Genomic DNA, 56,236 nt, shown 5'->3' on the forward strand with positions numbered 1-56,236 from the left:
AAACTCCGCGTAGCACAGCGCGGCAAAGCCGCACGCCAGCGCCGCGATCACGAAAGACACCGTCAGCGCCGGCCCCGCGGTCAGCGCGCCGGTGCCGGTCAGCACGAAGATGCCGGTGCCGATGATGGCGCCGATGCCCATCAGCACCAGGTCGACCGGACCCAGCACCTTCCTCAGGGTGGCAGCGTGCGTCTGCGCCAGCATGGCGTCGATGTTCTTGGTTCGGAACAAGCTCATATAGGGATCTCCTGCATGGGTTGTGCCGCGCGCGCGCACGGATCCGCGCCGGAGATGGCGACGCGGCATGCGGTGCGGTGGCATCCGGGCAGCGTGCCGACGGGTAGACGACAACGCTTGCCGGCATGCAGGTCGCGCGCCGGTCCCGGTAATTTTTTTGGAATTGCCCAGACCGCAGAGGCGGCGGGGACAGATGTCAAGCCAAATCAACGCGGCGAGCGTTGCCCTGCGATGCCTTGCTCGCCGCCGAGGTCAATCACGCCGGTCTCAGTCGACGTGGTGCACCCATCCGAACGGGTCGGCGATACTGCCGCGCTGGATGCCGGTCAGCAAGGTACGGAGCCGTTGCGTGACTTCGCCTTCGCCGCCGTTGCCGATGGTGAATTCGCCGCCGGCGTGGCGCACCTGCCCGATCGCGGTGACGACCGCGGCGGTGCCGCAGGCGAAGGTTTCCCTGACCCGACCACTGGCTGCATCGGCGCGCCACGACTCGAAGTCGTAGGGCGTTTCGTCGACCGGAATGCCCTCGTGCCGCGCCAGTTCGATGATCGAAGCGCGGGTAATGCCCGGCAGGATGGTCCCTTTCAGGGGCGGCGTGCGCAGCGAGCCGTCATCCATCACGAAAAACACGTTCATGCCGCCGAGCTCCTCGATCCAGCGGTGCTCGGCCGCGTCCAGGAACACCACCTGGTCGCAGCCCTTGGCCGCGGCCTCGGTCTGCGCAATCAGGCTGGCCGCGTAATTGCCGCCGCACTTGGCGGCGCCGGTGCCGCCGGAAGCCGCGCGGGTGTATTGATCCGACACCCAGACGGTCACGGCGGACTTGCCCGGCTTGAAATAGGGGCCGACCGGACATGCGATCACGCAAAATATGTATTCGGCCGAGGAGCGCACTCCGAGAAAACTCTCCGAGGCGAACATGAACGGGCGCAGGTACAGGCTGCCCTCGCTGCCGGGAATCCAGGCACGGTCAATATCGACGAGCGCTTCCACGGCTTGCAGGAAGGTGGCTTCGGGCAGTTCCGCCATCGACATGCGGGCGGCGGAGGCACGAAAACGCCTGGCGTTTTCCTGCGGCCGGAACAGCGAAATCCTGCCGCCCTCGCCACGGTATGCCTTCATGCCTTCGAAGATCTCCTGCGCATAGTGCAGCACTGCGCAGGCGGGGTCGATCTGGAAAGGCCGGCGTGCTTCCACCCTGGCGTCATGCCAGCCACGACCGTCGGTCCAACGGATCGTGACCATGTGGTCGGTGAACACGCGACCGAAGACGGGGCTCTCCAGCCTGGCAGCGATCTGCTCGGCGGGGGTGGGGCCGGGATGGGGCTCCAGAACGAACTGCAGTGGATTTTCGGTGCTCATGCTTCAGTGCTCGGGGGGTGTTGGGCCGTACGGCCTGGCCGCCGCGGTAGCGTTGCCGGGGCGGGTGCGCTGCAAGGGAGTATCGGGCAAAGGTGCGGCTTCGGGCAACCGGCCGCGGCCTGGCGCGGGCTGGCGCGTGCGGTGGGATTCACGATGTCTGTCTCCGGATGCTTCTTTTTGTTCGGAGCAGTGTATGAAGCGGTCGCCACGCAGTAAATTGAAGAATTCCGACATCTGGTATCTGCAAAACGCATAGCGGGCGATGGGTTCCGCTGCCGCCCCGAGGTCTTCGGGTCAGCGATCGTGACGGCGATCCCCTCGGTGGCGAGGTACGTGCCGTGGCCGACGTGATGCCATATCATGCTGAGGCATCCGCCACCGGATGCTTGCGGCAACGCATCTCGACCATCCCATCCAGCAGCCTGCGCCACGCCAAGCATGTCTTGTCACGATCCCTCTCTCCGCCGGAACAACTGCCTGCCCGGGCCACCGGGCCGGCCACGAAGCAGGCGTGGCACCTGCGGCAAGGCGGGCCGCGCCCTGATGGTGCTCCTGCTTGCGGGAGTCGGCGCCTGCGGCTCGCTGTCTCACAATGTCCCCCGCAATCTGCCCCAGGCGACGGCCGCCAGCGCCACCGTACCGCTGCGTGAACCCGTCGATGTCGCCGGGCCGACTACCGTCGCCATGGCGTTCTCCGGCGGCGGCACGCGCGCCGCGGCGTTCGCCTTCGGCGCGCTGCAGGGGCTTGACGCCATGCGGGGTTCCGGCGGCGCGTCCTTGCTCGACGACGTGGCCTTCATCAGCAGCGTGTCCGGAGGCTCGCTCACCGCCGCCTACTACGGCCTGCACGGCAAGGACAGCCTGGCAACGTTCCGGTCGGTGCTGCTGAAGGACGGCGAGGCGCGGCTGCGCTTCAGCCTCCTTAACCCCTTCAATATTGCGCGGCTCTTTGGCGGGGGCCTCAATAATCGGGAAGACCTCCGGACCTGGCTGGACGAGGACGTGTTCAAGGGGGCCACCTACGCCGACATGTTCCGCCGCGGCAAGCCGCTGGTGTGGATCAACGCCACCAACGTCTATTATCGGGTCGCATTTCCGTTCAGCCAGCTCGCCTTCGATGCGCTGTGCAGCGATCTCGCCAGCTTTCCCGTCTCCGAGGCGGTCGCGGCGTCGATGGCGGTGCCGCTGTTCTTCGCGCCCATCGTGCTGGAGAAGCATCCCGAGGCTTGCCGCGCGCCGCTGCCCAACCTGGATCACGCCGAGGCGCCGGGGCAATCGCTGCTGATTGGCGCGTTGGCGGTTGCCGTGCGCGGCCACCGGGATCTGTCCAAAGGCAAGTACGTCAAGCTGGTCGACGGCGGCGTGACGGACAACTACGGGCTAGCCACCATTTTCCAGTCGCGCCTGCTGCTGGGCACGGCCTACGGGCCCATGAGCGAGAACGACGCCATCAAGGTGCGCCGGCTGCTGTTTGTCGTGGTCGATGCCGGCCAGGGTCCGCGTGGCGACTGGAACCAAAGCCAGGTTGGCCCGTCGGGGATCGAAGTGGCAAACGCGTCCATCGATGCCGCCATGGCCACCAACGTGCGCATGAGCTATGACGCCTTCGTGCCCATGACGCGCCAGTGGCGCAACGACCTGGTCGCCTATCGCTGCGCGCTGCCGTTTGCACGGCAGCAGGCCATCGCCGCAAGCCGTCCAGGCTGGCGTTGCGACGACGTCGAATTCTTCGTCACGCGGATCGCATTCGACTCCCTCGACAAGGCGCGTGCCGCAAGCCTGAACGAGCTGCCGACCCGGCTTCGGTTGCCCGAGCAGGATGTCGATCGCCTGATCGAAGCCGGCCGGGACGCCATCCTGGGCAACCCGGTGATCCGCGAGTTCGAGCGCGAAGCCAACGCGGTCCGGTAGTTACGTTGCCGGCAGGCCCGGCGCAGCCGCATCGTGCCCGACGATTGGTGCCGGCGCGGTAACAGTGCGTGTACTGCTGCGGCACTACCGGTGCGTCCGGCCCACGGCTACGCTTCGTTCCAAGCGGTACCTGCCTGCCACCCGGCGCAGCGCCGCCAGGCATCCCCGCCATCTCAGCAGGAGCGATCATGACGCAACGCCTCAACTACTTCCAGCAGTCTCCGGAGCTGTCCAAGAAGCTCATGGAGCTCAACAGCCTGTTCTCTAAAACGACGATCGAGCAGCACATTCGCGAGCTCGTCGAGATTCGCGCGTCGCAGCTCAACGGCTGCGCGTTCTGTGTCGACATGCACATCAAGATGGCCAAGATCCACGGCGAGCGCGAGCTTCGGCTGCATCACGTGGCGATCTGGCGTGAATCGACGCTGTTCTCGGCGCGCGAGCGCGCCGCGCTGGCCTGGACCGAGGCCCTGACCCAGCTGCCCGCGCAAGGGGTGCCGGACGATGTCTACGAGCGCGTGCGCACGCAGTATTCCGAGAAGGAGCTGTCCGACCTCACTTTCCTGGTGGGCGCCATCAATACCTGGAACCGGTTGAACGTAGCGTTCCGCATGGTTCCCGGTTCCTCCGACAAGGCCTTCGGGCTGGACAAGGCCAACCTGGAGTAATGCCATGAAACGGTCGATTGCCATGGCGGCGAGCCTGGTGCTGCTGCTGTCGGCGCCGCTGGCCAGCGCCGCGCCGCTGGAAGTGGTGGTCCAGTCGCTGACCACCAAGGTGCTGCCCGACTATGCGGGCAAGGAAGTCCAGATGATCACGGTGGAGTACCCGCCCGGCGGCTTCGACCCGGTGCATCGCCATGACGCGCATGCGTTCGTCTATGTGCTCGAAGGCAGCATCGTGATGGGCGTGAAGGGCGGCAAGGAAGTTACGCTGAAGGCGGGCGAAACCTTCTACGAAGGCCCGGACGACCTCCACACCGTCGGCCGCAATGCCAGCAAGACCAGGCCAGCGAAGTTCGTCGTGTTCCTGCTGAAGAAGCAGGGGGCGCCGGTCTTTACGCCGGTGAATTAGCGCGGTCGTTCTCCCGGGCCGGTCACGGCCCGGTTGCCGGGTCACGGGGCCAGGATCCGCCGGTTTCGCGTCGGGCGGCCGGGCGCCATGCGCCATGCGCCATGCTACTTACCCAGCCATACCGCACGGCGCGCATCGAACTCCCCGCCGGCCCTGGCCAGGTGCAGCCACTGGTCGACGTACCGCTTGAACACCTCGTCGCCATTCGGCAGCAGATAGCCCATCTCAGCGTACTGCAGCGGCTTGTCGGGATTGACCGCGCACAGCTCGGGATGGGCCTTGCTCTGGACGATGGCTTCGGCGGCCTCGGTGACGAAGACGTCGGCGCGGCCCTGGATCACCTCGTCGAAAATCGTCAGGTTGTCCTTGTGCATGGTCAGCCTGGCCTGGGACAGGTGGGTGCGGGCGAAGCGCTCGTTGCTGCCGCCGGGATTGGCGATCACGCGCACGCCGGGCCGGTTGATGGCCTCCACGGTCTGGAAGCGCTGCACGTTCTCGCAGCGCGTGATCGGCGTCTTGCCATTGACCATGTAGGGCGCACTGAAATAGGCCTGCTTCTGGCGTTCCAGCGACACCGAGATGCCGCCGGCGCCGATATCGCACTTGCCGCCGACGAAGTCCGGCATCAGCGTGGCCCAGCTGGTCTTGACGAATTGCGGTTTGGCGCCGAGCGAGCCGGCCAGCGACGTCATCAGGTCCACGTCGAGCCCTTCGTACTGGCCTTCCGACTTCATGAAGCTGAAAGGCTTGTAGTCGCCCGGCGTGCAGACGCGCAGCACGCCCGATTGGGCGACGCGGGTCAATGTGGGCGACAGCCCGGCGGCCGGCGCGGCCGGCTGCGAGAACACCGGGGCGGCGCAGAGCAGGGCAACGGCGCTGACGATCGTCCTTGTCATTGGCATTTTCGTTTTTCTCTGTGTTGGGTTCGGGAAATGTGGCCACGGCGGCATGCGGAAATATATCGCATGCGCCTGCCCCGGCGCCGGTCTCGCGCCGATATGCCATGAGCCGGCCGCGGCCTTATTCCCGGCTTGGTACGTAGGTCGACGACTGACCGAAGATCCAGCTTAGTGCCAGTCCGGCGGCCAGGGCGTCTTTCCGGCGCACCAGCGGGCTGTTCTCGAAGCTGGCGCCGTCGAGCCGGTCGTAGCGGACGAAGGCGCCGAACCAGACATGGCGAAAGCGCTTGGACAGCGAAGCCAGCGCCATGCTGCCGGAATAGCCGCCCTGCGCGCTGTAGGCCGGACGTGCCGCGGTCGCGAATTGTTCTTCGACGGAATAGAAATACTGGTTGTAGCGCGCGGTCGAGAACAGTGGCCCCGCCATCAGGCCCAGGTTCCAGCCGGGCAGGCCGCCGACGTTGGCAACGTCGAGGTTCAGGTTGGGCGAGAAGATCCAGCCGATCGCCTTGGGCGACGATTCGACGGTGATGGCCAGCCGTATGGGAAGCCGCAGATCGAGCCTGGTACGGTCCTCGGCGGAACGCCACAGCGTCACCGCCAGCGAGGGCCCGATTTCCACTGCGGTCTTGAGATCCGGCATGCCGCGGCGGACTTCATCCTCGCTGCTCTTGACCGGTAGCGAGAGGCCGAGGCTGACATTGAGCTCGATCCGGTCGCTGTCGAACAGCTTGCCGCGCACGCCGTTGCGGTCCGCGCGCAGATGCTCGCCGCGATAGACGAAGTAGGGCACCGGGAATAGCAGGTTGGCGCGTGCATCCGAGCCTCGGTAGTGCGGCAGGGTGATGCCGCCGACTCCGAGCCCGGCTTCCCACAACGGCCGTTCGATGGCATCGAAATCCTGTGCCCCGCAGGCCGTTGCGAAGGCCGCGGCAAGGGCCGGGAGCGCGCGGTAGCGTTTGCGCAACCTCGTCTCTGGCAAGGCATGCCGTGATCGGCTGGCGCAATGCCCGGTTCGCATGGCGTGGCTCCGGAGAACTTTGGTGGAATTGCGGGGGGGGGAAACCGAACACGAGCAAAACTTGGCCAAGTATAACCAGAGTGGCTGGCTGCGCGGTTCCCGTTCAGCCTCGGTATTTCTCCCACATCTCCCGCACGATCGGTTCCGGCGGCGGCGCCGGAGCGAAGCCGGCGACATTGGCGAACACGCCGGCAATGCGGCGCCTGAACGAATCGAGGTCCTCCGTCGGCTCCGCCGTAGCCTGCGCGCTATCGATGATGGTATGCAATTGCCCGGCCGAGAGCCCGGCGATGGCACGCCATAGTTCTTCGGGGCTGGACAGCGGCCGGGCGACATCGGGCATGGCAAGCATGGTCTTCTCCACGCGGATTTCCCAACGCGGCTGCAGCGCTAGTCCCTGGCCCGTGCCCGTTCGATCGACATGCCGGTCGGCATCATGTTGAGGTCGGCGTTATGCATCACCCACAGCGAGCCGGCGACGACGATGACGATCAGGAAGCCGGTGCAGGCGAAGATGGCGGTATTGCCGCGCTGCCCGGGACCGGTGCCCAAATGCAGGAAGTACACCAGCTGCACCAGCAGCTGCGCGACGCACAGGCCCACCACCAGCGCGATCGCGGCGTGGCTTTGCAACGCGCCGGTCATCACCGAGGCAAACGAGGCCACGGTCAGCGCCACCGACAGCAGCAGGCCGATGGTGTAGCTGCGCACGCTGCCGTGGGTGGCGTGCTGGTCCGGATGGACGGAATGAAGGTGGGACGGCTTCATGCGAACTCCCGCAGGTAGACGAAGGTGAAGACGCAGATCCAGACCAGGTCCAGGAAGTGCCAGAACAGGCTCAGGCACGCCAGCCGGCGGCGCACGATGTCGTCGAGGCCGAAGCGCCGGATCTGGTGGATCATCACCGCCAGCCAGCCCAGGCCCGCGGTGACGTGCAGCCCGTGGGTGCCGACCAGCGTGAAGAACGCCGACAGGTAGGCGCTGACGCCCGGGCCGGCGCCCTGGTGCAGCAGGTGGGCAAACTCGTAGACCTCCATGGCGACGAACACGGCGCCCAGCACGAAGGTGGCCGCCAGCCAGCGGATCATGCGCGGCGCGGCATTGGCGTCCTGGCGCAGCATGGCCAGGCCGAAGGTGTAGCTGCTGAGCAGCAGCACCATGGTCTCGGCGAACACGAACGGCAGCTCGAACAGTTGCTGCCCGCCGGGCCCGCCCGCGGTGTTGCCCGACAGCACGCCGAAGGTGGCGAACAGCACCGCGAAGATCAGGCAGTCGCTCATCAGATAGAGCCAGAAGCCCAGCGTGGTATGGGCGGCGGCATCGTGATGGCCGTGGTCGGTGGCGTGCGTGGTTGCGTGCGTGGCGTGGTTGCCCGGATGGTGCAGGGTTGGGGATAGCGTCGGGTTCATGGCTCAGGCAGCTTGCTGCAGTTGGGCGTAGCGGGCGCGCTCGATGCGCTCGACTTCGGCGGCCGGGACGTAGTAGTCGACATCGCGGTCGTAGCTGCGCAGCACGAAGGTCGCGATCGCGCCGAGCAGCCCGGCCAGGGCGGCCAGCCACATGTGCCAGACCAGCGCGAAGCAGGACACCAGCCCGAACACCGACACCAGGAAGCCGGCCGCGGTGGGGCGCGGCATGTGGATGTCCTCGTACTGGGCGGGCTGGCGCCAGGCTCGTCCCGCCTCCTTGTCATCCCAGTGCTGTTCCAGCGAGGTGATGTGCGGGACCTTGGCGAAGTTGTAGAACGGCGCCGGCGATGCGGTCGACCATTCCAGGCTGCGGCCGTCCCACGGGTCGCCGGTCAGGTCGCGGTTGTGCTTGCGGTCGCGGATGCTGACGGCCAGCTGCACCATCATCGCCAGGATGCCGGCGCCGATGACGAAGGCGCCGATCATCGCCACCACCAGGTAGGGATGCCAGTCGACGTTGGCGTAGTGGTTCATCCGGCGGGTCATGCCCTTGAAGCCCAGCACGTAGAGCGGCATGAAGGCCAGGAAAAAGCCGGCCAGCCAGCACCAGAACGACACCTTGCCCCAGAACTCGTCGAGCTTGAAGCCGAACACCTTCGGGAACCAGAAGCTGATCGCCGCCAGGCAGCCGAACAGCACGCCGCCGATGATCACGTTATGGAAGTGGGCCACCAGGAACAGGCTGTTGTGCAGCACGAAGTCGGCGCCCGGCACCGCCAGCAGCACGCCGGTCATGCCGCCGATCGCGAACGTCACCATGAAGCCGATGGTCCACATGGTCGAGGTATGGAAGCGGATCCGGCCCCGGTACATGGTGAACAGCCAGTTGAACAGCTTCACGCCGGTGGGGATCGAGATGATCGACGTCATGATGCCGAAGAAGGCATTGACGTTGGCGCCCGAGCCCATGGTGAAGAAGTGGTGCAGCCAGACGCAGAACGACAGCACGCCGATCGACGAGGTGGCATAGACCATCGACTTGTAGCCGAACAGCGGCTTGCGCGAGAACGTGGCGATGATTTCCGAGAACGCGCCGAACGCGGGCAGGATCAACACATAGACCTCGGGGTGGCCCCAGATCCAGATCAGGTTCACGTACATCATGGCGTTGCCGCCCAGCTCGTTGGTGAAGAAATGCATGCCGAGGTAGCGGTCGGCGGTGAGCAGGGCGAGCGTGGCGGTCAGCACCGGGAAGATGGCGACGATCAGGATGTTGGTGATCAGCGCGGTCCAGGTGAACACCGGCATCTTCATCAGCGTCAGGCCCGGCGCGCGCATGCGCAGGATGGTGACGATGAAGTTGATGCCGGTCAGCGTGGTGCCGAGCCCGGATATCTGCAATGACCAGATGTAGTAGTCGACGCCGACGGTCGGGCTGTAGCCGAGCTCGGACAGCGGCGGGTAGGCCACCCAGCCGGTCGCGGCGAAGTCGCCGACGAACATCGACAGCATCACCAGCACCGCGCCCATCGCCGACAGCCAGAAGCTGAGCGAGTTGACGAACGGAAAGGCCACGTCGCGCGCGCCGATCTGCAGTGGCACGATCACGTTCATCAGCCCCACCACCAGCGGCGTGGCGACGTAGAAGATCATGATCACGCCGTGGGCGGTGAAGATCTGGTCGTAGTGGTGCGGCGGCAGGTAGCCCGCCGCGTCGCCGTAGGCGATGGCCTGCTGCGTGCGCATCAGGATCGCGTCGGCAAAGCCGCGCAGCAGCATGACCAGGGCCAGGATGATGTACATCACCCCGACCTTCTTGTGGTCGACCGAGCAGATCCACTCGGTCCACAGGTATTTCCACTTGCGGTGGTAGGTGATGGCGCCGAGCAGCGCGGCGCCCAGCACCAGCACCACGGCCAGTGTCCCCATGATGATCGGCTCGTGGTAGGGGATGGCCTCAAGGTTCAGTTTTCCTAGCATGTCATTGCTCCATGCGGCCGGGGAGCGCCGACGGGACGCGCTGGAAGGCCTGCAGAGATTCAGGAGTGTCCGCGCGGCACACCGCGCCGTAGGCCTGCATGTACTTGTCGACCACCTGATCGAACAGCTTCGGCGTCACCGATGCGTACAGCGTGACCGCGTCCTTGCTGCTGGGCTGCTCCAGCGCGCGATAGGTGTTCGCATCGAGCGCCTGGCCCGAAGCGCGGGCCTTGCCGATCCACGCATCGAAGTCCTCGCGCGAGCTCGCCAGGGTCTTGAAATGCATGTCCGAGAAGCCCGCGCCGCTGTAGGCCGCCGACTGGCCGAGATAGATGCCCGGCGTGTCGGCGATCAGGTGCAGGCGGGTCTGCATGCCGGCCATGGTGTAGACCATGCTGCCAAGCTGCGGGATGAAGAACGCGTTCATCATCGATTCCGAGGTCAGCCGGAAGCTGACCGGCGTGCCGACCGGGATGGCCAGCTGGTTCACCGAGGCGACGCCGTACTCCGGATAGACGAACAGCCATTTCCAGTTCAGCGCGATGACGTCGACCTGCAGCGGCCTGACCTCCGATTCCAGCGGCCGGTACGGGTCGAGCTTGTGGGTCGAGTCCCAGATCAGCACGGCCAGGCAGGCCACGATCACGCACGGGATGCCCCACACCACGATCTCGATCCTGGTCGAGTGCGACCATGTGGGCGCGTAGGTCGCGCGCGTGTTGCTTTCGCGGTAGCGCCAGGCAAACCACAGCGTCAGGAAGATCACCGGGATCACCACCATCAGCATCACGAACAGCGATATCAGGATCAGCGATTTCTCCTGCGCGCCGATGCTGCCCTTGGGATTGAGCAGTTCGAGGTTGCAGCCGCTGAGCAGGGCGCTCAGGCCGGCTGCGAGCAGCAAGACGCCGATACGGTGCGGCCGGGTTGGCGATGGACTGTGGCGGGAGGGCTGGCGGGGCAGCGGGCCTTGTCGGTTCTGGTTTGCCGGCCCGGCGGTAGGTTTGAGCATGTCGGACACCTTGGTTACGGATTACCGAAGGCATCCGGCCACGCGCTCCGATTCAAGTGCTGGGTCAGCCCCGCGCGGGCGTGGCTTGTATGGATTCCTTCGGCAATGTCTGGCATGCTATTCGAAGACAAAGGCCATACATCGAGGAAAATTTTGGCGACGGGGTCCATACAAGATGACGCGATCACGGCCGGATGGGATCTGCGGATCACCACCTCCGGCGTCGCCCGCTACCTGCAGATCGTCGAATACATCGAGCAGGCCATCGGCGACGGGCGGCTCATTGCCGGCGACCGCGTGCCGCCGCAGCGCAGCCTGGCGCAAGCGCTCGGCGTCGACCTGACCACGGTCACGCGCGCCTACAACGAGGCCCGGCGGCGCCAGCTGATCGAGGCCAGGGGCGCGCTCGGGACGTTTATCGCCGCGCCGCGAGCGGAGCTGGCGCGGGTGGTCGACATGAGCATGAACGTGCCGCCGCCGCCGGCGGGCGTGGATTTCCAGGACCTGTTGCGGCGCGGCCTGAGCCAGGTCCTGCTGCGCAGCGATCCGCAGCTGCTGATGACCTACCAGCTCGGTGGCGGCAGTGCCGCGGACCGCGCGGCGGGGGCGCTCTGGCTTGCGCCGATGTTCGGGCAGGTCGACACCGCGCGGCTGGTGGTATGCCCCGGCGCGCAGGCCGCGCTGGCCGCCGTGATCCTAGGCCGCACCCGGCCCGGCGAGGCGATCGTGACCGAGCCGCTGGCCTATCCCGGCATCCGCGCCGCGGCGGCGCAGCTGGGCCGGCGCGTGGTGGTCGCGCCGTGCGACGCGGACGGGATGCGGCCCGACGCGCTCGCCGCCGCCCGCGCCGAGGGCGCCACGCTTGCCTACCTCAACCCGACCGCGCAGAACCCCACCACCCACACCATGCCGCCCTCGCGAAGGGCCGAGCTGGCCAGCGCGGCCGAGCGCTGCGACATCGCGCTGCTCGAGGACGATCCCTACTGGCTGCTGACGCCGTCCGCACCGCCGCCGCTGGCGCGCTTTGCTCCCGCCCGCACCTACTACGTCGCGACGCTGTCCAAGGCGCTGAGTCCGGGCTTGCGCACCGCCTATGTGCTGTTGCCCGAAGGCCGCGGCAGCGACGACCTGCTGGCGCCGCTGCGCGCCTTCGCGCTGATGCCCGCGCCCATGACGGCGGCCCTGGCGACGCAATGGATCCACGACGGCTCGGCCATGCAGCTGCTCGAAGGCATCCGCGTCGAAGCGCTGGCGCGCCGGGCCCTGGCCAGCCGCTGGCTGAGCGGGATGGGCCAGCTGCCGCCCAGCGGCATCCACGTATGGCACCGGCTGCCGTCCCACTGGTCCGCGCAGCAGCTGGCCAGCGCCGCGCTGGCGGAAGATTTGCGCGTCACGCCCTCCGATGTGTTCTGGGATGGCGCGGGCGCGCCCAATGCCATTCGGATTTCGCTGGGCGGCGTCGACGACCGGGCCCGGCTGGCGCACGCGCTGCGCCGGCTGGCGGCGCTGCTGGAGCGCGGGCCCCGGCAGCATCCGATCACGATCGTCTAGCCGGCGGCGCAATCTCGCCGGCTTCTTCCATACCCGGCTGAGCGCCATCAGGTCTCCCTGACGCAGTTCCCGAATGTCAGGCGCTGGTATGACACGTTATGGGCGCGTCCGAACTCTGTATCGCCATGTATCCGCGGAGCTTGTGGACATAAAGCGATTCAATCCGGCGTTCGCGTGAAACAGTGTGAATACAAGCACCTGCTGCAATGCATGCCATCCCAGTGTTTCCACCGGAGCCGGTCATGCCCACACGTCTTCGGACTGTTCTTGCTGCAGCTGGTATCGCCGCGAGCGGCTTGCCCGGTATTGGCCCGATCCAGGCCCGGCGGTCGGCGACCAGGGCAAGGCTCCGGGGTTTGCCGGCAGGGAAGTAGCGTATCGGCCTCCCTGTCCGCTTGCCGCCGCTGCAAGCGGCTATGTCGCTAAATGGCGTGCCTGCGGGCCAGATACAGTGGGATACACGGAGAATCGCCGGCACCCATACAATGGCGTCGACGCCCGCTGGCGCCTTGCTTTGCTTGACTGAGGGATAGAGATGGACGCACACACCGACCATATCCTGGTTGTTGACGACGACCGGGAAATCCGGGAACTGGTATCGACCTATCTGGCCAAGAATGGGCTGCGCGTGACCGTGGCCCAGGATGGCAGGCAGATGCGGTCGTTCCTGGAGGCCAATGCCGTCGACCTGATCGTGCTGGACGTGATGATGCCGGGCGACGATGGCCTGGTGCTGTGCCGTGAGCTGCGAGCCGGCAAGCACAAGGCCACCCCGATACTGATGCTGACCGCGCGCAGCGACGAGACCGATCGCATCGTCGGCCTTGAAATGGGCGCCGACGACTACCTGGCCAAGCCCTTCGCCGCGCGCGAGCTGCTGGCCCGCATCAAGGCGGTGCTGCGCCGGACCCGGATGCTTCCGCCCAACCTGCAGATCACCGAGGCCGGGCGCTTGCTCGCCTTTGGCGACTGGCAACTGGACACCACCGCGCGCCACCTGCTTGACCAGGAGGGCATCATCGTTGCCCTGAGCGGGGCGGAATACCGTCTGCTGCGCGTCTTTGTCGACCATCCCCAGCGCGTGCTCAACCGCGACCAGCTGCTCAGCCTTACCCAGGGCCGCGAAGCCGAGATGTTCGAACGCTCGATCGATCTGCTGGTCAGCCGCCTGCGCCAGCATCTCAAGGACGACGCCCGCGAGCCGCGCTACATCAAGACCGTGCGCAGCGAAGGCTATGTCTTCTCGATGCCGGTGGAGATCGTGGAGGCGCGCCAGTGAATCTCCGCGGCTTGCCCTGGCCCCGTACCATGGGCGCACGGTTGTTCCTGATCCTGCTGGCGGGGCTGATCGTCGCGCATGGCCTGTCGTTCGGCGTGCTGTTTGCAGAGCGCTATATCACCGCGCGCCAGGTCATGCTCGGCACCCTGGAGACCGACGTCTCCACGTCGATCGCCATCCTGGACCGCCTGCCCGCGGCGGAGCGCCCACAGTGGCTGAAGCACGTGAATCGCGGCAACTATCAATACATGCTGGGGCCGGGCCTGCCCGGCGTGCCGGAGATGTCAGCGCAGGCCAAGGAGGTTGCCGACCGGATCATGGAGGCGAGCGGCGGCCGCTTCCCGGTCAAGGTCGAGTCCATCCCCGGCCAGGGCAAGCGCATGCAGGCCCACCTGACCCTCAGCGACGGCAGCCCGCTGACCATCGACGTGCACCCGAAGCCGGCGCCGGTCGCGCAATGGCTGCCCTATGTGCTGGTGATCCAGCTGCTGCTGCTGGTGGTGTGCAGCTGGCTTGCCGTGCGGCTGGCCATACGCCCGCTGGTGGCGCTGGCCAATGCCGCCGACGCGCTCGACCCGAACGCCAGTGCCCCGCCATTGAGCGAGACCGGGCCTACCGAGCTGGCGCGTGCCGCGCGCGCCTTCAATGCCATGCGTGAGCGCATTGCCAGGTTTGTCGAGGAGCGCGTGCAGATCCTGGCCGCGATCTCGCACGACCTGCAGACGCCGATCACGCGCATGAAGCTGCGCGCCGAAATGGCGGAAGACTCCGACGACAAGCGCAAGCTCATGCACGACCTCACCGAGATCGAGACGCTGGTGAAGGAGGGCCTGGCTTACGCACGCGCCGCGCACGGCAATGGCGAAAAGCCATCGCGGATCGATATCGGTTCGTTCGTCGACAGCCTGGTCTACGACTACCAGGACACCGGCAAGGCCGTGACGATCCTGCAGCGTGTCGATGGCGCCATCGTGACGCGCCCGCACGCCTTGCGCCGCATCCTGACCAACCTGACTGACAACGCCATCAAGTTTGGCGGGGCGGCGGAACTGAGCTTGCGCCGCGAGGACGGTGGCGCGGTGGTCATCAGCGTGCTCGACCGCGGGCCAGGCATTCCGGCGGAGCAGCTCGAGTCCGTGCTGCAACCGTTTGTCCGGCTTGAGGCATCGCGCAACCGGGAGACCGGCGGCACGGGCCTGGGCCTTGCGATTGCGCACCAGCTCGCGCTGGCGATCGGCGGTGCGCTGACGCTGCGCAATCGCGACGGCGGTGGCCTGGAGGCGCAACTCAGGCTGGGCTGAGCCGCGCTGCCGCCAGTCGCGCTACCAGCCGCCCTACCAGCCGCCCTACCAGCCGCCCCCCAGGGCACGGAACGTTGCCACCGCGGCACGGGCATTGTCGGCGCCCACACGTGCCTGCTGGTCGCGCGCGGCCAGCAGCAGGCGGTCTTCTTCCAGCACTTCGAACAGGCTGACCGCGCCGCCCTTGTAGGCGTCTTCGGCGGCGCCGCGTGCGCGGGCGTGGGCCGCCACTTCCACGGCCAGCTCCTTGCGCTGCAATTCCAGCTGGGTCAGGGCAATGATTGCGTTCTCCACGTCCTCGGTGGCGCGCAGCATGGCCTTGCGATAGGTGGCCAGGGCCTCGGCATTGGCGCCTTTGGCCTGCGCCACCTCTGCGTCCACCCTGCCGAAGTCGAACAGCCGCCAGCGCAGCCCCGCGATGGCCGCAGGCTGGAAGGCCGACGCCGTGAACAGCTTGCCGGCGGAGAGGCTCTCGAAGCCGAGCAGCGCTGACAGCGACAGCTTCGGGTAGTACTCGGCGGTTGCCACGCCGATGCGGGCGCTGGATGCCGCCAGCCGGCGCTCCGCGGCAATCACGTCGGGGCGGCGCTGCAGCAGGGTGGCCGGACTCTGCGCCACGGCGATCTGCGGCACGGCGCCGAGCTCGGTCGGCGTCAGGAGTTCGGCTGCATAGGTGCCCGGATGCGCGCCCATCAATACATCCAGGCGATTCAGCTGTGTCTCCAGTTCAATCTGCAGCGGCGGGATCGTCACGCGGGTCTGCGCGACCTGCGCCTCTGCCTGGGCCCGCTCCCGCTCGGCGCCGATGCCATCGGCCAGCCGAAGCTGCACCAGTTCAAGCAACCTGGCATTGGTCCGCACCTGCTGCTGCGCGATGGCGATGCGTTGCTGCGCGCCGCGCACGCGGAAGTAGGCATCGGCCGCCTCCGCGGCCACCAGCACGCGCACGCCCATGTGGTCGGCTTCGGCGGCCTGGGCTTCCGCGCTGGCAGCCTCCGCGCCGCGCCGCAGGCCGCCGGCCACGTCGATCTCCCAGCTGGCCCCCACGCCCGCGGTGTACAGCGTCGTGTTGCGCTCAAAGCCCGGGGCGTTTTTGCCGAGGCTGCCCAAGGGACCCTCCAGCGACTGGCGCTGCTTGCTTGCGCTTGCGGACAGCGCTGCCCGTGGCAGCAGTTCGGCGCCGGCGTGGCGGGCCGCGGCGCGGGCCTGGTCAACCCGGGAAATGGCAGCCGCGAGGTCTAGGTTCTGCTCCAGCGCACGCTGGATGACGCGCGTCAGCGCGGGATCGTCAAAGCCCAGCCACCAGCTGTCCAGTGACGGCGCGGGCTGCGTGGCTTCCCGGGCTTCCAGCGCCGCACCATGCGGATAGGCCGCGGGCATGTCCGAGGCGGGCGTGCGGTAGTCGGGGCCGACGGCGCAGGCGGCCAGGCTGACTGCGACGCTCGCCGCGAGCAGGGTCGGCACCAGGCGCGCGATACCGGCGCGGATGGGCTGGAGCGGCGGGCGGGATGGACTTTGCGGCATGACGGGCACCTCTCAGGCAATGACGAATAAGACACAAGCTAAAAACTAACTTGCATGATGATAGTTACTACTCTAGACTAACTTTCAAATTGATAGCAACTGGTTTTTCGAGGCGCTGATCATGCTGAAAGACCCACCTGGTGAAACCCTCTGCCCGATTGCCCGCACGCTCGCCCGCGTTGGCGACCACTGGAGCGTGTTGATCCTGCGTGAAGCCTTCCACGGCGTGACGCGCTTCGATGCGTTCCAGCAGAACCTGGGCATCGCTCCCAACATGCTGACCCGCCGCCTCAACTCGCTGGTCGAGGAAGGCATGCTGGAGCGACGCCGCTACTGCGATCGGCCGCCCCGGTCGGAGTACATCCTGACCGAGCGCGGCCACGACTTCCGCCCGGTCTTGCTGGCCATGCTGGCCTGGGGCAGCAAGCATCTCGCGCCTGGGCCACCGGGCACCCCCGGCGGCTAAGCGCCCGGCTGAGCCTGACAAGAATCCCCCTGAACCCTCGCTACATCCCGAAAACAGAAAGGAAGTGCCATGAGCAGCAACACACTGACTGAACGGGCGGGTACCGAACCTGTTCCCGCGTCGAAATCCAGGCCCAGCGCCAAACGCCTGCTGGCGACGGGCGTGCTGGCTGTCGCCGGGCTGGCCGGGATCGGCTATGGCTACCACTGGTGGACGTCCGCCCGCTTCCTGCAGGCTACCGACGACGCCTACGTCGGCGGCGATGTCACGGTGATCGGCGCCAAGGTCGGTGGCTACATCGCGGAAGTGGCGGTGGCGGACAACCAGACCGTCCATGCTGGCGACTTGCTGGTCCGCATCGACGACCGCGACTACCGCGCCGCACTGGCCAAGGCCGAGGGCGCGGTCGCTGCGCAGCAGGCACTGCTCGCCAACCTCGATGCCACCGCGCACTTGCAGGAGGCGGTGATTGCCCAGGCCAGGGCCGGCATGGCGGCGGCCAATGCGGACACCGTGCGGGCGCGTGACGACCAGGCGCGCTACGCCAGCCTGGTGGCAAAGGCGGCGGTCTCGATCCAGAGCTCGCAAAAGGCCGACTCGGATTACAAGCAGGCGCAGGCCAATGGCGACAAGGCGCGCGCCTCGCTGCTGGCCGCGCAGCGCCAGCTGGAAGTCATCGGCACGCAGAAGCAGCAGGCCCAGGCAGCGCTGGCACAGGCCATTGCTGAGCGCGACATCGCGAAGCTGAACCTGGGCTACACCGAGTTGCGCGCGCCGGTTGATGGCACCGTGGGCAACCGGCGGGCCCGCGTCGGCGCCTTTGCCGGCGCCGGCACCCAGTTGCTGTCGATCGTGCCGGCCAGCGGCTTGTGGGTGGACGCCAATTTCAAGGAAGGACAGCTGGCGCACATGCGCCCCGGCATGCCGGTAGAGATAGAAGCCGATGTCCTGCCGGGACGAGTCTTCCATGGCCATGTGGCCAGCCTGGCGCCGGCCACCGGCGCGCAGTTCAGCGTGTTGCCGCCGGAGAATGCCACCGGCAACTTCACCAAGATCGTTCAGCGCGTGCCGGTGCGGATCCGCCTGGATGAGGCGGATGCCCGGCTTGGCGTGCTGCGTCCGGGCCTGTCGGTCATCGCGCAGGTCAATACGTTGCCCGGCAAGCAGGTGCGGTGATGACTACCACCAGCCTGGCCACTCCCGCTGCCGCGCCACCCCTGGACACGCCGGAGGCGATGTCCACCAGCGCCAAGGTGTTTGCCTTCGGCACCATGTGCGTGGGTATGTTTATCGCTTTGCTGGATATTCAGATCGTATCGGCGTCATTGCGCGATATCGGCGGCGCGCTCTCGGCCGGCGCCGATGAGACCGTCTGGGTGCAGACCAGCTACCTGATCGCCGAGATCATCGTCATTCCCTTGTCCGGGTGGCTTTCGCGCGTCATGTCGACACGCTGGCTGTTCGCCGCCTCGGCGGCGGGCTTTACGGTAACCAGCCTGCTGTGCGGGGTGGCATGGGACATCAACAGCATGATCGTGTTCCGCGCCTTGCAAGGTTTCCTGGGCGGTTCGATGATCCCGATGGTGTTTACCACGGCCTTTGCCTTCTTCGTCGGCCCGCAGCGTGTCATCGCCGCCGCCACCGTCGGTGGGCTGGCTTCGCTGGCGCCGACGCTGGGGCCCACCATCGGCGGCTGGATCACCGACAACTTCTCCTGGCACTGGCTGTTCTTCATCAACCTGGTGCCAGGCATCTTCGTCACCATCGCGGTGCCGCTGATGGTCAAGGTCGACCGGCCCAACTGGTCGCTGCTGCGCGGTGCCGACTACCTGGGCATGGGGCTGATGGCGCTGTTCCTGGGCTGCCTCGAATACACCCTGGAAGAAGGGCCGCGCTGGGACTGGTTCGGGGATGACGTGATCCTGGCCACCGGCTGGATCTCCGGCCTGTCGGGCGTGGCCTTCATCTGGCGCACGCTGACCTATGCCAACCCCTTGGTGGACCTGCGCGCGCTCAAGGACCGCAACTTCGCGCTCGGCTGCTTCTTCTCCTTTGTCACCGGCATCGGCATCTTTGCCACCATCTACTTGACGCCGCTGTTCCTGGGGCGGGTGCGCGGCTTCAGCGCGCTGGACATCGGGCTGGCGGTGTTTTCCACCGGCGTGTTCCAGATGGCATCGATCCCGCTCTATGCCTTCCTGGCCAACCGGGTCGACCTGCGCTGGCTGATGATGGTCGGGCTTGGACTGTTCGCGGTATCGATGTGGTACTTCGCGCCCATCACGCATGACTGGGGTGCGGCGCAGCTGCTGTTGCCGCAGGCGCTGCGCGGCATGGCGCAGCAGTTCGCGGTGGCGCCGACGGTAACGCTGACGCTGGGCAGCCTGCCGCCGGAGCGGCTCAAGCTGGCGTCGGGGCTGTTCAACCTGATGCGCAACCTGGGCGGCGCGATCGGCATCGCGGCCTGCGCGACCGCGCTCAACAACCGGGGCAACCTGCACTTCCTGCGCGAGGCGGAACACCTGAACATTCGCAATGAAGCCATGGGCGGCATGCTGCAGGGGATCGCCAGCGAGTTCATGGCGGCCGGGCACGATGCACTCGATGCGCAGACCGCGGCGCTGCGGCAATTGTGGGGGCTGGCATGGCGCGAGGCGCAGACCCAGACCTTTGGCGACATCTTCCTGATGATCCTGGTCTGCTTCGCGATCGCCACCGCGATGGTGCCGCTGATGCGCAAGGTGGCCCCGCCCAAGGCGCCGTCTGCAGACGCGCATTGATCTGGGAGCGACCATGGAACTCAGTCCATTCAAATGGCTCCTGTCCGTCGCGCTGATCACGGGCAGCAGCGCCACCGCGGTGCATGCGGGAGAGCGCCCGCGCGACACCGGTGTGGCCTGCGCCCGTGCGGCCAATGCCTATTGCAAGTTGCCCGATGAAGGTAGCAGGCCCATGCTGCAAGGCGGGCGATTGGACAAGTCCGATGGATTCGACGGCCGGCTCGTTTGAGCCTTCGGCCGGCTTTGTATCTGCGTGTGTCGCAATCATGGACTTCTACACAGCGATACAAAGCCGCCGAAATCCCGACACATGCCGCTTACCGTGGCCTCCTAGACTCACGCTCACATTGATGACGCCAACAGGAGAAGCAAATGTCGAAGACCGTTGATATACCTCGCCGTGGCTTTCTGAGTGCCGCGGCAATGACGCTGGCAGCTGCACCGTTCGGCCTGTCGCAGGCCGCCCCTGCACCGACCGGTGTGTCGAAAGCGCCGCCGCTGCCCCGCACCACGCCGGGCACCCATACCAGCTTCGCGCCGATCAAGCAGATCAACGCCGGCGTGCTGAATGTCGGCTACGCCGAGGCCGGCCCTGCCACCGGGCCGGTCGCGCTGCTGCTGCACGGCTGGCCCTACGATATCCATAGCTTTGTCGACGTGGCGCCGCTGCTGGCGGCCCGCGGCTACCGGGTGATCATTCCCCACCTGCGAGGCTTTGGCTCGACGACCTTCCTGTCTGCCGACACGCTGCGCAACGGGCAGCCCGTGGCCATCGCCGCCGACATGATCGCGCTGATGGACGCGCTGAACATCCGCAACGCCGTCGTGGCCGGCTTTGACTGGGGCGCGCGCACCGCCGACATCATGGCGGCGCTCTGGCCGGACCGCTGCAGGGGGCTGGTTGCGGTCAGCGGCTACCTGATCGGCAGCCAGGCGGCGGGCAAGCAGCCGCTGCCGCCTGAAGCCGAACTCCAGTGGTGGTACCAGTTCTATTTCTCCACGGATCGGGGCCGTGCCGGTTACCAGAAATACACCAACCAGTTCGCGAGGCTGATCTGGAAGCTGGCGTCGCCGCAATGGCAGTTCGATGATGCGACGTTCGCGCGCAGTGCCGCCGCGTTCGCGAATCCCGACCACGTCGACATCACCATTCACAATTACCGCTGGAGGCAGGGCCTGGCTAGCGGCGAAGCGAAGTTCGACGAGTTCGAGAAGCGGCTCGCCACGGCGCCCACCATCAGCGTGCCCACCATCACCATCGAGGGCGATGCCAATGGCGCGCCGCATCCCGAGCCCAGCGCCTATGCCAGCAAGTTTACGGGCAGGTACGAGCACCGGAACCTGACCGGCGGGATTGGCCACAACCCGCCGCAGGAAGCGCCTACCGCCTTTGCGCAGGCGGTGCTCGATATTGACAGGCCCTGACACATGCGCTGCGCAATGCGCAGGTGGCTGATACTGGCTGCCGTGACGCTGTCGGCGCTGGTATCGGAGCTGGGTGGCGCAGGCCATCGCTGCGCATGGTCCGGCATGCCCCGGCCCATGCGCGCGGAGAAGCGGGTGGCAAGCGGGGACGTCTCGCCGTAAGGCAACGGCGAACGCGGAATCAGGCCAGCTGCTATTTCGCCTGATGCACCGCGGCAGCGTAGACGGCATCCGCAACCTGCCTGGGCCTCGACCGCGCATGATAATATTCGCACGCGAATAAAATCTCATCCTTCATGGTCCGCCCAGACATGGAACATCGCCTCGTCTATCTCCTGAATGTGGGCCAGCGCCGCCTGCACCGTTGGATACAAGCGCGCACCGCCGCAGGTGGTGTGACTTCGGCCCAGGCCGGGCTCCTTTTCTTTCTGGGCAGGAATGATGGCGCGCTGATGAGCGAGGCCGCCACGGCGCTGGACCTGGGCGCGCCCGGGATGAGCGGCCTGGCCGACCGGACCGAAAGGGCCGGCCTGGTCGAGCGCCGGCCGGATGAGTACGACCGCCGTGCCTCGCGCCTATGGTTGACAGAGGCGGGGCGCCTGGCGCGCCAGCGTTCCAAGGCAAGCACGAAAGTACTGAATACCAGGCTGACCGAAGGTTTCACTGAAGCCGAGATCGACGTGGTGGCGCGCTGGCTGACCAGCCTGCAGACAAAATTTCCGGCAGCCGACGAGGGCGAGGTGTAGCCTCAGTGCGGCTGAAAACCGACTCAACCGGTTTACTGTCCGGCAATCCTGCTGAAGTCTGGTTTGCGCTTTTCGGCGAAGGCTGAGAAGGCTTCCCTGGCTTCAGCGCTGACCAGCCGCTCCTCGAATCTGGTGCTTTCGCTTTGCATCTGCGAAACCAGTTTTTCCGCATCGCGCATGAGCTGCTTCATTGCGCTCAGGGAGCCAGCCGGCCTGGCGGCAATTTTCTCTGCCATCCGACGCGCGTCCGCCCTCAGCTGGTCATTGGCGCAGACCTTGTTCGCGATGCCCCATGCGACGGCGGTTTGCGCATCAAGCGGCTCGCCCAGCGCGAACATCTCGAAGGCCCTGACGTGTCCGATCCGCAAGGGGAGCAGGTAACTTGAAGCCGCTTCGGGAACGAGGGCGAGATTGATGAAAGGCGTGATCAGTTGCGCGTCCTGGCCGAGCACGACGTAATCGCAATGCAGCAGCATGGTGGTCCCGACGCCGACGGCCTTGCCATTGACGGCGGCGACAATCGGCACGATCGAATTCGCAAGGGCGCGCAGAAAGCGATGCACGTGACGTTCACCGGGGCCGTTTCCCGCGGCCATCGCGGCAAATTCGCCGAGATCATTGCCGGCCGTAAAACTGTCCCCGTCTCCCTGCAACAGCAATACCCGAATGGCCGGGTCCTGCTGTGCCTGCTCGATCGCGTCGGCGAGTGCGCCGTACATCTCGTTGGTCAAGGCATTCTTCTTGTCCGGCCGGGCGAGCGTGATGGACAGCACGCCGCCGCTGAGGTCAACGCGGATTTCCGGGGTCATGGGTCGGTCTCCAGTGAGAGTTGCATGGTGCCGTACGGCACTGAAGTTAGGTTCGCATGCGAAGTATATAAATAATTCGCGTGCGAAGTAAACGGGCCGACTGGGCAATGCTGTTATTTGGTCCTGGAGGTCAGCGGCGACGGGTTCAGCACGGATAAAAAACGAGCTTGCATGGTGATAGTGACTACTCTAGACTAACTTTCAAATCAATAGCAACTCGATTTTCCGAGGATCCCAGTCATGCAGAGGAAGCCACTTGGTGAAACGCCGTGCCCGATCGCACGGACTGCGGCACGCGTTGCCGACAGCTGGAGCGTATTGATTCTGCGCGAAGCCTTTTACGGCGTGACCCGATTCGATGAGTTCCAGCAAAACCTGGATATCGCGCCCAATATGCTCACGCGGCGCCTCAACTCGCTTGTTGAAGAAGGGATGCTGGAGCGTCGCCAGTACTGTGACCGGCCGCCCCGTTCCGAATACATCCTGACCGAGCGCGGGCGCGATTTCCGCCAGGTCCTGCTGGCCATGCTGGCGTGGGGCAACAAGCATCTCGCGCCCGAAGGCGAAAGCGTCCAGTTGGCGAACCGGCGCACCGGCCTGCGCGTGGAGCCCGTGCTGGTCGACCCGGCCACCGGCCGCCCGATCACCGATGCCGACTATCACATTGCCCCCGGCCCCGCCGCCAGCGACGGTGTGCGTCGGCGGCTGTCCCGCTCGGCTGAAGCCTGAGCGGCATCTCCCGGGCAATCAGTACCCATTGAGCCTTTCAGGCCGGCTAGCGGCCGCATGCCACATGGCGTCCCAACTGAAGTGCGGTGCGGACGCTTGATATTGCGATGAAGCAGGGAGAATACGATGAACGCAAGAGATGTCGTGCTATGCCAGCCGGTACGGACCGCCATCGGCGCCTACAACGGCTCATTGAAGGCCATTCCGGCAACCGGTCTTGGCGCGGCGGCAATCCGCGCAACCGTGGAGCGTGCGGGCATTGATCCGGGGCTGGTCGGCAGCGTGGTATTCGGCAATGTGATCCAGGCGGGCAACCGCATGAACCCGGCCCGCCAGGCTGCCATCGAGGCGGGCCTGCCGGTTGCGGTTCCGGCGATGACAGTCAACCGCGTTTGCGGTTCGGGGGCGCAGGCCATCGCCACGGCGGCGGACGAGGTGCGGCTGGGCTATGTCGATATCGCGATTGCCGGCGGCATGGAGAACATGGATCGCGCCCCATACCTGATGCCGACCGGCCGCTGGGGGCAACGCATGGGAGATGCCGCCCTGCACGACAGCATGCTGCACGACGGCCTGCTGGACGCCTTCTCCGGTCAGCATTCCGGATGGCATACCGAGGACCTTGTCGCCCGCTACGCGCTATCCCGCGAGGCCCAGGATCGCTGGGCCGAGCGCTCGCAGCGTAACTTCGCGCTGGCGCAGGCGAACGGGCGCTTCACCGGGCAGATCGCCGGGGTGGCCATCAAGGGGAAGGGCGGTACCACCATGTTCGAAGTCGACGAAGCCAACCGCCCCGATACCAGCCTCGATGCGCTCGGCCGACTCAAGCCGGCGTTTCGCCAGGACGGCACGATTACCGCCGGCAATGCGCCCGGGCTCAACAGCGGCGCAGCAGCCATGATCGTTGCCGAACGCTCGGTGGCTGATGCCAGGGGCCTGGAGCCCCTGGGGCGACTGGCCGCCTATGGCGTTGGGGCCGTGGAGCCTGGCATGTTCGGGCTGGGCCCGGTGCCGGCGGTGCGGCAGGCGCTGCAACGTGCCGGCTGGAAGCTGGGCGACATTGAGCGCATCGAGATCAATGAAGCGTTCGCCGCGGTGCCGCTGGCTGTCGCCGCCGAGCTTGGATTGCCCCACGACATCATCAATGTCGACGGTGGTGCCATCGCCCACGGCCATCCGATCGGTGCGACCGGCGCGGTGCTGACGACGCGCCTGCTGCATGCCATGCGCGCCGACGGCATCCGGCGCGGCATCGTCACGCTGTGCATCGGCGGCGGACAAGGGATTGCGCTCGCGTTCGAGGCGCTGGCCTGAAGCGTCTGTCTTCATACCTGGCGAGCCTCGGTCGGTGAGGGCAGCGCCAAACCACATGGAGGAGCAAAGCATGAATATTCAATACATCGAGGATCTGGCGGCGGGCCAGAAGTACGGTTCGGGGCGGTTGACCGTCGAGCCTGAAAGGATCAAGACCTTTGCTGCCGAGTTCGATCCGCAGCCCTTCCATCTTGATGAAGCCGCTGCGCGAGACACGCTGTTTCGTGGACTGGCGGCGAGCGGCTGGCATACCGCGGCGTTGACCATGCGCTTGCTGGTCGATGGCCAATTCCGGCCCGCCGGCGGCATCGTCGGCGCGGGCTTCGAGGAGCTGCGCTGGCCAAAGCCAGTGCGCCCTGGCGATGAATTGCATATCGAGAGCGAGATACTGGACGTGCGGATTTCAAAATCGCGCCCCGACCAGGGCATCGTGAAGGTGCGTACCACAACCTTCAACCAGGCCGACGAGCCGGTGCAGGTTTTTACCGGCAATCTGATCGTGCAGCGGCGCCCCGCGGCCGCCGCGCAGACGGAGGCGTCATGAAGATTCTTGTGCTCGGTGCAGGAGCCATGGGCTGGCCCAGGTCAGCGCCACCGTCCCGGTGCTGGAGGCAGGACTCGATGCGGCGTTGAACGCGCTGGACGTGATGCTTTGGTGTTCCGCCGGGCACATACCGCGCCGAACTCGGCGGTGCTGGGATGATTCCCGCGGCACCGCAGATCGCCGGTACGGGTTCGCCGGCGGACCTGCTGCGACGCAGGCCGAGAATGCGTTCTCCGCGCTGGTCAAGCGTGAAGAACAGGCAGGCACCCTGGCGCAAGGCGAGACTTCGCTGATCCAGGCGCGCAATGCCTCGCTTGCCGCCTACCAGAAAGGCGTTGTCCGCCTGATCGAGGTCCTCCATGCTGACGAGAGTCTTCTGCGGACGTCCGACGCAAGGGCACAGGCACAGACCGAATCGGCGCGCGCCGCCGTGGCTGCGTTCAAGGCGCTCGGCGGGGGATGGGAACCGGCAGCTGCCTTATCGTGCAACGATCCTGTGCGCGCTCCAGCTGACAGGGCTGGGTGCGTGCGGAAATTTGTTGCGCGAGTCACCGACGAAGTGCGAGAGCAGGGTGCGCGACGCGATACAGTCTGCCCCGAATAGGCGCTATGGCGAAACGCGACAACTGTTGACCGGCTAAATTAGGGATTGCTGAGAACAGCCGTTATTTCCTAATCTGATTCACAAGCCCGGGCATTATTCTGGGGAGGTGAGATTATGTCTGCACGACGGCTCCAGACCAGCACGTTGACAGTTATGGCCGTTGTGGCCGCGCTTTCGGGCGTGGCCAGCGCCACGGAGCAGGCGCAGCAGCGCCGGCAGGCCCGCGACGTCCGACAGGACACGAGACAGGACGCACGAGACACAAAACAGGATTGCCGGGCCGCCAATCAGCAAAGCAACGCCCAATGCCGCCAGGACAAGCACCAGACCAAGCAGCAAGGACGGCAGACCAGCCGGGACATCAAATATTGAGCGGCGGGGGATCGCGAGAGCAGGATTGTGCCCCGCACAAAACCTCGGCGGCCGTCATGACGAGGGGTAGTCGTCGGCGAGCCTCTATCTAGCTTCTGCGACAACCGCGCCGTATCGCGGCCGGTGTCCCCCGGACCCGGGCATCAGCGGACCCAGCGCTCGACCTGGGCTTGCAGGCGCGGCCCGACCACGAGGATGGCCGGAATGACGATGACATAGCCGAGGCCCCACGAGCGCAGCCAGGTCGGCGCAAAATCCTCGGTGAATCCGATATTGAGCGCAAGCAGGGCGAACGAGATGATCCCCGTGGTGATCACGCCCATCGACAGCGCGAAAGCGATTTTCCGTTTCAGTTCTACGTTCATGGCGACTTCCATTTCCTAGACATGCCGTGCGGGTCGTACGCGGATGCCGCACGCCCGGCCGACAGGGCGCAGGCGTGCGGGCGCTCCGGACGCGTACGCTTACCGGTCCACGCCGTACCGCGCGGCGGGCTGCGCGCGCGAAAGGTTGGGGCCCAGCACGGCGCGAGCCGCTTCGAATGCCTGCCAGTCAGCGGCTTCCGGCAGCGACGGAATGGTGATCACCTCGCCCTGGTCCAGCCCTGCCAGTGCCGCATCGACCAGGTCGTCGCCGTCCATCACCAGCGCTTGCGGCAGATTCTCGACAGGCTGCCCGGCAACGTCCCAGAACGCCGTGCGGGTTGCCCCCGGCAGCACCGCCTGGACGCGCACGCCGTGGCCGGCAAGCTCATGCTGCAGTGACTGGGTAAAGGCCAGCACAAAGGCCTTGGAGCCGCCGTATACGCCGTTCAGCACCTCGGGCGCGATCGCGACGATCGACGCAATATTGATGATCGTGCCCTGGCCCCGCGCCACGAAGGCCGGCGCTGCGGCGTAGGTGAGGCGAGTCAGCGCCGTGACGTTGAGTTCGATCATCGCCTGCATCGTGTCCACATCCGACGCCAGCAAGGGCAATGCGCCGCCGAAGCCCGCGTTGTTGACTAGCGTGGTGATGCTGGCGTCCGTCCTCAGGATGTTCTCGACGCGCCGTACCTCGGCCGCCTGGCCCAGGTCGGCGGTCACGATCTCGACGGAACGCCCGGTCTGGTCGGTGATCCGCCGTGCCAGGGTCTCGAGCCGGCCGCGGTTGCGCGCCACCAGGATCAGGTCATGGCCGCGGCGCGCGAGCCGATCCGCGTAGATGGCGCCGATGCCCGAAGACGCCCCGGTGATCAGGGCGGTGCCAGCGTAAGTGTGCGTTGTCACGTTGAAGCTCCATAACAGTGGGAAGGCAGTGAGAAGGTCCGTGGCAGCCGGCGATGCGTATCGCCGCTGCGTGCATCGAAGATTAGGTGCACAATGGCGATGGCAACAATGTCGTAGATCCCACTTTTTATGCCGCGGCGGAAATGTGCCTTCCGCCGCCACCAGGAGTTCGCCATGCACCATGTGGCCCTAGCCCTCTATCCCGGCTTCCAGGCGCTGAACCTTGCGGTGTCGACAGTGCTCGAGTTCGCCAACCGGGCGCTTGGCGAGCCGCTGTACCAGGTCCACCTGCTGTCCGAACATGGCGGCCCCGTGGCGAGTTCCGGGGGCTTTGCCGTCAGTACCGAACCGTTTGGCCGGCGTCGCTTCGATACCGTCCTGGTGGTGGGAGACAATGACGTCATGCCCGCGCCGCCGGCGCTGGTGAAGTTCCTGCAGCGCGCGGCGCGCACGTCGCGGCGGATAGGCGCCACGTGTACCGGCGCCTTCACCCTGGCCGAGGCGGGCTTGCTGGCCGGCCGCCGTGCCACCACGCACTGGTATTACGCCGAGGAGCTGCGGCGCCGCTTCCCGGATGTCAGCGTGGAGGAGGACCGCATCTTCATCATCGACGGTCCGGTCTGGACCTCGGCCGGGATGTCGGCCTGCATCGACCTCGCGCTGGCACTGGTGGAGAAGGACGCGGGCGCCGCCGTCGCGCGCGGCGTGGCCAAGAGCCTGGTGGTTTACCATCGCCGCGCCGGCGGCCAGTCGCAATTTTCGGCGCTGCTGGACCTGGAGCCGCGCTCCGATCGCATTCGCGGCGCGCTCGATTTCGCCCGGCAGAACCTGCAGCAGGACCTGTCGGTGGAGCAGCTGGCGAATGCCGCGCACCTCAGCGCCCGCCAGTTCTCGCGCGCATTCCGCGACGAAACCGGGCAAAGCCCGGCCAAAGCCGTGGAGCGCCTGCGCGTGGAGGCGGCGCGGCTGATGATGGAAAGCGGACGTCATCCCATCGACGTGGTTGCCCGGGATACCGGCTTTGGCGACGCCGAGCGCATGCGGCGGGCCTTCCTGCGGGCGTTCGGGCAACCGCCGCAGGCGATCCGCCGCATGGCGCGGGGTGGCGCCTTGCAGACGGCCTAGCTGGTGCAGGCGTCACATTGGCTGGATATGCGTGTTCCGGAGCAGGGCGTCCTTCGCCGACGCCGGAAGCGGAATCGCGCCGGTATGCGCAATACGCCAGCTAGAATCTGAAAACAGCTTCTCTTGGCACGGCATCATGAAACACGACCCCAGCGTTATGCATGACGAGCCGCCGGCCCCGCGCGGGGAGGGCCAGCCGGGCGACCTGGCGGATGCGGCTACGGTGTCCAACGGCAACGCGCTCTATATCAATCGCGAACTCAGCCAGCTGGCGTTCTTTGAGCGAGTCCTGCAGCAGGCGGCCGATCCTGCCATGCCGCTGCTCGAGCGCCTGCGTGCGCTGTGCACCTTCAGCAGCAACCTGGATGAGTTCTATGAGATCCGCGTGGCGGGGTTGAAGGAGCAGTGCGTGCTGTCGTCGCCGGTGGTCGGCCCGGACGGGCTGACGCCGCAGGCCGTTTACGCCGCGGTCAACCAGCGCGTGCGCGAGCTGGTCGGTCAACAGTACCGGCTGTTCAATGACGTGCTGATTCCCGCCATGGCCCAGGAGCAGATTTGCTTCCTGCGGCGGCCATCGTGGAATGCCGCGCAGCAAGACTGGATTCGCGAGTTCTTCTTTGCCGAGCTGATGCCGGTCCTGACGCCAATCAGGCTGGATCCGGCGCATCCGTTTCCGCGCGTGCTGAACAAGAGCCTGAACTTCGCCGTTGAGCTCGAGGGCAAGGATGCGTTCGGCCGCAGCTCCGGCAATGCCATTGTGCAGGCGCCCAGGGCGCTGCCGCGCGTGATCGCGCTGCCAGCGCAGGTTGCCGGATGCGAACACGGCTTCGTGTTCCTGTCTTCGATCCTGCATGCCCACGTCGGCGAGCTGTTCAGCGGCATGACGGTGCGCGGCTGCTACCAGTTCCGGGTTACCCGCAACAGCGAGCTGTTTGTCGACGAGGAAGAGGTCAAGAACCTGCGCGAGGCGCTGCAGGGCGAACTGCCGCACCGGCACCTCGGCGATGCGGTGCGGCTCGAGGTGGCCGACAACTGCCCGCGCGCCATGACCGCGTTCCTGCAGGAGCAGTTTGGCCTCGCACCCGCCGAGGTGTTCGCGGTCAACGGTCCGGTCAACCTGGTCCGCCTGATGCAGGTGCCGGACCAGGTCGACCGGCCGGACCTGAAATACCCGCCGTTCCGGCCGGGCTTGCCCAAGGCGCTGCGGGACCAGCCCGATGTCTTCCGCGCCATGCGCGATGGCGACATCCTGCTGCACCATCCGTTCCAGTCGTTTGCGCCGGTGGTCGATTTCGTCAGGCAGGCGGCGCAGGATCCGGATGTGGTGGCGATCAGCCAGACGGTGTATCGGGCCGGGCATGACTCGGCGCTGCTGTCGTCGCTGATCGAGGCCGCGCGCAACGGCAAGGAGGTCACGGCCGTGGTCGAGTTGATGGCGCGCTTCGACGAAGAGGCCAACATCGGCTGGGCGGGGCAACTAGAGGAAGTGGGGGCGCATGTGGTCTACGGCGTGGTCGGCTTCAAGGCGCACGCCAAGATCCTGATGGTGGTGCGGCGCGAGGACGGAAGGCTCAGGCGCTATGTGCATCTCGGCACCGGCAACTATCATCACGAGACCTCGCGCAGCTATACGGATTTCGGCTTGCTGACCTGCGATGAAGCGCTGACCCAGGACGTGGCCCAGGTCTTTAGCCAGCTGACCGGCCGTGGCCAGACGCAAAGCATGACCCATGTCTGGCAATCGCCGTTTACGCTGAAGCAGCAGCTGCTGGCGGCGATCCGGGGCGAGGCCGAACACGCCCGGGCCGGGCGCAAGGGGCGCATCATCGCCAAGATGAATGCGCTGCTCGAGCCCGAGCTGATCCAGGCGCTGTACGACGCGTCAGGCCAGGGGGTGCGCATCGACCTGATCGTGCGGGGCGCGTGCGCGCTGCGTCCGGGTGTCGCCGGACTGTCCGAGCACATCACGGTGAAATCGGTGATGGGCCGGTTTCTCGAGCACTCGCGCATTTTCTGCTTCCACGACGGCGGCGCCGACAAGGTCATGCTGTCGAGCGGGGAGTGGATGGAACGAAGCCTGTCGCGTCGCATCGAAATAAGTTTTCCGGTGCTCGATCCCCGCTTGAAGGAGCGCGTCTTCTCCGAGGGCCTCGAGCCGTACCTGTCCGATCGGTGCGAAGCGTGGATGATGACGCCTGAAGGAAACTATGAGCGCCCGCCCGTGCCGGACGGCGAGTCGGCGCAGCGCATGCTGCTGGCTGCACTGACCTGAGTGCGCCGCTTCACCTTGGCAATTCTGGCTCCACGTCGATGACCCGGCCCGGGCACAAGATAAGGTTGGGATCCAGTGACCGTTTGAGCGAGCGCATCAACGCCAGCGCCTCGGGCGTGCGCGAGTGCCCAAGGAACGGCTTCTTGTGCGTGCCGATGCCATGCTCGGCGGAAATGCTGCCGTCGAACTCTTGCACCTTGGGGTAGAGCACGGCGCTGATCTCGTGCTCGGGAAAGTCCTCCGCCGTCGCGCCGGGAAGATAAACGCTGACATGCAGGTTGCTGTCGCCCACATGGCCGAAGTTGACCAGTTCGGCGTGCGGCCAGCGCGCCAGCACCGCCGCGCGCAGGCTCTCGGCGAAGCGGCCGATCTGGCCGATCGGTACGCTCACGTCGTAGGCGGCATTGGGCGCCCACATCACCGGGAACTCGGCGACCGCGTCGCGCAGCTTCCAGAAGCTCTCGGCTTCCTTTTCGCTGGTGGCAACGGCAGCGTCGGTGATCAGGCCGGCTTCCATCGCCGTTTCCAGCATCGATTCAAAGGCCGCGCCGTCCTGTCCGGCGTCGTTGCCCTGCAGGTCGACCAGCACATAGAACGGTGAGCCGGCGGGCAGCGGGGCGCGCACGCCCGGCACGCGTGTCGTCACCAGTTCATAGAAATCGGCCCACATCGCCTCGAAGGCCGACACACGGCCCGACAGCCGGCGCTGCGCATGGCGCAGCAGCGCCACCACGTCTTCATAGCTGCGCAGCGCGCATAGTGCGGTCTGGGTGCTGCCGGGCAGCGGCGCGAGCCGCAGCACAGCGCGTGTAATGACGCCGAGCGTGCCTTCGCTGCCGATAAAGAGCTGGCGCAGGTCGTAGCCGGCGTTGTTCTTCTGCATCTTGTTGAGCGAGCTGACCACGGTGCCGTCAGCCAGCACCGCCTCCAGCCCGAGCACCTGCTCGCGCATCATGCCGTAGCGGATCACGCGGTTGCCGCCGGCGTTGGTGGCGATATTGCCGCCGATCTGGCAACTGCCGCGCGCGCCCAGGTCCACCGGAAACAGCCAGTCCGCCGCGCGCGCGGCGTCCTGCGCGGCCTGCAAGGTGGTGCCGGCCAGCACGGTCATGGTGCCGGCCTGCGCATCGATTTCTTCCACGCCGCGCATGCGCTCGAGCGACAGGACCAGTTCGCCGCCGGCGGGCGTCGCGGCGCCCGCCAGGCCGGTCAGGCCGCCCTGTGGCACCACCGGTTGCCGGTGGCGATTGCAGAGGGCCAGCACCGCCGACACCTCGGCCGTGCTGCGCGGCCGTGCCACCGCGACCGGCGGCTGCGGGTCCAGCGGTGCGTACCAGTCCTTGCGGAAGCGGGTTTCGATGGCATCGCCGACTTGCAGGCCGGCGGCATCGAGGACGCCGGCCAGTTCGGCCAGCAGGGCGGAGCGGTCTTGCACGGGAGCCATCGTGGGTCTTTCCGGTTAAGGGAGTCGGTGGGGCTGCGGGAGCGAAGGAGAGCGCCCAGCCGCAGCGCTGAATGCTAGGGCAAGGCAGTGCACGATGATAAGAGCGAATCGGCGCCGGCACGGTGGCGCCACCTCACGCACCGCTCCACGCTTCGTTGTTGATGCGCGCGCTGAATTCGCGTGGCGGCTGGCGCGTGCGGGCCAGGTGCTCCAGCGCAGGCTCGATGACTTCGGCAAGCTTGTGGAAGGCGGGCCCGATGTCGCCCTCCGGCACGCAGGCGTAGCCCAGCAGCAGCCCCTGCCGCGCGCGCTGCTCATCGCTGTAGTAGCGCGACAGCGGACGCGCCGACAGGCCCTGCGTGCGCGCCGCCATGCTGATGCCGAGATCGTCGGCGCCTGGCGGCAGGTGCATCACCAGGTGCAGCCCGGCCTCGTGCGTGGAGGTAGGCCAGTCCTGGCCGAAGCGCTTCGCAATGGCCTCGCGCAGCAGGCCCTGGCGCTGCGCATAGCGCTGGCGCATGCGGCGCAGGTGGGTGGCGTAGTGGCCTTCCTCGATAAAGTCCGCGAGCACCGCCTGCTGCATCAGCTGCCCCTCGCGGAACAGTTCCGACAGGCCGGTGGCGAAATGCGGCGCCAGCGGCTTGGGCAACACCATGAAGCCCATGCGCAGCCCGGGAAAGAGCGTCTTGGAGAAGGTGCCCATGTAGATCACCCGGTCGTGCTCGTCCAGGCCCTGCAGCGAAGCCAGCGGCCGCCCTTCGAAGCGGAACTCGCTGTCGTAGTCGTCCTCGACGATCCAGGCGCCGCGATGCCGCGCGTATTCCAGCAGCATGCGCCGCCGCGTCAGGCTCATTACGGTGCCGAGCGGGTACTGGTGCGAAGGCGTCGCGAAGATAAAGCGCGGCGGGTCCTGCAGCCGCGCCGCGTCGGGCGCGATGCCTTCGTTATCCACCGGCACGGGAATCACGTCGACGCCCGCATTGGTCAGCAGGCTGCGCGTGCCCCAGTAGCCAGGGTCTTCCATCCACGCCTTGTCCCCCGGGTCGGCCAGCAGGCGCGCGATCAGGTCGATGGCCTGGTGGATGCCGGTGGTCAGGATGATCTGCTCGGACTCGCAGCGCACCGCGCGCGCCAGCCGCAGGTGCTCGGCCAGCACACGCCGCAGCGGCATATAGCCGCCGTGGTGGGCGTAGGTCAGCAATTCCGGGCGCGGATTGCGCCAGTGCTTGTTCAGCAGCCGCGCCCAGGTCGCATGCGGGAACAGCGAGACATCGGGCACGCCCGCCATGAAGGCGCCCCATTGCCGGTCAGACGCGCCGGCGTTGGACACGAGATGCATGCCGCGCCGCGACAGATCGAAGCGGTTTGAATTTTGCTGCACTGCGGGCACAGGCGTGGTGCCAATCCGGGCACCAGCCTTGTGCAATGCACTATGGTCGGGAAAAGTCTGCGAGACAAAGGTGCCACGTCCCGTCGATGCGGTGACATAGCCTTCCGCCAGCAACTGCTCATACGCATACAGAACGGTATTGCGGGAAACCCCAATCTCGGTCGCGAGCAGCCGTGACGCCGGCAGCTTGCTGCCCGCGGAGATAGACCCAGCAAGGATTTCCTGCCGGATCAGCTCATACAGCTGGCGGTTCATATGCGTCCCGTTGCGCTCCGCCTGCATCCCCGCCGGACGCTCCAGCCGCTGCAGCAGCAACTCGGACAGAATCGTTTCCTTCAAAGTGGCTCCAGCAAATATCGTGAATATGGACCTACCTATGGTACCAACGATCGTTTAATTTTCCATCCGTGGTCGGCGTCATCGCAAAGCTTTTGTCGGTGGCGCCCGATGCGTTGGCATCGCGTCGCCTTCATGCGTCCCTTCATTCGCCCCTTCATTCGCCCACGTTTGCCAGGAGCTTCCATGTCAGGTCCCGATTCCCTCACGGCGAGCCCGTCCTCCGACCCGGTAGCGGTACCCACCACCGCCGAGCTCTCGCAAGCCGTGCGCGCACTCCTGCCATATATGGTCGAGACGCTGTCCGGTTTCGTGGCCGCCAAAAGCCCGTCAGGCGAAGAGCAGCCCGCGGCGGACTTCATCGAAGGCGCGCTGGCAGAACTGGGCCTGGCTTCCGAGCGCATCGCGCTGCGCACCGAGGACATCCGCCACCTGCCGATGTATTCGCCGGCGTGCTGCCCCGACGGCGGACGCTACAACCTGCTGGCGACGCACCGACCCAGCCGCAAAGGCGGGCGCTCGGTGCTGTTCAACGGCCATCTCGACGTGGTGCCTACCGGTCCGGAATCGATGTGGAGCCAGTCGCCGTTCGCGCCGGTGGTGAAGGACGGCTGGCTCTACGGCCGCGGTGCCGGCGACATGAAGGGCGGCATCGTATGCGCGCTGGCCGCGTTCAAGGCCCTTGCCAGCCTGGGCCTGCAGCCGGCCGGGGCGGTCGGCTTCAATGCGGTGCTGGAAGAAGAGAACACCGGCAACGGCGCGCTTGCCACCGTGGCGGCGCTGCGCAGCGCGGTGGGTGCCGGCAAGCTGGCGTCCTTCGACACCGTGATCATTCCCGAGCCGCTGGGCGAGAGCCTGATGAGCGCGCAGGTCGGCGTGTTCTGGATGTTCATCGAGCTGACCGGCAAGCCGGCGCATGCGGCCTACATGACCAGCGGCGTCAACCCGGTCGAGGCCGGCATCGCGGTGATGGAAGACCTGCGCCAGCTGGAGGCGGAGTGGAACCGCCCGGAACACCGGCCGGCGGCGTACCGCGACCACGCCCACCCGATCAACTTCAATCTCGGTCAGATCCAGGGCGGCGAGTGGACCTCGTCGGTGCCATGCACCTGCACGCTGGGCGTGCGCATCGGCTTCTTCCCCAATATGGATATCGACGAGGCCAAGGCCACGGTGGCCGCGCGCATCCGCGCGACGGTGGAACGCCTGGCCAGCAATCTCGAACTGCGCATCCGCTATGAAGGCTTCCACGCGCCCGGCTGCGAATTCGATCTCGACGTGCCCAGCATGCAGGCGCTGGGCGAAGCGCACCGCAAGGTCAATGGCACGCCGATCCGCCGCGAGGCGACCACGGCGACCACCGATGCCCGGCATTTCCGCATCGGCCTGGAAACGCCGGTGACCTGCTACGGGCCCGAGGCCCGCAATATCCACGGCATCGACGAATCGGTGTCGCTGGAAAGCATGGTGCGAGTGACCACGACGCTGGCCCAGTTCCTGGTGGACTGGTGCGGCGTGGAACCGGCCGGCGACGCGGCCTGACGAAGCCGCGCGCAAGCACAACCGGCGCTGCCATCCCGAAGCCCAAAAACGAGCCAACTGAGGAACTGCCCGATGAACCGATTCACGATGCGACTGACCAAGAGCGTGCTGACGATGGCCTTTGCCGCCGCCGGCCTCTCGCTGCTGCCGCTGGCGCTGCCCACTGGCCATGCCATGGCCCAGACCAGGGGCGGCACGCTGTCCGGTATCGTCCAGCCCGAGCCGCCGATCCTGGTGAGCGCGATGAACTCGCAGGCCCCGACCCAGTATGTCGCAGGCAAGATCTACCAGGGCCTGCTGACCTACAGCCCCGACCTGAAGCCGCAGCCGGAACTGGCCAAGTCGTGGACCATCTCGCCGGACGGCCTGACCTATACCTTCGAGCTGCAGAAGGGCGTGAAGTGGCATGACGGCAAGCCCTTCACCTCGGCCGACGTGGTGTTCTCGATCGACAAGATGCTGCGCGACGTGCACGTGCGCACGCGCGCGGTCATCAACAAGTACATGGCGTCGATCCGCGCGGTCAACGACAGCACCGTCGAGATCAAGCTGAAGGAGCCGTTCCCGCCGTTCATCTCGATGTTCGAAACCGGCACCATGCCGATGATGCCCAAGCACCTCTACGAAGGCACCGACTACCGCAACAACCCGGCCAACCAGAAGCCGGTCGGCACCGGCCCCTTCATGTTCAAGGAGTGGAAGAAGGGCGCCTATATCAAGCTGGCGAAGAACCCCAACTACTGGAAGGCGGGCAAGCCCTACCTGGACGAGCTGGTGTTCTACGTGATCCCGGATTCGGCTTCGCGCGCCGTGGCCTTCGAGAAGGGCGACGTGCAGGTGCTGCGCGGCGGCGATGTCGACAACGTCGACGTCAAGCGCCTGCGCGCGCTGCCCAACGTCGAGTACACCACCAAGGGCTGGGAAATGTTCTCGCCGATGGCCAGCATGCTGCTCAACGAGCGCAAGCCGCCGTTCGACAACGTGAAGGTGCGCCAGGCGGTCATGCACGTGCTCAACCGCAAGATGATCGTCAACAACATCTTCTTCGGCATGGGCAAGCCGGCGGTCAGCCCGTTCTCGTCGACCACGCTGTTCTTCGACAAGAACATGCCCGAGTACGACTTCAACCTGAAGAAGGCGCGCGAGCTGGTCAAGGCGTCGGGCGTCGATGTGGGCAAGTACCCGGTCAAGATCCTGTCGACCTCGTACGGTGCCAACTGGGACCGCCTGGACGAGTACGTCAAGCAGATGCTCGAGCAGCTCGGCTTCAAGGTCAGCATCGAGTCGGCCGACGCCGGCACCTGGTCGGCACGCGTCAGCAACTGGGAGTTCGACCTGACCACCACCTACACCTACCAGTACGGCGACCCCGCGCTGGGCGTGGAGCGGCTCTACGTGACGCGCAATATCGTCAAGGGCACGCCGTTCGCCAACGTGCAGGGCTACAGCAATCCGAAGGCGGACGAGCTGTGGGCCAAGGCCGGCTCGACCATGGACACCGCGGAGCGCCAGAAGCTGTACAGCGAGCTGCAGAAGATCCTGGTCACCGACGTCGCCAACGCCAACCTGTTCGAGGTGGAGTTCCCCACGCTGTACCGCAAGCACGTCAAGAACCTCGTGACCACCGCGATCGGCCTGAACGAGTCCTTCGACAACGTCTCGATCGAGAAGAACTGAGCGAGACCGGAGCCGATGCCCGCGCCCGAGCCGGCGCGGGCAGCCAGCCCTGAAGCCTGAAATCCGCTGCCATCGCCGCGCCCCGCATGGGGAACGGCGAGGGCCAGCTGCATCCCAGTGCCGCGGTGGCCAGCCCGGCCGCCAGCGTGGAGCAAGCCGTGAACTTTCTATCCTTTCTTGGCGCTCGTCTCGGGAAGGCCGTCGTGGTCGTCCTTGGCGTGGTCGTCATCAACTTCTTCCTGATCCGGATGGCGCCGGGCGACCCGGCCACCGTGATGGCGGGCGAGGCCGGTGCCGGCGACGCCGCCTTCGTCAACCAGCTGCGCGAACAGTTCGGGCTCGACAAGCCCGTGCTGACCCAGCTTGGCATCTATCTGAAGGGCGTGGCGCAGCTTGACCTGGGCTACTCGTACCGCAACCACCTGCCGGTGCTGGACCTGATCCTCGACCGGCTGCCCGCGACCTTCCTGCTGATGAGCGGGGCTTTCCTCTTTTCCATCGTGCTGGGCGTGCTGCTTGGCGTGATCGCGGCGCGCACCCGCTACGAGAACCGCCGCCGCTGGATCGACAGCGCGGTGATGTCGGGCGCGCTGCTGCTGTACGCGACGCCGCTGTTCTGGCTGTCGCTGATGGCCATCATCCTGTTCTCGGTAGTGCTGGGCTGGCTGCCGGCCTTCGGCATGGAGACCATCGGCGCCGGCTACACCGGCCTGGCCCGCGTCAAGGACGTGGCGCTGCACATGATCCTGCCGACGGTGTCGCTGGGCTGCTTCTTCATGGCCGTGTACGTGCGCCTGACGCGCGCTTCGATGCTGGAGGTGATGGGCATGGACTATGTCAAGACCGCGCGCGCCAAGGGCGTTTCTGCCGGCCGCGTGATCCGCGTGCATGTGCTGCGCAACGCGCTGCTGCCGGTAATCACCTTCGCCGGCATCCAGCTGGGCCAGATGGCGGGCGGCGCGGTGCTGACCGAGACCGTGTTCTCGTGGCCGGGCATCGGCCGGCTGATGTTCGATGCGCTGCTGCAGCGCGACTACCAGCTGCTGCTGGGCATCTTCTTCGTGACCTCAGCGCTGGTGGTGTTCTTCAACCTGGTGACCGACGTGATCTACCGCTTTATCGACCCGCGCATCGCCGCGGGCGGCAAGGGAGCCACCGCATGAAAGCCTTCCTGCAACGTTATTGCCGCAACTATGGCGCGGTGATCGGCTTGCTGGTGCTGTTGGGAGTATTGGCACTTGCCGTGCTTGCGCCGGTCTTCTACGAAGAGTCGCCGTGGCTGATGGTGGCCGAGCCGCTGGTGCAGCCGTTCACCGACCCGGCGCTTCCGTTTGGCACCGACATGCTGGGCCGCGACATCACCGCCGGCATGCTGTACGGCGCGCGGGTCTCGCTGCTGGTCGGCGTGATCTCCACCGCGGTCGCGCTTGCCGTCGGCATCGCCGTGGGTGCGGTGGCGGGCTATTGCGGCGGCCGTGTCGACGATGCGCTGATGCGCATCACCGAGTTCTTTCAGACCATTCCGCAGCTGGCGATGGCAGTCGTGATCGTGGCGATCTTCAATCCGTCGATCTATTCCATCGTCGCCGCCATCTCGGTGGTGTCGTGGCCGCCGGTGGCGCGCCTGGTGCGCGGCGAATTCCTGTCGCTCAAGCAGCGCGAGTTCGTGCAGGCCGCGGTGGTGATCGGGCAGAAGCCGGTGCGCATCATCGCCACGCAGATCCTGCCCAACGCGATGTCGCCGATCATCGTGTCGGCGTCCTTCATGGTCGCCACCGCGATCCTGACCGAGTCGGCGCTGGCCTTCCTGGGCCTGGGCGACCGCAACATGATGAGCTGGGGCTTCATGATCGGCGCGGCGCGCACCATGATCCGCGAAGCGTGGTGGATGAGCGTGTGGCCGGGCGTGGCGATCCTGCTGACGGTGCTGTCGATCAACCTGATCGGCGAGGGCCTGAACGACGCCATGAACCCGCAGCTGCGCCGCCGCGGCGAGTGAGCGCCCGCCTGGAAATGCAAAGGACAAAGTGATGAAGACCAGCGACCAAGCGCCCCTGCTGTCGATCCGCGATCTGTCGATCGCGCTGCCCGCGGGCGGCGACCGGCCCTACGCGGTGCGCGATATCTCCTATGACCTGCATGCCGGCGAGATCCTCTGCATCGTCGGCGAATCGGGTTCGGGCAAGTCGATGAGCGCCAACGCCATCATGGGCCTGCTGCCGGCCTACCTGAAGCCTGAGGCGGGCCAGATCCTGTTCAAGGGCCGCGACCTGCTGGCGCAGGACGAAGCCACGCTGCTCGGCATGCGCGGCAAGGACATGGCCATGGTGTTCCAGGAGCCGCTGTCCGCGCTGAATCCGGTGATGACCGTGGGCGACCAGATCGCCGAGGTCATGCGCGTGCACAACGCCTATCCGGGCGAGGCGCGTGCGCGTCGCGTGCTAGAGCTGCTGGAGTTCGTCGGCCTGCCCGATCCGGCCACGCTGAGGCATGCCTATCCGTTCCGCCTGTCCGGCGGCCAGCGCCAGCGCGTGGTGATCGCCATGGCGCTCGCGCTCGAGCCGGCGCTGCTGATCGCCGACGAGCCGACCACCGCGCTCGACGTGACCACGCAGGCGCAGATCCTCGACCTGATCCGCCGCATCCAGGCGGAGAAGGGCATGGGCGTGATGTTCGTGACCCACGACTTCGGCGTGGTCGCCGAGATCGCGGATCGCGTGGCGGTGATGGAGAAGGGCGTGCTGGTGGAGATGGGCAGCGCCGACCAGGTCTTGAACCGACCGCAGCATCCCTATACCAGGCGCCTGATCGGCGCGGTGCCGCATGGCCGTGCCGGCGAGCGCGGGCGCCATGAGGCCGAGACCGTGCTGGAAGTGCGCGACCTGCGCAAGACCTACGTGACCGGCGGTGGTCTCTTCATCAAAAAGCGCGTGGTGCATGCGGTCGATGGCGTTAGCTTCACGGTGCGCCGCGGCGAGACGCTGGGCATCGTCGGCGAGTCCGGCTCGGGCAAGTCGACCATCGGCAAATGCCTGCTGCGCCTGACGGATATCGATGGCGGGGCGCTGATGTTCGACGGCCAGGACATCGCCCGACTGTCCGAGCGGCAGTTCCGACCGCTGCGCCGAGACGTGCAGATGATCTTCCAGGATCCGTTCGCATCGCTCAATCCGCGCCATACGGTGGGCCGCATCATCACCGATGGCCCGGTTGCCAATGGCGTGCCGCTGGCGGCCGCGCAGGCGCGCGCGCGCGAGCTGCTGCAGCTGGTGGGGCTGGAGGCGTCCGCGTTCGATCGCTATCCCAACCAGTTCTCCGGCGGCCAGCGGCAGCGCATCGGCATCGCGCGGGCGCTGGCGCTGGAACCGAAGCTGCTGGTGGCCGACGAGTCGGTCTCGGCGCTCGATGTCTCGGTGCAGGCGCAGGTGCTGGAGTTGCTGGCCGATTTGCAGAAGCGCCTGAACATTGGCCTGATCTTCATTACCCATGACCTGCGCGTCGCCGCGCAGATCTGCCACCACGTGATCGTGATGCACAAGGGCCGCGTGGTCGAGTCCGGCCCGCCAGGGCAGATCTTCGATGCGCCCCAGCACGCCTATACCCAGCGCCTGATCGGCGCGATTCCCGGCAAGGAATGGGATCCCACACTGATCCGCGCCGCCGCCTGAGCGGCGCGGGAACCTACCAAGTCGCATCCGCGAAGACAAACTGGAGAGAAGTATGAAGAACGCCGAACTGGTTCGCCGCAAGGACGCCGCCACCCCGCGCGGCGTGGGCGTGATGTGCAATTTCTACGCCGAGCGCGCGCTGAATTCGGAGATCTGGGATGTCGAGGGCAAGCGCTACATCGACTTCGCCGCGGGCATCGCCGTGCTCAACACTGGCCACCGCCACCCTCGTCTGGTTGAGGCCGTCGAGCAGCAGCTGGGGCGCTTCACGCATACCGCCTACCAGATCGTGCCTTACGCCAGCTATATCGAACTGGCCGAGAAGATCAATCGCCGTGCGCCAGGCCGCTCCGCCAGGAAGACCGCCTTCTTCACCACTGGCGCCGAGGCGGTGGAGAACGCCATCAAGATCGCCCGCGCCGCCACCGGCCGTCCCGGCGTGATCGCGTTTTCCGGCGGCTTCCACGGCCGCACCATGATGGGCATGGCGCTGACGGGCAAGGTCGCGCCGTACAAGATCGGCTTCGGGCCGTTCCCGGGCGAGGTCTACCACGCGCCGTATCCGTGCGCGCTGCACGGCGTCAGCACCGACGACTCGCTCAAGGCGCTGCAGCACTTGTTCAAGGCGGACATCGATCCCAAGCGCGTCGCCGCGATCATCTTCGAACCGGTTCAGGGCGAGGGCGGCTTCAACGTCGCGCCAGCCGACTTCGTGCGCGCGCTGCGCGCGGTCTGCGACGAGCACGGCATCCTGCTGATCGCCGACGAAGTGCAGACCGGCTTCGGCCGCACCGGCAAGCTGTTCGCGATGGAACACTACGACGTGGCGCCGGACCTGACCACCATGGCCAAGAGCCTGGCCGGCGGCATGCCGCTGTCGGCCGTGTGCGGCCGCGCCGAAGTGATGGACGCGCCCGCGCCCGGCGGGCTGGGCGGCACGTATGCCGGCAACCCGCTGGCGGTGGCTTCTGCGCTGGCAGTACTGGACGTGCTCGAAAGCGAAAAGCTGATCGAACGCGGCGCCGAACTGGGCCAGCGCTTGATGGCGCGCCTGGAAAGCCTGCGCCCGCGCGTGCCGCAGATCGCAGAAGTGCGCGGGGTTGGGGCAATGGTGGCGGTGGAATTCCGCCAGGCCGACGGCAGCCCCGATCCCGACTTTACGCGCACGGTGCAGAACCGCGCGCTGGAAAAGGGCCTCCTGCTGCTGTCGTGCGGCGTGTACGGCAACGTGATCCGCTTCCTGTTCCCGCTGACGATCCAGGACGCGGTGATGAACGAGGGCCTGGACATCCTGGCCGAGGCACTGACCCGCTGACCGGTCCACATCCATCGATACCGAAAAGACTACCCATGCAACTCAAGGACACCGGCCTGCTGCGCGCGCAGGCCTATATCGCCGGCAACTGGCAGGACGCCGACAGCGGCGCCACCTTCACCGTCACCAATCCCGCCAGCGGCGCCCTGATCGGCACCGTGCCCGGCATGGGCGCGGCCGAAACGCGCCGCGCCATCGACGCCGCGCAGGCGGCACAGGCAGGCTGGCGCCGCAAGACCGCGCGCGAGCGCGCTACGGTGCTGCGCGCCTGGTACGAACTGATGCTGGCCAATGCCGACGACCTTGCGCTGCTGATGACCACCGAGCAAGGCAAGCCGCTGGCGGAAGCGAAGGGCGAAGTCGTCTATGCGGCTTCGTTCCTCGAATGGTTCGCCGAGGAAGCCAAGCGCGTCAGCGGCGACGTGCTGGCCACGCCCGCCAACGACAAGCGCCTGGTGGTGGTCAAGGAGCCGGTGGGCGTGTGCGCGGCGATCACGCCGTGGAACTTCCCGCTTGCCATGATCACCCGCAAGGCCGGCCCGGCGCTGGCGGCGGGCTGCGCCATGGTGCTCAAGCCGGCCGAAGACACGCCGCTGTCGGCGCTGGCACTGGCCGTGCTGGCCGAACGTGCCGGGCTGCCGGCGGGCCTGTTCAGCGTGATCACGGGCGACGCCATTGCCATCGGCGGCGAGCTCACGGCTAACCCCGTGGTACGCAAGCTCAGCTTTACCGGCTCGACCGAGGTGGGCCGCATCCTGATGCGGCAGTCCGCCGACACCATCAAGAAGCTCTCGCTGGAACTCGGCGGCAACGCACCGTTCATCGTGTTCGACGATGCCGACCTCGACGCGGCGGTGGAGGGGGCCATCGCCTCCAAGTACCGCAATGCCGGGCAGACCTGCGTCTGCGCCAACCGGCTCTATGTCCACGACAAGGTCTATGACGCCTTTGCCGAAAAGCTGGTGGCCGCGGTGGCAAAGCTGAAGGTCGGCTATGGCGTCGAGCCCGGCGTGCTGCAAGGTCCGCTGATCAACGAGGACGCGGTGGCCAAGGTCGAGTCGCATATCGCCGACGCGCTCGGCAAGGGCGCGCGCCTGCTCACCGGCGGCAAGCGCCATGCGCTGGGCGGCACCTTCTTCGAACCGACCGTGCTGGCCGACGTGACTCCCGCCATGCGCGTGGCCAGGGAAGAGACCTTCGGCCCGCTGGCGCCGCTGTTCCGCTTCTCCACCGACGACGAAGCAATCGCGATGGCCAACGATACCGAATTCGGCCTGGCCTCCTATTTCTTCAGCCGCGATATCGGCCGGGTCTGGCGCGTGGCCGAGGCGCTTGAATACGGCATGGTCGGCATCAACACAGGCCTGATCTCCAACGAGGTGGCGCCATTCGGCGGCGTCAAGCAGTCGGGCCTGGGCCGCGAGGGCTCGAAGTACGGCCTCGACGAATACCTGGAAATCAAATACCTGTGCATGGGCGGGGTCGACCGCGGGGTGGGCCAATGAGCGCCCCGCAAGACCGGCCCAGGGCCGTCGGCACGGTGCAGGTCGACAACGAGCGCGTGGTCGTGACCGAGTGGCGCTTCGCGCCCGGCGCCGAGACCGGCCGGCATCGCCACGGTTTCGACTACGTGGTGGTGCCGATGACCACCGGCGCGCTGCGCTTGCAGACGCCGGCCAGCGAGGTCACCAGCCAGCTGGTCGCCGGCCAGGCTTACTACCGGCCGGCGGGCGTCGAGCACAACGTCATCAATGCCCACGAAGGCGAATGCGTGTTCGTGGAGATCGAGATCAAGCCGGCGGCCGGTGCCGCGGGCGGAGGAGGTAGCCAATGAGCCAAGCCTATCCCACCCTGCGCGAGCGCAATGGCGGGCAGATCCTTGTCGAGCAGCTGCGCATCCAGGGCGTGCGGCGCGTGTTCCTGGTGCCGGGCGAGAGCTACCTGCCTTGCATCGATGCGCTGTACGACCACCAGGACGCGATCACGCCGATCGTCTGCCGGCAGGAAAGCGGCGCCGGCTACATGGCCGAGGCCCATGGCAAGCTGACCGGCGAGCCCGGCGTTTGCTTCGTCACGCGCGGCCCCGGTGCGACCAATGCCAGCATCGCCGTGCACACCGCGTTCCAGGACTCCACGCCGATGATCCTGTTCGTGGGGCAGGTGGGCAACGACTTCTATGAGCGCGAGGCCTTCCAGGAAATCGACTACCGCCGCATGTTCGGCCAGATGGCCAAGTGGGTCGCGCAGATCGACCGCACCGACCGCATCCCCGAGTTCATCGCGCGTGCCTTCGCGGTAGCGACCAGCGGCCGGCCCGGCCCGGTGGTGCTGGCGCTGCCCGAGGACACGCTGTGGGGCAAGGCCACCGTGGCCGACATGCCGCGCTACGTGCGCAGCCACTCGGCTCCGGCGGCGCACGCGCTGGCGTCGCTGGCCGCGATGCTGGAACAGGCCGAGCGCCCCTTCCTGATGATTGGTGGTTCCGGCTGGACCCCCGAGGCGATGCGGCAGATGGAAGGTTTCGCCGAACGCTTCGGCTTGCCGGTGGGGCTGGCGTGGCGCAGGCTGGAGTGTTTCGACAACCACCATCCCAACTACGCCGGCCACGTTGGCTGGGGCATGGGCGAGGCGTTACGTACTCGCATCCGCGAGTCGGACCTGCTGATCGCTGTCGGCACCCGCATGGGCGAGGCCACCACCGAGGGCTATACCGTGGTGGAAAGCCCGCTGCCGCGCCAGCGGCTGGTGCATGTGTATCCGGATCCGGAAGAGCTGGGCCGCGTGTTCCGCGCGGAGGTGCCTGTTGTTGCCGACGTCGTCTCGTTCGCCGCCGCGGTGGATGGCCTGCGCCCGGCGCGCGCACACAACCGCGCCGCGTTGGTGGCGCGCGCACGGCACGATTACCTCGACAGCCAGAAGGCGCTGCCCGCCCCAGGCCCGCTGAACCTGAACCAGGCCGCCTGCCTGGTGCGCGAGCGCCTGCCCGAGGACGCCTGCATCACCGTCGGCGCCGGCAACTACGCGGTCTTTCCGCATACCTATTACCGCTACAAGGGCGTTGGCACCAGCCTTGCGCCCACCGTGGGCTCGATGGGCTACGGCCTGCCGGCGGCCATCTCGGCCAAGCTGGAGCACCCGGAACGCACCGTGGTCTGCTATGCGGGCGACGGCTGCTTCCAGATGAACCTGCAGGAGCTGGGCGTGGCCATGCAGTACCGCCTCGGCATCGTGGTGCTGGTGTTCAACAACGGCATCTGGGGCACGATCCGCGCCCACCAGGAACGCGAGTTCCCCGGCCGGACCATCGCGCTGGGCTTCGAGAACCCGGAGTTCGCAGAGCTGGCGCGCGCCTACCGCGGCTACGGCGAGGTGGTGGCCAGCGACGCCGAATTCGGCCCCGCGCTGGATCGCGCGCTCGACTTTGCCAGCACGCACAGCATGCCGGCGCTGCTGGAGCTGCGTTACGACCCCGACGGCATCGCGCCCGGCATGACCCTGTCAGGCATCCGCGCGGCGGCACTGGCGCGCCAGGCGGCAGGCTGAACCGGGGATTCCCTTCACAACAAGATCCAAACCATGCGTGCCTTCTTCTCGGATGATCAGTTGCTGCACGAGCCCCGCCAGTTCATGCGCGCGGGCCGGTTGTGCGCGCCGACCGACGTGCCGGCCCGCGCAGCGGCACTGCAGCGCGCACTGGCCGCGCGCGGCATCGAACTGGCGGCGCCGCCCGATTGCGGGCGCGCGCCGCTGGAAGCGGTGCACAGTCCGGCCTATCTCGACTTCCTCGCCAGCGCCTGGGCGCGCTGGCAGGAATTGGCGCGCCCCGGCTTCGAGCCCGGCATCGAAGTCCTGCCCAATCTTTCCCCGTATCACAACGGCAAGGTCGGCGAGCCGCGCCGTCCCGGGTGTCCCACCGATTCGGTGATTGCCCAGGCCGGCTACTACCTGGGCGACCTCAGCTGCCCGCTCGGGCCGGACAGCTGGCGCGCGATCCTGCGCGGCGCGCACAGCGCGGTGGCGGCGGCGCGCCATGTGTGCGAGCGGCAGGACGGCGCCGGCATGGCCTACGCGCTGTGCCGTCCCTCCGGCCACCACGCCCACAGCGACCGCGCGGCCGGGTTCTGCTACGTCAACAACTCGGCCATCGCGGCACAGACGCTGCTGGCCCGCTTCGGCAAGGTGGCGGTGCTCGACGTCGATGCGCATCATGGTGACGGCACCCAGCAGATCTTTTATCACCGCTCCGATGTGATGACGATTTCGCTGCATGCCGATCCGGTGGATTACTACCCCTTCTACACCGGCTATGCAAACGAGCGCGGCCATGGCGCGGGCTATGGCTACAACCTCAACTTCCCGCTGCCGCACGGCAGCGGCGACGCCGAGTTCCTGTCGGCGCTGGATGGGGCGCTGGACGCGCTGCGCGACTATCGTCCGCAGGCGGTGGTGCTGGCGCTGGGCTTCGATACCTACGAGAACGATCCGATCAGCGTCCTGAAGGTCAGCATCGATGGCTACCGCGGCATCGGCGAGCGCATCCATGCACTGGGCCTGCCAACGGTAGTGGTGCAGGAGGGCGGCTACGAGGTCGAGGCCATCGGCCGCGGGCTGGATGCATTCCTGGCAGGTTTCGCGCCTGCGACCGCATGAGAGCGCAACCACCAATACTGGGAGAACTGCAATGACTAGCAAGATCGCCGTCAACGGCCAGCGCCTGTGGCAATCGCTGATGGATCTGGCGCGGATCGGCGCCACGCCGAAGGGCGGCAATGCGCGGCTGGCGCTGACCGCGCTCGACGGCCAGGGCCGCGACCTGGTATGCGGCTGGATGCGCGACGCGGGCCTGACCGTGACGGTGGACCGGGTCGGCAATATCTTCGGGCGCCGCGCCGGGCGCAACGAAGCGCTGCCGCCGGTGATGACCGGCAGCCATATCGATACGCAGCCGACCGGCGGCAAGTTCGACGGCTGCTTCGGCGTGCTGGCCGGGCTGGAAGTCATGCGCACGCTCAACGACCATGGCGTGACCACCGAAGCGCCGCTCGAACTGGCCATCTGGACCAACGAGGAAGGCACGCGCTTCGTGCCAGTGATGATGGGTTCGGGCGTGTTCGCGGGCATCTTCCCGCTGCAGACCGCGCTGGACGCCACCGATACCGAAGGCAAGCGCGTGGCGGACGAACTGCAGGCGATAGGCTACGCCGGCACCGACGAAGTGGGCAGGCGCCCGGTGGGAGCGTACTTCGAGGCGCATATCGAACAGGGCCCGGTGCTGGAAGCGGCGGACAACGTGATCGGCGTGGTCACCGGTTCGCTCGGGCTGCGGTGGTACGACGTGACCGTGACCGGCATGGAAGCGCACGCCGGCCCCACGCCGATGCCGCTGCGCCGTGACGCGCTCTATGGCGCCACCCACGTGATGCAGGAAGTGGTGCGCATCGCCCACGACTTCGCGCCGCACGGCCGCGGCACGGTGGGCGTGGTCAATCTCCACCCCGGCTCGCGCAACGTGATCCCCGGCGCGGTGAAGTTTACGGTCGACCTGCGCCACGAGGATGCCGGCAAGCTGGCCGAGATGGATGCCCGCTTCCGCGCCGCGTGCGAGGCGCTGGCACAGGGCAAGACCACCGGTGCCACCTTCGACGTGAAGGTCGACGATGTCCAGTATTTCCCGCCGACCCCGTTCGCGCCGGAACTGGTCGACCACGTGCGCCGCGAGGCCGTCGCGCGCGGCTACAGCCAGCAGAATATCGTCACTGGCGCTGGCCACGATGCCGTCTACATGGCGAGCGTGGCCCCGACCGCGATGATCTTCGTGCCCTGCAAGGACGGCATCAGCCACAACGAAGTGGAAGATGCCCGGCCCGAGCACCTGGAGGCCGGCGCCAACGTGCTGCTCGGCGCAATGGTCGCGCAGGCGGGCGCATGACCGCCGCGGCGCGGGGCATGCCCGACTGGTGGCGTGGCGGGCTGCTGTTCCTGTGCGTGGTGACGCTGTTCGCTACCGTCGACGCCACCGCCAAGCACCTGGTCGGCCGCTATCCCGCGCCGTTTCTCAATGCTGTGCGCTACGGCGCCACGCTTGCGGTAGCGGTGGCTATGCTAGCCAGCTCAGGCCAGTTGCGCTTCTGGCACACCCCGCACCGCGGCCTGCTGATGCTGCGAGGTCTGATGCTCGCCGTGGTCGGCACCTGCTTCATGACCGCGCTGCTGTGGATGCCGCTGGCCGAGGCCACCGCCATCTATTTCATGGCGCCGCTGATGGTGGTGGGGCTGTCGCCGTGGATGCTGGGCGAGAAGGTCGGCCCGCGCCAGTGGCTGGCGGTAGGCGCGGGCTTCTGCGGCATGCTGCTGATCGTACGCCCCGGCGGCGCGGTGTCGTGGCTTGGCACCGTGCTGATGCTGGCCGCCACGCTGGCCTACGCCATGCTGCAACTGCTGACCCGGCGCATGGCGGGGCAGGTCGATGCGCGCGTGCAGTATGGCTTTGCCGCGCTGGTCTGCATGGTTGCCACCGGCGTGCCGGCGCCGTTCTTCCCGCCGCCGGTCTGGCCCGACCTGGCCGACTGGCTGGCGATCCTGGCCATGGGCCTGATGAGCGCGGCGGCGCAGGTGCTGCTGATCCTGGCGCTGCAGCGCGCCCCGGCATCGCGGCTGGCACCGCTGAACTATTTCCACCTGCTGCTGGCACTGGTCTACAGCGCGCTGTGGTTCGGGCGCTGGCCCGACGCACTGGCGCTGGCCGGCATCGCCCTGATCGTGGTCGCGGGCCTGACGCAGACGCTGCCGTCGCCCGCGGTCCTGTCAACCAAACGAGGAACCCCATGAGCGAACCACGCGACCTGTCTTACTGGCAGGCCCGGGCAAAAGCACTGCGCCCGCAAAGCCGCGCCTACATCCGCGGCGCATGGACCGACGCCGCCGACGGCGCCACCTTCGACACCATCAACCCCGCCACTGGTGCGGTGCTGGCCAAGGTGGCGGCATGCGGCGCGGCGGATGTCGACCGTGCCGTCGCGGCGGCGCGCCAGGCCTTCGAACAAGGCGTCTGGTCCGGACTGGTACCGCGCGAGCGCAAGGCGGTGCTGCTGCGCCTGGCCGCGCTGATGGAGACCCACCGCGAAGAACTGGCCCTGCTGGAAACGCTGGACATGGGCAAGCCCATCGGCGATACGCTGGTCTACGACATTCCGGAAGCGGCGCGCACCTTCGCGTGGTACGCCGAGGCCATCGACAAGCGCTACGACGAGATCGCCCCCACCGGCGGCAACGTGCTCGCCACCATCACGCGCGAGCCGCTCGGCGTGGTGGCGGCCGTGGTGCCGTGGAACTATCCGCTGCTGATGGGCAGCTGGAAGGTGGCTCCGGCGCTCGCCGCCGGCAACAGCGTCATCCTCAAGCCAGCCGAACAGTCGCCGCTGACCGCGCTGCGGCTCGCCGAGCTGGCCGCTGAAGCCGGCATTCCGCCCGGGGTCTTCAACGTGGTGCCGGGACTGGGTGCACAGGCCGGCCAGGCGCTCGGCCTGCATCCGGACGTGGATTGCATCGCCTTCACCGGCTCCACGGCCACCGGCAAGCGCTTCATGGAATATTCCGGCCAGTCCAACCTGAAGCGTGTCTGGCTCGAATGCGGCGGCAAGTCGCCGCACATTGTGTTCGACGACTGCCCCGACCTCGACCGCGCGGCGCAGGCCGCCGCCGTCGGCATCTTCAACAACCAGGGCGAAATCTGCATCGCCGGCTCGCGCCTTTATGTCCAGCGCGCCATCTATGAGCCGTTCATGGAGAAGTTGGAGGCGTATGCCCGAGCGATGCAGCCCGGCGATCCACTCGACCCGTCCTCCGCCATGGGTGCCATCGTCGACGCGCGCCAACTCGACCGCGTGATGTCCTATGTCGACGGCGGCCAACGCGAAGGCGCGCGGCTGCGCCTGGGCGGGGAACGCGTCCGCACGGACACCGGCGGCTACTTCCTGCAGCCCACCATCTTCGAATGCCCGAGCCAGTCGCTCAGCATCGTGCGCGAGGAAATCTTCGGACCGGTGCTGGCCGTGACTGTGTTCGACACGGAGGATGAAGTCGTGCGCATGGCCAACGATTCGCCTTATGGGCTTGGCTCAGGGTTGTGGACCGCCAGCCTGTCACGCGCACACCGTGTCTCGCGTCGGCTGCGGGCCGGGCTGGTGTGGGTCAACTGCTATATGGATGGCGATATCACGGTGCCGTTCGGCGGAGTCAAGCAATCGGGTTCCGGGCGCGACAAGTCGTTGCATGCGTTGGACAAATACAGCGATCTGAAGACTACGTGGATCAGGCTGGAGTAAGCCGGGCAATCACTGGGTCGGAAATGGGGGGTGAGTCCGGCAATGGCGCCGGCTGCCGGGCGGTGCCTCAGTCGATCAGCTTCCCCTGTGCATCGAAGAACGGATACGCAGGTCCGTGGTCCCCGATGGCAACGGCATGGGTGACCAGTCCGTGCACGGGATGCCAACAGTGCAGCAGCAGGCCCGGCGGCTCCATGCGGAAGCGCGAAGCCGCCTGCGGGTCGAGGTCCAGCGCAACCTGGTGCGCCGGGCCGGGCGCGGTCATGGCGATGGTGCCGCCGAAGCGCCGGGTGATATGCCGATGCAGATGGCCGCACAGCACTCGCTCCACCTGTGGATGGCGCCGCACCACGGCCTCGAGCAGCGCGGCGTTTTCCAGGCCCTGCCGGTCCATATGGCCGATGCCGGTGTGGAAAGGCGGGTGATGCAGCATCAGCAGGGTCGGGCGCTGCGGCGCGGCGGCCAGCGCGGCTTCCAGCCATGGCAGCGCATCCGGATCCACGCGCCCGCCGCTTTGGCCGGGGACGGTGCAGTCGAAGGCGATCAGCGTCAGGGGCCCCGCGTCGATGCGGTAATGGACCGGGGCGTCGGCATCGCCCGCGGCGAACAGATAGGCGTGATCGGCGTGATCTGCGAATACGCGGCGCAGTGCGGCGCGGCTGTCGTGATTGCCCGGCATCAGCCGCACCGGCATCGGCAAGGATTCAAGGATCGCTCGCAGAAAGCGATATTCATCCTCGCTGCCGAAGTCGACCAGGTCGCCGGTCACCACCGCAACGTCGGGGCGCTGAGGCAACGCCAGCAGCGTGTCGATGCACTGGCGCAGGGCGCCCGCGGTATCCACGCGCCGGTAGGAAAGCCTGCCGCCCGCCTTGATATGCAGGTCCGTGATGTGGGCGACCAGGTAGGGCGTGGCCGGGGGTGCGCTCTGCATCATGCCGCGCTCCCTACTGACACCGAGGGCGCAGCGGGCACCGTCAGCAGATGGCCGGTATCGATGCGCAGGCCAACGCGGTCGCCGGCTACCCAGCGGTCGCGTCGCGCGGTATCGAGCACGATCGGGGCAGGTGCGCCAACATCGACCAGCAGCCGGGTTGCATGGCCAAGGAACAGGGCCGTGACGACACTGCCGGCCACATGGACGTCGGGCGCATTCGGTGCGTCGGCCAGCGCTACGTCCTCGGGCCGGAACATCAGCTCCACCTGCGCCACCTCGATGTGCCGCGGCTCACGCGGCAATGCGCCACCAGGCACGCGCCATACCTGGTGATCCGCAGCCGCCGGCAAGCGATTCATCGTGCCGATGAAGTCCGCGACGAAGGCATTGGCCGGATGCCGGTAGATGTCCTGCGGCGTGCCGCTTTGCGCGATGTGCCCCTTGTCCATCACGATGATCCGGTCGCCAAGCGCCATCGCCTCGGCCTGGTCGTGCGTGACATAGACGGTGGTGATGCGCAGGCTGCGCAGCAGCTGGTTGATGTCGGCGCGCAGCGCATCACGCAGCTTGGCATCGAGCGCCGTCAGCGGTTCGTCCAGCAGCAGCACACGCGGCTGCACGGCGATGGCGCGCGCCAGCGCCACGCGCTGGCGCTGGCCGCCCGACAGCTGGTCGACACGCCGGTTGGCGAAGGTGCCCAGCTGCATCATGGCGAGCATGTCGTCGACCCGACGCCGGCGGGTCTGGGCGTCGACCTTGCGCACGCGCAGGCCATAGCTGATATTCTCGGCCACGGTCATATTGGGGAACAGGGCATAGTTCTGGAACACCATGCCGACGCCGCGCTGCTCGATCGGCAGATGCGTGACCGCTGCGCCGCCGAACAGGATCTCTCCGCCCGTATCGGGAAATTCCAGCCCCGCGATCATCCGCAGCGTGGTGGTCTTGCCGCAACCGGACGGACCGAGCAGCACGACAGTTTCGCCGGCACCGATGTCCAGATCCAGTGGCTCGAGCGCGCGCGTGCCGTCAGGGAACGTCTTGCCGCATTGGCGCAGGGCGATGGGGGTGGGCTCATGCATGGCGGGGTGCCTCCGTCTGTGGCTGGGACTGCGGGGTGCTGTCCGGTCCGGCTGGGGAGTTATGCGAACTGGTGACCGTGGCGAACGGCATGGGCGTGTCCTGTACCGGATGTCGTTGGGCGCGCGCACCCAGCGCGGACACTATTTGCATGATCACCAGCAGCGGAATGATCATCAGGAAAAACACGATGGTGTAGGCAGAGCCGATCTCCAGGCGCATCGAGGCATAGCTGTCGGCGAGTCCGACCGGAAGCGTCTGCGTGGTGGGCGTATGGAGCATCCATGTCAGGTTGAATTCGCCGACCGAAAGCGTCACGACCATCAGCGCGCCGGCGAGTATCCCTTGCCGGCAATTGGGCAGCACCACGGTGAAAAATCGCTGCATGCGTGTCGCGCCGAGGCTGGCGGCGGCGTCCTCGAGCGTGCGGATATCGATGGCGGACATGATGGCCAGCACCGAGCGCACCATGAAGGGCAGGGTGAACAGCACATGCCCGATCAGGATAAAGACCCAACTAGTGCGCAGCCATGGCAGGCCCCCATACAGCAGGATCAGGCCGAGTGCCGTCGCAAGTCCGGGGATCGCCACCGGCAGCATCAGCAGTTCTTCGATCAGCCGGGTCACGCGGCTGCGGCGCAGCGCCATGTAATAGGCGGCTGGAACGCCGAGCACCAGCGTGCAGGCCAGGCACGCCAGCGCGATCCATAGCGACAGGAAGATGGTGTTGCGGTACAGGCCCCACACTTCCTCGACCCAGCGCGTGGTCAGGCCGCTCTGCAGCCCGACGAAGATATTGCTGGTGAGTCCGGCCAGCACCGACAGCGCTACGGGGACGGTCATGAACGCGCAAACGGCGAGGGTCAGCGCGAGTTGCGCCCAATAGGCGGAGCCGCGACGGTTGGTCTTCATGCTTGCTCCTACGCGGTGGCGGCAACCGCGTTGCCGGAAAGATGGCGCGCCACCGCCAGCAGCGCCCAGGTCACGACCCCGAGCAGGATGGACAGTGCGGCGGCCATGCCGAAGTTGGCGTAGTTGGTGAACTCGTTGTAGATGGTGAGCGGCAGCACATCGAGTTGCGTGGCCAGGGTGAAGGCGGTGCCGAACGCGCCCATGCTGGTGGCGAAGCAGATCGCGCCGCTGGAGATCAGGGCCGGCATCAGCGCCGGCAGCATCACGTCGCGCACCACGCGCCACCGGCCGGCGCCCAGTGAGCGGGCCGCTTCCTCCAGCGAGGCGTCGAGTTTTTCGACCGCCGCCATCACGGTCAGGATCACGCGTGGAATGGAGAAATACAGGTAGCCGACAAACAACCCGGCCATGCCATAAGCAAAGGTCCAGCGCTCGCCGGCGAGCAGGTCGCCCACCGATGCGAGCAGGCCGTTGCGGCCGCCCAGCATGATGACCATGAACCCGATCACCACGCCGGGAAAGGCCAGCGGAAAGGTCAGCATGGCGACCAGCACCGGCTTGCCCGGCACCGGATGCCGCTGCAGGAAGGTCCCCGCCACGCCCGCGATTGCAAGCGTGGCCAGCGTCACCGAGGCCGACAACAGTACCGTGGACAGCAGGCTGTGCAGGTAGCGCGGGCTGGACAGCACGGTCCAGTAGACTCCCGCTCCGCTTTCCCCCGCCACGCTGACCGCCAGCAATTTGGCCATCGGCAGGCAGAAGAACGCCAGGAAAACGATCAGCGCCGGCAGGGCGAAGACGATCAGCGTGCGGGCGGTTGGCGCAGTGGTGCGACGGCGCATGGGTTTCTCCATCTTGAGAGGGGCTGGCCGGGGCGACGCGCGCCCCGGCGCGGCGTCAGCGCACTTCCTTCAGGTACTGGTCGCTGAAGGCCTTTTGTGCTTCGGCCATCTTGCCGTAGTCGATGGTCTTCGCGCGCGCATAGTCCGAGGCGGGCAGGAAGCGGGATTCCACTTCCTTCGACACGGCCTTGGCCCGTACCGGGCGCAGATAGGCATTGGCCCACAGCGACTGGCCGGCATCGGACAGCACGAAGTCGAGCACCTTGCGGGCTTCAGCAGGATGCGGCGCCTTGTTGACCATGCTCATGACGTAGGGCACCACCAGCGAGCCCTCCCGGGGAATCACGAAGGCAACGTTGGCGCGATCCTTGTAGCGCGCGCGATAGGCGTTGAAGTCGTAGTCCAGCAGGATCGGGATTTCACCGGACAGCACGCGCGCGTACGCGGTCTGCTTCGGCACGATGGGCTGGTTCTTCTGCAGGTCCTTGAAGAACTTGAGGGCCGGGCCGAAGTTGTCCAGCGAGCCGCCCAGGGCCTGGTTGATCGCCACCGCGCCAACATAGCCGACAAAGGCGCTGGCCGGGTCGAGATAGCCAACCATGCCCTTGTACTCGGGCTTCTGCAGGTCGGCCCATGACTGCGGCACCGGTTTGCCGCGCAACGCGTCGACATTGACCATCAGGCCCAGCGTGCCCGAATGGATGGCAAACCAGTGGCCCTGCGGATCCTTCAGGCCGTCGGGGATGTCATTCCAGTTGGCAGGCTTGTAGGGTGCCGTCACGCCTTCCTTCTGCGCCTGGATGCCGAACGTCACGCCGTAATACACCACGTCGGCCACCGGATTGGCCTTTTCCGCGACGATCTGGGCCAGCGACTGGCCCGAGTTCTTGTTGTCGTGCGGCACCGTGACGCCGGTCTTCTCCTTGATCGCGCGGATCTGCGCTGCCCAGTCCGCCCATTCCGGCGGGCAGTTGTAGCAGATTGCCGTTTGCGCGGCCGCGGCGTGGCTGAATACGACCGCGCCAATCGTGGGCAGCAGCCAGCGCAAGCGGCGCAGCCAGGACGAAGTCGATTGCATGATTCACTCCTTTTCTAGATACGACGGTGGTGGAAAACGGCGTAGGACGAGGCGATGTCGGCGCTGCTTTGGTTGCAGTGCTGCTAGGCCGGCGGCCCGACGGTAGCGCCTTCGCGCAGCGCGTGCGGCAGCAGCGTCGCGCGCGGCATGCGGGGGCCAGGCGCGGCCCCGGCGCTGGCGGGCTCCAGCCGCGCCAGCAGGCAGCCCAGCGCACGCGCACCGATCTCGTTGTTGGGCTGGGCCACAGTGGACAGCGGCGGTTCCAGCAACTGGCCGAGTTCGATGCCGTCGTAGCCGAGCACGGATACATCGCCGGGCACGGACAGCCCCAGGCGCTTCAGGATGGAAATCACACCGATCGCCAGCATGTCGTTGGTACAAAACAGCGCGGTGGGCGCGGATGGCGCTGTGACGAATCGCCGGATGCGCTCGACCTCCGCCGGCGTGTGCGTGGGCGTATGGGCTGGCAGGGACAGCGGCGGCAAGGGCTGCAGGCCATGCGCGCGCATCGCGTCCTGGTAACCCATGTGGCGCTGCCTGGCGCGGTCCGACGCGACGAAGGCGCCGGACACCACCGAAATGCGCCGATGCCCGGCAGCGATCAGCGTCTCGACGCCGGCGCGCGCGCTGACGCGGTTGTCCACCGATACCGAATAGCGTTGGCCCCGGCGCGCTGC

At 66.9% G+C, this 56,236-nt stretch carries 50 protein-coding genes and 3 pseudogenes (1 of these 53 running past the window's edge); 32 read left to right on the plus strand and 21 right to left on the minus strand.

Features of this window, described 5'->3' with window-relative positions:
* A pseudogene (locus tag CBM2588_RS08155) lies at positions 1-237 on the minus strand (amino acid permease); the annotation flags it as partial.
* Positions 238-504: 267 nt separating this feature from the next.
* Positions 505-1,599 (minus strand): branched-chain amino acid aminotransferase, encoded by a 1,095-nt coding sequence (locus CBM2588_RS08160; protein WP_115680095.1) that lies wholly within the window; start codon positions 1,597-1,599, stop codon positions 505-507.
* 543 nt (positions 1,600-2,142) lie between these two features.
* Here CBM2588_RS08160 and CBM2588_RS08165 point away from each other — a divergent pair.
* The 3 genes from CBM2588_RS08165 (at position 2,143) to CBM2588_RS08175 (ending at position 4,584) form a co-directional block, all read left to right on the plus strand.
* Positions 2,143-3,510, plus strand: a complete 1,368-nt coding sequence (locus CBM2588_RS08165) for a patatin-like phospholipase family protein (RefSeq protein ID WP_231942118.1) — start codon at positions 2,143-2,145, stop codon at positions 3,508-3,510.
* 188 nt (positions 3,511-3,698) lie between these two features.
* The gene (locus CBM2588_RS08170) at positions 3,699-4,178 is read left to right on the plus strand and encodes a carboxymuconolactone decarboxylase family protein (RefSeq protein WP_115680096.1); all 480 of its coding nucleotides are present in this window, start codon (positions 3,699-3,701) and stop codon (positions 4,176-4,178) included.
* A gap of 4 nt (positions 4,179-4,182) precedes the next feature.
* Positions 4,183-4,584, plus strand: coding sequence for a cupin domain-containing protein (locus tag CBM2588_RS08175; RefSeq protein ID WP_115680097.1), 402 nt, complete (start codon positions 4,183-4,185; stop codon positions 4,582-4,584).
* A 104-nt stretch (positions 4,585-4,688) separates the two neighbouring features.
* Here the strand turns inward: CBM2588_RS08175 and CBM2588_RS08180 are convergent, their stop codons facing one another.
* From CBM2588_RS08180 to cyoA, 7 genes are all read right to left on the minus strand, one after another.
* Positions 4,689-5,480, minus strand: a complete 792-nt coding sequence (locus CBM2588_RS08180) for a transporter substrate-binding domain-containing protein (protein ID WP_115680098.1) — start codon at positions 5,478-5,480, stop codon at positions 4,689-4,691.
* 124 nt (positions 5,481-5,604) lie between these two features.
* A complete protein-coding gene (locus CBM2588_RS08185) occupies positions 5,605-6,450 on the minus strand; it encodes a MipA/OmpV family protein (RefSeq protein WP_231942119.1) in 846 nt (281 codons plus the stop codon).
* A 157-nt stretch (positions 6,451-6,607) separates the two neighbouring features.
* Entirely contained in the window at positions 6,608-6,856 is a 249-nt protein-coding gene (locus CBM2588_RS08190; protein WP_115680100.1) for a hypothetical protein, read from the minus strand.
* 38 nt (positions 6,857-6,894) lie between these two features.
* Positions 6,895-7,272 carry a cytochrome o ubiquinol oxidase subunit IV gene (gene cyoD, locus CBM2588_RS08195; protein WP_115680101.1) on the minus strand — a complete coding sequence of 126 codons (378 nt, stop codon included), beginning with the start codon at positions 7,270-7,272 and terminating at the stop codon, positions 6,895-6,897.
* Positions 7,269-7,913 carry a cytochrome o ubiquinol oxidase subunit III gene (cyoC, locus tag CBM2588_RS08200; RefSeq protein ID WP_115680102.1) on the minus strand — a complete coding sequence of 215 codons (645 nt, stop codon included), beginning with the start codon at positions 7,911-7,913 and terminating at the stop codon, positions 7,269-7,271. Before cyoC ends, cyoD begins: the two co-directional genes overlap by 4 nt.
* Positions 7,914-7,916: 3 nt before the next feature.
* Positions 7,917-9,893, minus strand: a complete 1,977-nt coding sequence (gene cyoB / locus CBM2588_RS08205; protein WP_115680103.1) for a cytochrome o ubiquinol oxidase subunit I — start codon at positions 9,891-9,893, stop codon at positions 7,917-7,919.
* Between the two features lies 1 nt (position 9,894).
* A complete protein-coding gene (cyoA, locus tag CBM2588_RS08210; RefSeq protein WP_115680104.1) occupies positions 9,895-10,905 on the minus strand; it encodes a ubiquinol oxidase subunit II in 1,011 nt (336 codons plus the stop codon).
* A 153-nt stretch (positions 10,906-11,058) separates the two neighbouring features.
* Between cyoA and CBM2588_RS08215 the strand changes: the two genes are divergently transcribed.
* The 3 genes from CBM2588_RS08215 (at position 11,059) to CBM2588_RS08225 (ending at position 15,036) form a co-directional block, all read left to right on the plus strand.
* Positions 11,059-12,456, plus strand: coding sequence for a PLP-dependent aminotransferase family protein (locus CBM2588_RS08215; protein WP_306437239.1), 1,398 nt, complete (start codon positions 11,059-11,061; stop codon positions 12,454-12,456).
* A 535-nt stretch (positions 12,457-12,991) separates the two neighbouring features.
* A complete protein-coding gene (locus CBM2588_RS08220; protein WP_115680106.1) occupies positions 12,992-13,735 on the plus strand; it encodes a response regulator in 744 nt (247 codons plus the stop codon).
* Between the two features lie 29 nt (positions 13,736-13,764).
* Positions 13,765-15,036 (plus strand): sensor histidine kinase, encoded by a 1,272-nt coding sequence (locus CBM2588_RS08225; protein WP_172583571.1) that lies wholly within the window; start codon positions 13,765-13,767, stop codon positions 15,034-15,036.
* Positions 15,037-15,081: 45 nt separating this feature from the next.
* Here the strand turns inward: CBM2588_RS08225 and CBM2588_RS08230 are convergent, their stop codons facing one another.
* Positions 15,082-16,560, minus strand: coding sequence for an efflux transporter outer membrane subunit (locus CBM2588_RS08230; protein WP_115680108.1), 1,479 nt, complete (start codon positions 16,558-16,560; stop codon positions 15,082-15,084).
* 121 nt (positions 16,561-16,681) lie between these two features.
* On the opposite strand from CBM2588_RS08230, the pseudogene CBM2588_RS08235 reads away from it, so the two are divergent.
* From CBM2588_RS08235 to CBM2588_RS08260, 6 genes and pseudogenes are all read left to right on the plus strand, one after another.
* Positions 16,682-16,999, plus strand: a pseudogene (locus tag CBM2588_RS08235) (winged helix-turn-helix transcriptional regulator); the annotation flags it as partial.
* Positions 17,000-17,095: 96 nt separating this feature from the next.
* A complete protein-coding gene (locus CBM2588_RS08240; protein ID WP_115680110.1) occupies positions 17,096-18,202 on the plus strand; it encodes an HlyD family secretion protein in 1,107 nt (368 codons plus the stop codon).
* Positions 18,202-19,806, plus strand: coding sequence for a DHA2 family efflux MFS transporter permease subunit (locus tag CBM2588_RS08245; RefSeq protein WP_115680111.1), 1,605 nt, complete (start codon positions 18,202-18,204; stop codon positions 19,804-19,806). The genes CBM2588_RS08240 and CBM2588_RS08245 overlap by 1 nt, the downstream gene beginning before the upstream one ends.
* Positions 19,807-19,819: 13 nt before the next feature.
* Positions 19,820-20,035 (plus strand): hypothetical protein, encoded by a 216-nt coding sequence (locus CBM2588_RS08250; RefSeq protein ID WP_115680112.1) that lies wholly within the window; start codon positions 19,820-19,822, stop codon positions 20,033-20,035.
* Positions 20,036-20,178: 143 nt separating this feature from the next.
* Positions 20,179-21,231: an alpha/beta fold hydrolase gene (locus CBM2588_RS08255; RefSeq protein WP_115680113.1), complete on the plus strand. Its 1,053-nt coding sequence runs from the start codon at positions 20,179-20,181 to the stop codon at positions 21,229-21,231.
* 311 nt (positions 21,232-21,542) lie between these two features.
* The gene (locus tag CBM2588_RS08260; protein WP_115680115.1) at positions 21,543-21,977 is read left to right on the plus strand and encodes a MarR family winged helix-turn-helix transcriptional regulator; all 435 of its coding nucleotides are present in this window, start codon (positions 21,543-21,545) and stop codon (positions 21,975-21,977) included.
* A gap of 32 nt (positions 21,978-22,009) precedes the next feature.
* On the opposite strand, the gene CBM2588_RS08265 is transcribed toward CBM2588_RS08260, so the two are convergent.
* The gene (locus CBM2588_RS08265; RefSeq protein WP_115680116.1) at positions 22,010-22,786 is read right to left on the minus strand and encodes an enoyl-CoA hydratase; all 777 of its coding nucleotides are present in this window, start codon (positions 22,784-22,786) and stop codon (positions 22,010-22,012) included.
* 240 nt (positions 22,787-23,026) lie between these two features.
* Here CBM2588_RS08265 and CBM2588_RS08270 point away from each other — a divergent pair, with 240 nt between their 5' ends.
* The 5 genes and pseudogenes from CBM2588_RS08270 to CBM2588_RS08290 all read left to right on the plus strand — a co-directional run bounded on the left by CBM2588_RS08270 (position 23,027) and on the right by CBM2588_RS08290 (position 26,349).
* Entirely contained in the window at positions 23,027-23,515 is a 489-nt protein-coding gene (locus CBM2588_RS08270) for a winged helix-turn-helix transcriptional regulator (RefSeq protein ID WP_115680117.1), read from the plus strand.
* 126 nt (positions 23,516-23,641) lie between these two features.
* Positions 23,642-24,829 carry a thiolase family protein gene (locus tag CBM2588_RS08275; protein WP_115680118.1) on the plus strand — a complete coding sequence of 396 codons (1,188 nt, stop codon included), beginning with the start codon at positions 23,642-23,644 and terminating at the stop codon, positions 24,827-24,829.
* A gap of 70 nt (positions 24,830-24,899) precedes the next feature.
* Entirely contained in the window at positions 24,900-25,373 is a 474-nt protein-coding gene (locus tag CBM2588_RS08280; protein WP_115680119.1) for a MaoC family dehydratase, read from the plus strand.
* 31 nt (positions 25,374-25,404) lie between these two features.
* Positions 25,405-25,977 (plus strand): annotated as a pseudogene (locus CBM2588_RS08285) (hypothetical protein); the annotation flags it as partial.
* A gap of 153 nt (positions 25,978-26,130) precedes the next feature.
* On the plus strand, positions 26,131-26,349 hold the full coding sequence (locus tag CBM2588_RS08290) for a hypothetical protein (protein ID WP_231942169.1): 219 nt from the start codon (positions 26,131-26,133) through the stop codon (positions 26,347-26,349).
* 143 nt (positions 26,350-26,492) lie between these two features.
* Here CBM2588_RS08290 and CBM2588_RS08295 read toward each other — a convergent pair whose 3' ends face one another.
* Both CBM2588_RS08295 and CBM2588_RS08300 read right to left on the minus strand, forming a co-directional pair.
* Positions 26,493-26,714: a DUF2798 domain-containing protein gene (locus CBM2588_RS08295; protein WP_115680121.1), complete on the minus strand. Its 222-nt coding sequence runs from the start codon at positions 26,712-26,714 to the stop codon at positions 26,493-26,495.
* Positions 26,715-26,813: 99 nt separating this feature from the next.
* Positions 26,814-27,617: an SDR family NAD(P)-dependent oxidoreductase gene (locus tag CBM2588_RS08300; protein WP_115680122.1), complete on the minus strand. Its 804-nt coding sequence runs from the start codon at positions 27,615-27,617 to the stop codon at positions 26,814-26,816.
* Between the two features lie 174 nt (positions 27,618-27,791).
* On the opposite strand from CBM2588_RS08300, the gene CBM2588_RS08305 reads away from it, so the two are divergent.
* Both CBM2588_RS08305 and ppk1 read left to right on the plus strand, forming a co-directional pair.
* Positions 27,792-28,742, plus strand: a complete 951-nt coding sequence (locus CBM2588_RS08305) for a GlxA family transcriptional regulator (protein WP_115680123.1) — start codon at positions 27,792-27,794, stop codon at positions 28,740-28,742.
* 136 nt (positions 28,743-28,878) lie between these two features.
* Complete coding sequence (gene ppk1 / locus CBM2588_RS08310) at positions 28,879-31,014, plus strand: polyphosphate kinase 1 (protein ID WP_231942120.1); 2,136 nt, start codon at positions 28,879-28,881, stop codon at positions 31,012-31,014.
* A gap of 10 nt (positions 31,015-31,024) precedes the next feature.
* Here ppk1 and CBM2588_RS08315 read toward each other — a convergent pair whose 3' ends face one another.
* Together CBM2588_RS08315 and CBM2588_RS08320 are read right to left on the minus strand one after the other, a co-directional pair.
* A complete protein-coding gene (locus tag CBM2588_RS08315) occupies positions 31,025-32,458 on the minus strand; it encodes an FAD-binding oxidoreductase (RefSeq protein ID WP_115680124.1) in 1,434 nt (477 codons plus the stop codon).
* Positions 32,459-32,591: 133 nt separating this feature from the next.
* On the minus strand, positions 32,592-34,187 hold the full coding sequence (locus CBM2588_RS08320; protein ID WP_172583572.1) for a PLP-dependent aminotransferase family protein: 1,596 nt from the start codon (positions 34,185-34,187) through the stop codon (positions 32,592-32,594).
* Positions 34,188-34,370: 183 nt separating this feature from the next.
* Here CBM2588_RS08320 and CBM2588_RS08325 point away from each other — a divergent pair, with 183 nt between their 5' ends.
* The 13 genes from CBM2588_RS08325 (at position 34,371) to CBM2588_RS08385 (ending at position 50,710) form a co-directional block, all read left to right on the plus strand.
* Entirely contained in the window at positions 34,371-35,726 is a 1,356-nt protein-coding gene (locus CBM2588_RS08325) for an ArgE/DapE family deacylase (RefSeq protein WP_115680125.1), read from the plus strand.
* Positions 35,727-35,798: 72 nt separating this feature from the next.
* Positions 35,799-37,403: an ABC transporter substrate-binding protein gene (locus CBM2588_RS08330; RefSeq protein WP_115680126.1), complete on the plus strand. Its 1,605-nt coding sequence runs from the start codon at positions 35,799-35,801 to the stop codon at positions 37,401-37,403.
* 158 nt (positions 37,404-37,561) lie between these two features.
* Positions 37,562-38,566, plus strand: coding sequence for an ABC transporter permease (locus CBM2588_RS08335; RefSeq protein ID WP_115681440.1), 1,005 nt, complete (start codon positions 37,562-37,564; stop codon positions 38,564-38,566).
* The gene (locus CBM2588_RS08340) at positions 38,563-39,402 is read left to right on the plus strand and encodes an ABC transporter permease (RefSeq protein ID WP_115680127.1); all 840 of its coding nucleotides are present in this window, start codon (positions 38,563-38,565) and stop codon (positions 39,400-39,402) included. The genes CBM2588_RS08335 and CBM2588_RS08340 overlap by 4 nt, the downstream gene beginning before the upstream one ends.
* Positions 39,403-39,433: 31 nt before the next feature.
* Positions 39,434-41,071 (plus strand): ABC transporter ATP-binding protein, encoded by a 1,638-nt coding sequence (locus CBM2588_RS08345; RefSeq protein ID WP_115680128.1) that lies wholly within the window; start codon positions 39,434-39,436, stop codon positions 41,069-41,071.
* A 52-nt stretch (positions 41,072-41,123) separates the two neighbouring features.
* Positions 41,124-42,386 carry a 4-aminobutyrate--2-oxoglutarate transaminase gene (gene gabT, locus CBM2588_RS08350; RefSeq protein ID WP_115680129.1) on the plus strand — a complete coding sequence of 421 codons (1,263 nt, stop codon included), beginning with the start codon at positions 41,124-41,126 and terminating at the stop codon, positions 42,384-42,386.
* Between the two features lie 35 nt (positions 42,387-42,421).
* Positions 42,422-43,891: an NADP-dependent succinate-semialdehyde dehydrogenase gene (gabD, locus tag CBM2588_RS08355; protein ID WP_115680130.1), complete on the plus strand. Its 1,470-nt coding sequence runs from the start codon at positions 42,422-42,424 to the stop codon at positions 43,889-43,891.
* Positions 43,888-44,220, plus strand: a complete 333-nt coding sequence (locus tag CBM2588_RS08360; protein WP_115680131.1) for a cupin domain-containing protein — start codon at positions 43,888-43,890, stop codon at positions 44,218-44,220. The genes gabD and CBM2588_RS08360 overlap by 4 nt, the downstream gene beginning before the upstream one ends.
* Positions 44,217-45,929 carry a thiamine pyrophosphate-binding protein gene (locus tag CBM2588_RS08365; RefSeq protein WP_115680132.1) on the plus strand — a complete coding sequence of 571 codons (1,713 nt, stop codon included), beginning with the start codon at positions 44,217-44,219 and terminating at the stop codon, positions 45,927-45,929. Before CBM2588_RS08360 ends, CBM2588_RS08365 begins: the two co-directional genes overlap by 4 nt.
* 33 nt (positions 45,930-45,962) lie before the next feature.
* Positions 45,963-47,036, plus strand: coding sequence for a histone deacetylase family protein (locus tag CBM2588_RS08370; RefSeq protein ID WP_115680133.1), 1,074 nt, complete (start codon positions 45,963-45,965; stop codon positions 47,034-47,036).
* A gap of 31 nt (positions 47,037-47,067) precedes the next feature.
* The gene (locus tag CBM2588_RS08375) at positions 47,068-48,315 is read left to right on the plus strand and encodes a Zn-dependent hydrolase (RefSeq protein ID WP_115680134.1); all 1,248 of its coding nucleotides are present in this window, start codon (positions 47,068-47,070) and stop codon (positions 48,313-48,315) included.
* Positions 48,312-49,214, plus strand: coding sequence for a DMT family transporter (locus CBM2588_RS08380; RefSeq protein ID WP_115680135.1), 903 nt, complete (start codon positions 48,312-48,314; stop codon positions 49,212-49,214). The genes CBM2588_RS08375 and CBM2588_RS08380 overlap by 4 nt, the downstream gene beginning before the upstream one ends.
* Positions 49,211-50,710, plus strand: a complete 1,500-nt coding sequence (locus tag CBM2588_RS08385; protein WP_115680136.1) for an aldehyde dehydrogenase — start codon at positions 49,211-49,213, stop codon at positions 50,708-50,710. Before CBM2588_RS08380 ends, CBM2588_RS08385 begins: the two co-directional genes overlap by 4 nt.
* Before the next feature lie 67 nt (positions 50,711-50,777).
* Here CBM2588_RS08385 and CBM2588_RS08390 read toward each other — a convergent pair whose 3' ends face one another.
* The 6 genes from CBM2588_RS08390 to CBM2588_RS08415 all read right to left on the minus strand — a co-directional run.
* Positions 50,778-51,647 (minus strand): phosphodiesterase, encoded by an 870-nt coding sequence (locus tag CBM2588_RS08390; protein ID WP_115680137.1) that lies wholly within the window; start codon positions 51,645-51,647, stop codon positions 50,778-50,780.
* Entirely contained in the window at positions 51,644-52,729 is a 1,086-nt protein-coding gene (locus CBM2588_RS08395; RefSeq protein WP_115680138.1) for an ABC transporter ATP-binding protein, read from the minus strand. The genes CBM2588_RS08390 and CBM2588_RS08395 overlap by 4 nt, the downstream gene beginning before the upstream one ends.
* Positions 52,722-53,639 (minus strand): ABC transporter permease, encoded by a 918-nt coding sequence (locus CBM2588_RS08400; RefSeq protein ID WP_115680139.1) that lies wholly within the window; start codon positions 53,637-53,639, stop codon positions 52,722-52,724. The genes CBM2588_RS08395 and CBM2588_RS08400 overlap by 8 nt, the downstream gene beginning before the upstream one ends.
* 8 nt (positions 53,640-53,647) lie before the next feature.
* The gene (locus tag CBM2588_RS08405; RefSeq protein WP_115680140.1) at positions 53,648-54,481 is read right to left on the minus strand and encodes an ABC transporter permease; all 834 of its coding nucleotides are present in this window, start codon (positions 54,479-54,481) and stop codon (positions 53,648-53,650) included.
* Between the two features lie 55 nt (positions 54,482-54,536).
* Entirely contained in the window at positions 54,537-55,559 is a 1,023-nt protein-coding gene (locus CBM2588_RS08410) for an ABC transporter substrate-binding protein (RefSeq protein ID WP_115680141.1), read from the minus strand.
* Positions 55,560-55,642: 83 nt separating this feature from the next.
* Positions 55,643-56,236: the 3' portion of a LacI family DNA-binding transcriptional regulator gene (locus tag CBM2588_RS08415; RefSeq protein ID WP_115680142.1), read on the minus strand. It continues 492 nt past the right edge of the window; only the last 594 of its 1,086 coding nucleotides appear in the window; the start codon falls outside the window, past its right edge — the gene reads right to left on this strand; the stop codon is at positions 55,643-55,645.

It is taken from the genome of Cupriavidus taiwanensis, assembly GCF_900250075.1.
Lineage (GTDB): Bacteria > Pseudomonadota > Gammaproteobacteria > Burkholderiales > Burkholderiaceae > Cupriavidus > Cupriavidus taiwanensis_C.

Excerpts from the sequence above, each read along its gene's own strand:
- CBM2588_RS08180 (WP_115680098.1), bottom strand. The coding sequence starts at position 5,480 with ATGACAAGGACGATCGTCAGCGCCGTTGCCCTGCTCTGCGCCGCCCCG.
- CBM2588_RS08410 (WP_115680141.1), bottom strand. The coding sequence starts at position 55,559 with ATGCAATCGACTTCGTCCTGGCTGCGCCGCTTGCGCTGGCTGCTGCCC.
- CBM2588_RS08375 (WP_115680134.1), top strand. The coding sequence starts at position 47,068 with ATGACTAGCAAGATCGCCGTCAACGGCCAGCGCCTGTGGCAATCGCTG.
- cyoB (WP_115680103.1), bottom strand. The coding sequence starts at position 9,893 with ATGCTAGGAAAACTGAACCTTGAGGCCATCCCCTACCACGAGCCGATC.
- CBM2588_RS08160 (WP_115680095.1), bottom strand. The coding sequence starts at position 1,599 with ATGAGCACCGAAAATCCACTGCAGTTCGTTCTGGAGCCCCATCCCGGC.
- CBM2588_RS08170 (WP_115680096.1), top strand. The coding sequence starts at position 3,699 with ATGACGCAACGCCTCAACTACTTCCAGCAGTCTCCGGAGCTGTCCAAG.
- CBM2588_RS08275 (WP_115680118.1), top strand. The coding sequence starts at position 23,642 with ATGAACGCAAGAGATGTCGTGCTATGCCAGCCGGTACGGACCGCCATC.
- gabD (WP_115680130.1), top strand. The coding sequence starts at position 42,422 with ATGCAACTCAAGGACACCGGCCTGCTGCGCGCGCAGGCCTATATCGCC.
- CBM2588_RS08385 (WP_115680136.1), top strand. The coding sequence starts at position 49,211 with ATGAGCGAACCACGCGACCTGTCTTACTGGCAGGCCCGGGCAAAAGCA.
- CBM2588_RS08290 (WP_231942169.1), top strand. The coding sequence starts at position 26,131 with ATGGCCGTTGTGGCCGCGCTTTCGGGCGTGGCCAGCGCCACGGAGCAG.
- CBM2588_RS08405 (WP_115680140.1), bottom strand. The coding sequence starts at position 54,481 with ATGCGCCGTCGCACCACTGCGCCAACCGCCCGCACGCTGATCGTCTTC.
- gabT (WP_115680129.1), top strand. The coding sequence starts at position 41,124 with ATGAAGAACGCCGAACTGGTTCGCCGCAAGGACGCCGCCACCCCGCGC.
- CBM2588_RS08230 (WP_115680108.1), bottom strand. The coding sequence starts at position 16,560 with ATGCCGCAAAGTCCATCCCGCCCGCCGCTCCAGCCCATCCGCGCCGGT.
- CBM2588_RS08345 (WP_115680128.1), top strand. The coding sequence starts at position 39,434 with ATGAAGACCAGCGACCAAGCGCCCCTGCTGTCGATCCGCGATCTGTCG.
- cyoC (WP_115680102.1), bottom strand. The coding sequence starts at position 7,913 with ATGAACCCGACGCTATCCCCAACCCTGCACCATCCGGGCAACCACGCC.
- CBM2588_RS08325 (WP_115680125.1), top strand. The coding sequence starts at position 34,371 with ATGTCAGGTCCCGATTCCCTCACGGCGAGCCCGTCCTCCGACCCGGTA.
- CBM2588_RS08295 (WP_115680121.1), bottom strand. The coding sequence starts at position 26,714 with ATGAACGTAGAACTGAAACGGAAAATCGCTTTCGCGCTGTCGATGGGC.
- CBM2588_RS08395 (WP_115680138.1), bottom strand. The coding sequence starts at position 52,729 with ATGCATGAGCCCACCCCCATCGCCCTGCGCCAATGCGGCAAGACGTTC.
- CBM2588_RS08380 (WP_115680135.1), top strand. The coding sequence starts at position 48,312 with ATGACCGCCGCGGCGCGGGGCATGCCCGACTGGTGGCGTGGCGGGCTG.
- ppk1 (WP_231942120.1), top strand. The coding sequence starts at position 28,879 with ATGAAACACGACCCCAGCGTTATGCATGACGAGCCGCCGGCCCCGCGC.
- CBM2588_RS08165 (WP_231942118.1), top strand. The coding sequence starts at position 2,143 with ATGGTGCTCCTGCTTGCGGGAGTCGGCGCCTGCGGCTCGCTGTCTCAC.
- CBM2588_RS08370 (WP_115680133.1), top strand. The coding sequence starts at position 45,963 with ATGCGTGCCTTCTTCTCGGATGATCAGTTGCTGCACGAGCCCCGCCAG.
- CBM2588_RS08400 (WP_115680139.1), bottom strand. The coding sequence starts at position 53,639 with ATGAAGACCAACCGTCGCGGCTCCGCCTATTGGGCGCAACTCGCGCTG.
- CBM2588_RS08220 (WP_115680106.1), top strand. The coding sequence starts at position 12,992 with ATGGACGCACACACCGACCATATCCTGGTTGTTGACGACGACCGGGAA.
- CBM2588_RS08240 (WP_115680110.1), top strand. The coding sequence starts at position 17,096 with ATGAGCAGCAACACACTGACTGAACGGGCGGGTACCGAACCTGTTCCC.
- CBM2588_RS08225 (WP_172583571.1), top strand. The coding sequence starts at position 13,765 with ATGGGCGCACGGTTGTTCCTGATCCTGCTGGCGGGGCTGATCGTCGCG.
- CBM2588_RS08175 (WP_115680097.1), top strand. The coding sequence starts at position 4,183 with ATGAAACGGTCGATTGCCATGGCGGCGAGCCTGGTGCTGCTGCTGTCG.
- CBM2588_RS08190 (WP_115680100.1), bottom strand. The coding sequence starts at position 6,856 with ATGCTTGCCATGCCCGATGTCGCCCGGCCGCTGTCCAGCCCCGAAGAA.
- CBM2588_RS08330 (WP_115680126.1), top strand. The coding sequence starts at position 35,799 with ATGAACCGATTCACGATGCGACTGACCAAGAGCGTGCTGACGATGGCC.
- CBM2588_RS08250 (WP_115680112.1), top strand. The coding sequence starts at position 19,820 with ATGGAACTCAGTCCATTCAAATGGCTCCTGTCCGTCGCGCTGATCACG.
- CBM2588_RS08365 (WP_115680132.1), top strand. The coding sequence starts at position 44,217 with ATGAGCCAAGCCTATCCCACCCTGCGCGAGCGCAATGGCGGGCAGATC.
- cyoA (WP_115680104.1), bottom strand. The coding sequence starts at position 10,905 with ATGCTCAAACCTACCGCCGGGCCGGCAAACCAGAACCGACAAGGCCCG.
- CBM2588_RS08260 (WP_115680115.1), top strand. The coding sequence starts at position 21,543 with ATGGAACATCGCCTCGTCTATCTCCTGAATGTGGGCCAGCGCCGCCTG.
- CBM2588_RS08315 (WP_115680124.1), bottom strand. The coding sequence starts at position 32,458 with ATGGCTCCCGTGCAAGACCGCTCCGCCCTGCTGGCCGAACTGGCCGGC.
- CBM2588_RS08265 (WP_115680116.1), bottom strand. The coding sequence starts at position 22,786 with ATGACCCCGGAAATCCGCGTTGACCTCAGCGGCGGCGTGCTGTCCATC.
- CBM2588_RS08305 (WP_115680123.1), top strand. The coding sequence starts at position 27,792 with ATGCACCATGTGGCCCTAGCCCTCTATCCCGGCTTCCAGGCGCTGAAC.
- cyoD (WP_115680101.1), bottom strand. The coding sequence starts at position 7,272 with ATGAAGCCGTCCCACCTTCATTCCGTCCATCCGGACCAGCACGCCACC.
- CBM2588_RS08390 (WP_115680137.1), bottom strand. The coding sequence starts at position 51,647 with ATGATGCAGAGCGCACCCCCGGCCACGCCCTACCTGGTCGCCCACATC.
- CBM2588_RS08360 (WP_115680131.1), top strand. The coding sequence starts at position 43,888 with ATGAGCGCCCCGCAAGACCGGCCCAGGGCCGTCGGCACGGTGCAGGTC.
- CBM2588_RS08270 (WP_115680117.1), top strand. The coding sequence starts at position 23,027 with ATGCAGAGGAAGCCACTTGGTGAAACGCCGTGCCCGATCGCACGGACT.
- CBM2588_RS08340 (WP_115680127.1), top strand. The coding sequence starts at position 38,563 with ATGAAAGCCTTCCTGCAACGTTATTGCCGCAACTATGGCGCGGTGATC.
- CBM2588_RS08245 (WP_115680111.1), top strand. The coding sequence starts at position 18,202 with ATGACTACCACCAGCCTGGCCACTCCCGCTGCCGCGCCACCCCTGGAC.
- CBM2588_RS08255 (WP_115680113.1), top strand. The coding sequence starts at position 20,179 with ATGTCGAAGACCGTTGATATACCTCGCCGTGGCTTTCTGAGTGCCGCG.
- CBM2588_RS08280 (WP_115680119.1), top strand. The coding sequence starts at position 24,900 with ATGAATATTCAATACATCGAGGATCTGGCGGCGGGCCAGAAGTACGGT.